Below are 57,671 nucleotides of genomic sequence, written 5' to 3'. Positions count from 1 at the left end.
AATAATTCCATAATAAAATATCTTCTAGATTTTTCAAGTTTAAATTTTTGAAAGCTAAAAGAACGAGATTTTATCATTTTTATAAATGTCCAATTTCTTTATCTTAATTATCATGCCGTAAAAGGTAAAAATTACCTTATCTCATTAACTTTTTCTTTTATCTCCTGAGCTAAAGCCTTGTCTCTTTTTCTCATTTCATTAAAATATTCATCTATATCTCCTTTAAATTGTATGTTTTCATTAAAAATTATGATTTCTAAGGCTTCTCTAACTTTATTTATAGCATAGTTTTTATCTTGATAATGTCCATAATCTATAAGATATCGAATCGTTAATGCAAATGCATAAACTATTTTACTTCTATCAAAATCCTTATGCGTATATGATGGGAGTTCTGATAATTCATCAGGTATATAGTACTCTCCCTTTTCAGCGGCATCATTCAATATTTTCTTTACAAATCCTATCAAACATTGCTTTCCCTGACATGTACCACATGTTTCACTCCCTAAGCAAATATTATCTATAGCCTTTTTTAACTGTTGGGTATGAATGTATAAAGTAGCAGCTGCTTCTTGTAAAGCTGTACTTTTACCATTTTGTTTTCTTTTTATAGCTGATATTAATAACAAATAAATTATAGAACCTAAAACAGCAAAAAAAACAATAACATTTATACTAGTAATATACTCTTCAGGTACTGTTTGAAATAGCTTTAATACACCAAAAAAAATAAAAACTGATGAAGACACTATCTTTAATGTGAATTCAGGTATTTTATCTCCTATTTTGCCTCCAACATAAATACCTAATCCACTGGTTGCAATCATCCCTAATATAGTTCCAAATAATATAAACAATGGGTAAGTAGCACCTGTAGCTAATGTCATAGCTGTAAGCTGAGTTTTGTCCCCAAGCTCTCCAATGAAAAATGCTAGTGCTACAGTCATTACTGGACCCAAAGACACTTTCCTATTAGTTTCTTTATCTTTATCTTTGTCTTCTTTTAATGTCCACAATCCAAACAATATAAACAAGCTACCTGCAACAATTTGAACTGTATTTAATGGTATAACATTAGACAAATATGTACCTAACACAATTGCTAATCCATGATTTAAAGCTACTCCAATCATAACACCAACTAAAACCTTCAAAGCCTTATACTGTGTAGCAAATGTCATAGCTATAATTTGTGTCTTATCACCCATTTCTGCAATAAAAATGAAAAAAAATGATTTTATAAGTTCTTTAAACATTTCATCACTCCTGTAATTTTTTTCATCACTATTTTTCATCGTTAAAAATTATTGAAATAATTTCATCAATTATTTGTTCTCTAGCTATTTTAGATAATAAGTCATTTTGTTTGATAAAGTCTGGTATTTTGTATAATGAATTTGTTTTAAATTTATTTTTATTATAATTTTTTAAGGCTAATTGACAAAAATCATCATATTTATATATTTTAAATCTTTCCAACTTACACTTACTTGCTATAACTTCGTACATCCTTATTACAATATCTTCATAATCACAAGTTTGATTAATTCCTAATAGGTCGATTGTTCTAGGAATGATAAACTCGAATAATGCCCTTCTATACGGTATTCCCTTAACTCCTAATACCTGACCTATTTTTATTATTTTTTCTTCTCCTAGTTTTAATAATTGATTTATAAAATATTCTTCATCTTGTTTAGGTTCTATATAGTATTTGCTTCCTTTCAAGCCTTTTAAAACTTTCATACCGTCAAAATACCCTAATTTAAGATTTTTCCTTGCATTTTCCATACTAAAATCAAGGGTTTTGCCTAAATCATCAGTAGGATCTATATATGTTATATCAAGTTTTTCTTCATGGATTTTCTTCCTTCTTCCTATACCATGAGTTCTTATGGCTATGATTCTCTTATAACCTTTAGAAGTTAGTAAATCTATAGGCAAATTATCATATAATCCTCCATCTATAAATATTTTTCCATCCATTTTTTCTCTCTTAAAAACTGGAAAATATGCACTTGCCATTAAATATTCAGGAAGTTTTCCGTATGGTATATCTTCGATAAACAATTGTAATGGTTTCATATCTGAAATGGACACAGTAACTATCCCAAAATCCACTCCTGATGTTCTTATTTTATCTTCATCTATTACATCATTAATCAGTTCTCTTAATGGTGTTATGTCAATTCCTCCATTACTTATCACTCTACTAACTCTCTTCATCAAATTTAATACATCTTCCCTAGCTAATTCAAAGTTTTTGAATTTTTCTATCTTTTTATCATCTACATTCATAACTCTAGAATAACTCATATTATACCATATGTCATATGCTTTATTATAATCTCCTTGAGCAAACATAGCACCATTTAAAGCTCCAACTGATGTACCTGTGATGCCATCTATTTTAATACCCATTTCTTTTATAGCTTTATAAGCACCAATGTGATATGCACCCTTTGCTCCTCCACCTTCTAATACTAACCCAATCATCTATTGTCCTCCTATATTATAACTAAAATAACTGAAGGCTAGTACTTTCAGTATTCTCAATAATATTTTTTTCAAAACAATTAATATATTTCTTTAAGATAAATTATATCATAAATAAGGGAATTGTATAATTGCCAAAAAGTATAAATTTGTCAGCTATATTTTCAACAATGGTTTTAGAACTTTTAGTTGAATTGACAAGGAAAACAAACTAAAAAGTCGTATAAAGATTTAAACTTGCAAAATTTCTTAAATTATTTTATTATGCAATTTTCTCAAATATATTTTCTAGTACTTTTTGCAGTACTTTTATTTATTTTTTCGTTATAATTATAAAAAGCAATAATATAAATAAGGCTTTTAACACAATTGATAATTTAAAGCAAAGGAGGGGAAATATGTCTTGTGACGAAGAATTAGTCAAATCAGTTTTATCTGGTAATGATGCCGCCTTTGAAATATTAGTTGACAAATATAAAGGATATATATTTGCAATAATACTAAATTTTATAAAAGACCGTAATGAAGTAGAAAATATTGCTCAAGAAGTTTTCATTCAGATCTACATTTCCCTTCCGAAATTTAAATTTGATAATTTCAAAGGATGGATTGGTAAAATTGCTGTAAGTAAATCTATTGACTGGAAAAGAAAGAAAGCTAGAAAATATAATGAACAGCCAATAGAAGATACAGGTAAAATAGAATACAATAATAGCTTTCAGCAATGTGAAACTCCAGAAGATGTGTTAATTAAAAAAGAAAACAGACAAAAAATATTTAATTTATGCCAAAGTATACCTAAAATATACAGCGATACTATTATAAAATTTTATTTTGAAGAAAAAACATATGAAGAAATTGCAAAGGAAGAAGGTACTACTGTAAAAACTATTGCCTCTCGTCTTTATCGTGGACGAAATATTTTAAAAAAGAAATGGAGGGAAGAAAATGAAACACTATGACCACTTAGAATGGTTGCTTTATAAAGAAAATTCTATTTCAGAAGAAAAGCATAAGGAAATGGAAGAGCATCTATATCACTGTGATAAATGTATGGACGTGTTTCTTTCCCTTATAGATAGCCAAGAAATAGACGAGGGGAAAATGATAGCTTCCCCTGATTTTACTTCTCGAGTGATGAATGAAATTAAGAAAAAGAAACAGTTCAAGAAAACAACTAAAAAATATAATAAATCATCATTGAATAATATATTTCTATATTATGTTGCAGCTGCATCAGTTGCTATCATTTTAACTTGCAGCGGATTTTATAAAGACATGATAGATATTATGACTAATATATCTGAAACAACTATTAATTATAACATGAACGAAAAAGGGAATATCATTTATCACCTATCGGAAAAAATAGTCGGAAAAACTTCAAGTTTTATAACTAATTTTGAAATGAATAATAAGGAGGAATCAAAATGAAAGAAAAAAGCAAATTCGTAATGTTTATACTGTCCTTTGTTCCCGGCCTTGCCCACTTGTATATAGGCTTGAAGGATAGAGCTATAATCTTTTTCTTAGCATTTTTAGGAGCCACTCTAGGGACAATTGGATTATCTTTTGCTTTTGGTGGAGACTTTATGGCTATATTAGTTTTTGCTTGGCCTCTGATATGGCTGGTAGCATTAATGGATGCATTTTCTGTAAGAAACTCATTAGAAACTTTCTCAAATGATAACTTAGAAAAAGATACAGTAATGAAAAATAAAACAAACAAAAAAACATTAGCTTTAGTTCTATCGATAGTACCTGGAGCAGGACATATGTATTTAGGTTATCAAAATAAAGGATTGACCATAATGAGTTTATTTTTCTTCATGATTTTCTTTATGGGCTGGTTAAACATTAGTTTATTTTTATTTGTTCTACCTGTAATATGGTTCTATAGTTTCTTTGATGCATTTCACCTAGCAGGTGATAAAAACAATAATGAAGAAAAATTCATTATCCCTTTATCATCACTAAAACCAGAATGGGTTGGATGGGGTCTGATTGTAATAGGTGCTTTAATTGTAATACAAAAAATAATATATCCTCTTATCCCTTGGAGAATACAAAGATATATCCAAACCTCAATTGTGGCTGCAATATTTATAGCTGGAGGAATCAAATTATTAAAGAAAAACAAAAATGTCGAAGAATTATCAGAAAAAATTGAGGAGGAAAATGAAACATGCAAAAAAGAAGAATAGGTACATTTTCAATGGCTATTGTTTTGATTGCCTTTGGCGTCGTTTTAATAATAGCTCAAATAAATCAAATATCTGCCATAAATATCTCAGTTAAATTTTGGCCAGTAGTATTGATTATGTTAGGTGGAGAAATACTTTGGTATAGTTATAGGCATAAAGGAGACATGATAATAAAATACGATATATTTAGTATGTTTATTATTGTATTGATAATTATTGTAAGTTTAGGAATCTATGGTTTATCTGAAATAGATGCAATAACTAAAATTAATACTATGATTTCATCACAAAATTATACATTTAAAATACCATATAAGGAAATTGATATCCCTGATAATATTGAAAAAATAGTAATAGATGCCCCTAACTACTGTGAATTAAATCTACAAACAGAAAATAACAATAAACTAATATCAACTGGAACAGTAAAAATTGAGGCAGATAGTAAGGAAAAAGCTCAAGAACTCATGAATAGAGAATATATCATTACACATAATTCTAGTAACACTTTATTTATTTCCATTGAGGGAAAAGTATTTGGTAATGATACTACCTATAGTATTAATCCTTATGAATTCACATTTGTAATACCAAAAAATAAAAAAGTAGAAATAAACAATGGTTCTAACTTAAACCTTAAATTAGATAAAATAGAAAATGATTGGATCATAGATGATGCTAGCAATGTCAACATAAGATTAGATAAAAATTCAAATGCCAACATAAATGCTCTTGTACATTCTAAATATGATTTAAATGGAAATGTTAAATGGAATATTACTGAAGATGTTAGGGAAGAGTCTGATTATACAAATATTAAAGGTGAAATAATAAGTGAAAATGGGCAACACACAATATATTTACTACACTGTAACCAAGTTACAGTAGATGAATTAAAATAGATTATAAACAAAGCGAAACAAGAGAAAATTTTCTTTGTTTCGCTTTATTTACATTAATTATAACCTTCTAGTTTCTTTCTTTAACCAATCTTTTTCATTTTCATCTAAATATGGTGATAGCTTATTGTAAACTTCTTCATGATAATCATTTAACCACTTTCTTTCACTATCATCTAAAATACTTACATCTACACCGTCTAAGTCTATTGGACAGTAAGATAACAAGTCAAACTTCATAAATTGTCCTGAATCTGTTTTGATATCTTTTACTACTACTACGTCATTTTCAAGCCTAATACCATGCTTACCTTCCTTATATACTCCTGGTTCTATTGTTACTACCATCCCCTCTTCTAGCTTTACATTATTTGGTACCGTACTAATTCTATGTGGTCCTTCGTGAACATTTAAGAAAAACCCTACACCATGACCAGTTCCACATTTATAGTCAAGACCTTCTTGCCATAGAGGGATTCTAGCAAGAACATCAAGATTAGAACCTGTTGCACCGTATAAAAATCTAGATTTTATTAAATTTATATGACCTTTTAAAGTTAATGTGAAGTCTTTTTTCTCTTCTTCCGTTATATCTCCTAATACTATTGTTCTAGTAATATCAGTAGTTCCATCTAAATATTGTCCACCAGAATCAACTAAAAGCATTCCTTCTTTTGATAATTCATAATCAGATTCTTCTGTTGCCTTATAATGCATCATAGGAGCATGATCTTTATAAGCACATATAGTATCAAAGCTAGGACCCATAAAGTTTTCTTGTTCTCTTCTAAATTCCTCTAACTTATCCGAAACAGAAATCTCCGTCAATTTTTCCTTACCAATATTTTTATCTAACCAATATAAGAATTTGACTAATGCCACTCCATCTTTTATATAAGCATTCTTTAGATTACTTATTTCTACTTCATTCTTTATTGCTTTAAGCTTAGTAGTAATATTTGTTCCTTCTACTATTTTGCAAGTTTTTGAAATCCCGTTATAAACCCATCTATTTGTTTTGCTTGGGTCAATAAATATCTTACTTCCTTCTTTTATATTTTCAACATAATTCCTGATTTCATTATATTCTTCAACAATTATACCATTTTCATTTAAAAATTTCTCTACTTCCTTTGTAACCTTTTCTTTGTTAATAAACAACCATGCATGATTATTAGAAATTAAAGCATATGAAGTAACTACTGGGTTGTTTGCTACATCATTCCCTCTTATATTATACAGCCATGCTATGTCATCAAGACTACCTAATATAAAATACTCTACTCCCAGTTTTTTCATTTCTTTTCTTACTTCTGCAAGCTTTTCTTTAGGCAATTTTCCTGCATATTTTACATCATGTATAAAAATTTTATCTTTAGGTAATTCTGGCCTATCTTTCCATATTTCTCCTATCAAGTCATAGTTTTCTATAAGTCTAATATTTTTATCTGCAAGCTTTTTATTAATTTTTTTTACGTCAGATTGAGGGAATATTTTTGCGTCATATCCTAGAGTAGCTCCATCATTTAGAGTATCCTTAAGCCACTCTAAATAAGTTGGTACTCCTTCCATTCCCATTTTAAATAAAGTAATCTCACTGCCTTTTAACTGTTTTTCTGCTTGTATAAAATACCTTCCATCAGTCCAAAGTCCTGCTTTATCTAATGTTACAACTACAGTACCAGCAGACCCAGTAAATCCTGAAATCCATGTCCTCGCCTTCCAATGCTCTCCAACATATTCACTTTGGTGAGGGTCATATGTAGGTATGATATAAGCATCAATTTTTCTTTCCCTCATAAGTTTCCTTAGGCTTGCAATTTTCTCATTAACATTCATTTTTTAGCCTCCTTGATAAACAATATTTTAATAATTTAACCATTATACCTTTAAAACCTAAACTCTTATATGTAAATATTTTTAAAATTTAATAACACGTTCTTTACAATCATATTATATAAAATATTTAGAATTAAATCTACATATATGAAAATATAATATTATTTTTTTACATTTACTTAAAACTTTTTTATAAAGGAAATTATCTAATTACTAAAAACATAAAATTTTGGCTTTGTAGTATAGGTAAACAATTTCAACACTTTAATTATTATACCTTGGAAAATCTACTTTCATCGCGACTTATTCAAGCACTACCCTAATATTTTACCCTAAATAGTGCTTGAATACCGGAGCAGGGAAAGTAGATTTTCCATAGACATATTTTAAGCTTAAATTTTGTTTACCTATAATCAGAAAATTTTCTTTTGAATTAAATATCTTTCCAATCGATATATTTATTTAACATATCAACAAGCTTAACAAGATACTTTTCTTCAATTTGAGTAAATCTATCTTTTTCAGGACTATCTAAATCTAGCACTCCATAAACCTTTTCATTCTTAATTATTGGAACAACTAACTCTGATTTTGATTGAGAATCACAGGCAATATGCCCTGGAAATAGGTTTACATCTGGTATTCTTTGGACCTTTTTTTCTTTAACTGCAGTTCCACATACTCCTTTACCTACTTGTATTCTATTACAAGCTGGAAGTCCTTGAAATGGACCTAATACCAATTCTCCATCTCTCATTATATAAAAACCAGCCCAATTTAGCCTGTCAACGCAAGCCATTATAATAGCAGATGCGTTAGAGAGATTTGCCAAAACGTCTTTTTCTGAACTAAGCTGTCCTTGTAATAATATGAGCATGTATTTGTATTTTTCTTCTGTAGTCATTTTTTCTAATGGTTCTAATTTAAACATATTCTATCCCCTTTCACACTATTGAAGAAATTGCATAATTACTACAAGGTCAAAATTAACTACATTGTCTTAATACTGCTTTGGAAACTTAAAGCAAAATAGATACATTGAATTTTATGTAAATGTAATATATAATATTTTAGTATCCTTTTAAATATAAACTTCCATCACTTTAGTATTTCTTGAAAAAATTGCAAAATTTTAACCTTAATATAATTATGCAATTTCTGCATTTCTTAAAATATTATTATAATACTTTTAATATTCTTTATAACATCGTAAATACCTTTTAAAAAAAATCATCATTTTGCATACATCATAAGGAGGAAACAATTTGGAAAATTATAAAAGCAATAGATTGGGCACAGAACCAATAGTTCCATTGATGTTAAAGCTAGGAATACCTTCAATATTATCAATGTTTATACAGGCTTTGTATAATGTCGTTGATAGTATTTTTGTATCATTTATAAACGAAGAAGCATTAGCAGGGCTTACCTTAGCTTTCCCTATTCAAATGATATTAATCGCTATAGCAGTAGGAACAGGAGTAGGAACTAGTTCTAAGATTTCTAGGCTATTAGGTCAAGGTGAAAAAGAAAAAGCGTCAAATGTTGCTGAACATGTCCTTATTTTTGCTGTAATATACGGAATAATCGGAGCAATAGTAGGAGGATTTTTCTCAAAAAACTTAATAATGATGTTCACAAATGACCCTGTATTAATAAATTATGGTTCTCGATATATACGAATAATACTCCTCGGTTCAACAGCTTTATTTATACCTATGATTTCAAACAATATATTAAGAGGAGAAGGGAATACCCTCATTCCTATGTTTACAATGCTAATTGGATCTATATTAAATATTTTACTAGACTATCTCTTGATATTTGGCAAAGGTTCCTTCCCAGAAATGGGTGTAGAAGGTGCAGCATTAGCTACTGTTATTTCGAGAATTATCAGTGGTACATTTATATTATTTATCTTACTTGCTGGAAAACATGATTTAAAATTAAATATGAAAAATTTTAAATTTGATTCATCGATAATCTATGGTATATATCAAGTAGGATTACCAGCCATAATAATGCAAGTTCTAGGTTCTTTTATGGTAGGAGGATTTAATAAAATTTTAGCTGATTATAGTTCAACTGCTATTGCAGCAATGGGTATATACTTTAGACTACAATCCTTTGTATTTATGCCTGTATTTGGTCTCAACCAAGGGTATATGCCAATAATGGGCTATAATTATGGTCATAAAAATCCTGATAGGATGAAAGAAACAATGAAAGTAGGATTTTTATTAGGCTTTACTTTTACTACAATAGGTTTTTTATTATTTCAATTCCTACCTGAAAATTTCATAAAACTATTTAATCCAAGTGATGAATTATTAGAAATAGGTACTAATGCACTAAAAATAATAAGCATATCTTTCCCTATAGTTGGTCCGGCTATAATAGGTTCAACAACATTTCAAGCTATTGGTAAAGGATTCCCAAGCCTTACTCTTTCTTTTTTAAGGCAAATGATAGTTCTATTACCAGCAGCATATATATTAGCTAAGCTTGGAGGCTTAGATTTAATATGGTATTCTTTCCCTATATCAGAGCTAATTTCAGGTATAGTGCTAGTATTTTGGCTCACAAAATCTATGAGGAAAGTATTTAATGAAATGGATAGCGCAAAAGAGTAGCTAGTCTTGACTAGCTACTCTTTTAACTTTACAAGCACATTAAAATCTAAATTATTGATTTCTATTTCATCTATCTTGTCAATACCTGAAACATGATTAAATATATACATAACTTTAACTTTTTCATTTTCATCTGTAAATGTCATATCTTTAAACGCTATGTTACCTTTTTCATCAATGGGCTTTTCATCTAAATCCTTATACTTATCATGTATCTTTTTACCATAATCTTCTAGTTCTTTGATATAAATAATATTTTCACCGTCTAATATTTTAAATGTATTATCGCTTGCATCATATATACCTTGAATAGAATTTTCAATTTGAGCCTTATTCAGTAATGCATTCATATCAATAAAATAATCATAGCCACTTATTTCTAAAGCTCTCCCATCTCTGTTTAAACTACTATAATAAAAATAGTCTTCCCTTACTGTACCTATATAATTAGTAAATGGAAATCCAAAAACTGATTCTATTTCTTTTAACTCAAAATCATCTGGAAGATATTTTACATCTTTCAAACTATGATTTGTATTAAAATACTGTAATATCATACTTATTTCAGTTTTATCCTTAGTAGATATGTCTGTTGGTGCTTTAATTATTTCTCCATTTTTTAACATATTATTTCTCGCCAATATATTTTCTAATCTATTGTTTTGACTAATTTTCGATATAGAATAACTACTTAAAGGACCAAAAACTGAGTTTAACACTACAATAGAAATAGATATTGGTATTATAATACTTTTATATTTCTTAGTAAAGGTAAAGTATAGCATGATAGCTAAAACCCATAATCCTAAAACAAGAACAAAATATCTGTTTTCAGTTATACCATAAGCCTTAATCCTAATACCCATAGAAACAAACATCATTATTACAATGGGAATAATCACCTTAGGAAACCAAAATGTAAAAGACTTAGCCAGTTTATTTTCATGAAGAACAGGAAATATAAGAAAAATAACACCGACAGAAATAACTGAATACCATAAAACTAAATGAGATACAAGCCCAACAGGCCAATTTGTTGTAACAATAATCTTAACAAAATATGCATATAGTATTGCAGTATAAACTATAATTAATGGAATTACTATATACAAAAGTAGTATTTTAAGGGCTTTAGGATAATCTGAATGTAAAAATTTATAGTTATTTTTGGGTATCTTTGCTAAAAATAATGATGGTGCAAAAATACCTGATACTACAAGAAACATATAAAAATATATTTCATCCTTAATATTAACCTCAAAAAGATTTTCTACTGAAAAAATTATTGCAGCTAGACCAAGATACAAAACTGCAGAATATATAACTGTTAAGAAAAAACTTGAAAACACTTTAATTATATAGTACTCATAATTTTCTTTATTACCAACCCATGGCAAATATAAAAATGCTAAATATAAAAATATACTTACTCCAATATAACGAGTAATACTTACCATACTAAAATCTTTTAGCATAAAAAAGTAATATAAAACTAATATACCTGATCCAATAGTATAAACTAATCCTTGAACTATTGTCTTAACATTTTTCTTTTCAAAAATAATCTTAATACATAATGATAAAGGAATTCCTAGTGCTAAAGTCATAGAAATTCTCTCTAGCATTTCAATAATACCTCTATATAGCCCTGTCCTCATCTCAGTTATAATTATAATCATTATCACTAATGTCGTTGAAACTGCAATGGTAATGGGAAATCTTCTAAGACTTTGATGTAAACTTTTTAAAGTACTCCTTACAATCCCTTTAAGTTTAATAATAACCCTCTCCTTTCTTAAATGAGGCAATTGTTTATCTCTTCCATACTATTCTTCCATCGAATATAGTCATAATTACTTGTGCGTCTTTTATTTCATCTGGTGGAATATTAAATATATCTCTGTCAATAACAACTACATCAGCTAAAAATCCTTCCTTTATTTCTCCCTTTATATTCTCTTCAAATGTCATAAAACTACCTTCTTTAGTAAACATTTTTACTGCATTTTCTACAGAAATTTTTTGGTCAGGCAAGAAGCCTTCTTCTGGCAAACCATCTAGCCCTTTCCTCGTAACACTACAATAAATATTAGGAAGAACATCACAAGATTCTACAGGGCAATCACTTCCTCCTGATACATGAACCCCCATATCCATAAGGGTTTTAAAATTATAGCTTGTTTTAGCTTTAGCTTTTCCTACTCTTTTTTCTACTATTTTATGGTCGTAATCAATAAATATGGGCTGAACATAAGCAGAAACATCAAGTTCTTTGTATTTTTTTAGTAGTTCACTATCTGTTATTTGGCAGTGAACTATACCATGTCTAAGTTTTTTTCTCCCCCATTTTTTATAAGCTTTTTCAATTGATTCAAAAACCATTTCCATAGAAGCGTCACCTATACAATGGGCAGCTATTTGCATATCATTTTTGTGTGCAGTATCTATTAGTAAATCTAGTTCTTCTTGGGTAAAATATGTTATCCCATAATTTCCTGGGCAATCCATGTATTCATCCTTCATATAAGCTGTTCTTGCCCCTAATGAACCATCAGTTAAAAGCTTCAAAGGACCTATTTTAAAATACTCACTACCCCAGCCCGTATTATATCCTCGTTTTATAAACTCTTCTAAGTAGTCTACATCGTGAATTAAACATTGTTCATTAACTCTTATATTAAGCTTACCTTCATCTTCTAATTCTTTAAATGCCTTAATTACTAAATCAGGATCACCTTGGGGAAGTGCTGAGAAATCATCAGTTCCTACTGAAGTAATTCCTACACTTAATGCATAGTCTGAAGCTTTGATGATCATATCTTTTATTTCTTTTAATGACGGATTGGAAATTTTTCTTGATATCAACTCCAATGCGTTCTCTCTTACTATACCTGTAGGCATACTATTTGAATCAATATCAATTTTTCCTCCTTCAACATAAGGAACATTATCATATATTCCTGCTTCTACTAGAGCTTTTGTATTTGCTACAGCTATATGTCCACATGCTCTTGTAAATAATATTGGATGATTAGTTGATATTTTATCTAAATCATGTCGTGTAGGCATATTTTTATTTGTAAAATAATCTTGATTCCATCCTCGTCCCAAAATCCAGGTTTCTGGTGTTAAATTTCTTTCTTTAAGATATTTTCTTCCTCTTTCTATCATTTCATCAATAGACTTAGTTCCGACAAGATCCACTTTTGTTAGTGTATACCCAAAGTTTAATAAATGCATATGGCTATCATTAAATCCAGGCAAGGCCAGTTTCCCTTTTAAATCTATAATTTCAGTATCTAAGGTCTTCATATTTAGTATTTCATTATCACTACCAACTGCTTTAATCTTATTATCAACTATTGATACTGCTGATACAATAGGTTTATTTGGGTTCATTGTTACTATTTTCCCATTATATAAAATAATATTCATTTATAATTCTCCTCTTTTTATTTTTAATATAAGAAAACTGCATAATAAAATATTTTTTAAACTTGCAAAATTTTGACCTTGCAGTAATTATGCAATTTCCTCATATAATTAATTTTTCTAAAGCTCTTAACTATTAGACTCTGATTTCCTTATATAAGTTCCCATAAAAATATTAGAATATAATTTTAAAAATCCCTACAATAAGCAAAATAGGAATAATTATTATTAATGGTATAGATAATGTTACAATGATAGGAATAAGCATAACAATAATTGCTATACCTAAAACACTAAATATTATTTTTAAAATTAACGAGCTTACCTTAAATGCTATTTTCAGTAAAATAAAAAATATAATGATTCCAAATATCAATTCCATATAATCACATCCTTTTTTAATTAATTGATGAATTTTCATAATCACTTAAAGTCAAAATTTTATAAGTATGATATAAGCAAGTTAGTAAAGAATTTTAACAATTATAATAAGATGTAAACAATGTTATAAGAGAAAAGCAGATGAATTTCATCTGCTAATAAAAAATTAATTTATGTCTCAAGTTAGAATAGACATAAAAAAACTTATTATAATAAATATTAAGAAACATCCAAACATTGTGTTGCTAGTAGTGCTTTCATCATGCTTAATTTTTTTTATTGTAGAAATAAGATTTATATAAAATAAAATAGCTGCAAATATCAAACCTAGAAATATATGGATTTGACTCATATATTTCCTCCTTATATAAAAAATTAGGTGTTTTTTAATATAGTATCTATTACATTAAATATTATACTAAAATATATAATATACAAAAATAGCAATAATTTACTATTTTTGTATAGTGTTTACACTGGTATAATATGGTTGAATAAATCATATCATACCAGAGGGAATTTGTAAATGAAAAGATTTTTTAAAAAGAGATACAAGAAATAGATACGACTTATTTTGGACTTTTTTCCTTAAAAATTCAACTAAAAGTCCAAAATACCGGAGTTAAAAAATTTATAACTTGCAAAATTTTGACCTTGTAGTAATTATGCAATTTCCTCTGATCCTAAACATGCCCTATAATCTTGACAAATCAATTGACTAGAACTAAAATGTATCATAAAAATAGAGTATTAAACAAATGAGAAATTTGCATAATAAAGTAATTTAAGAAATTTTGCAAGTTTCTCACTCACAAGCACAGAAAGAGGGGTTATATTGAAATCATTTAAAGATCTGGAAAAAACATTGAGTCAAATTGATGGTAAGGGATATAAAGCATATAAACAACTACAAGGTCAATACCAATTCAGCAATTTTACTTTATCTATTGACTATGTACAAGGGGACCCATTTGCTTCTCCTTCGAGAATTCGTGTAACAGTACCTGCTAACAAAGCAGGATTTCCTATTGAACTATACGATAAACCTTATAAGAAAAGAGCAGTAGTTGACTTTCTGAGTAGGACTGTAGAAAAGAATATATATCACCATTACAACCATGTAGGTGGGTCTGGAAAAAGCGGTCTTCTTACTATTGGACATTGTGGTCAAGAAATATTAGAAAGAAATTATATTCTTATAGATAATGAAAAAGTTGAAGCTAGGCTTGAGATAGGACTCCCTGCAGCTGGAAGAAAGATTCTTGGAAATAATGCTAAGAAGATTTTCTTTGAAGCTATTCCTACCATCGTAGAAAAGTCTATGTTTTATCAATCTATTTCAAAGGAAAATCTTAATAGACATGTATATTTAGCAGAAGACCAGCATTTTCTGCGTAATGAGTTATATAAAAGAAAGTTAGTAGCTTTTATTGCTAATGGAAGCATACTTCCCAGGGAAAATGGTATATCCCAAAAACCTTTAAACAAGGGAACAGTACCATTTCAAAGTCCAAAGGAATATGAAGTAGAAATAACACTTCCACATCACGGAGTTATAAAAGGCATGGGCATTCCTGAAGGAGTTACGTTAATAGTTGGAGGAGGTTTTCACGGTAAATCTACTTTGCTTCAAGCTTTAGAACTTGGAATTTATGACCACATACTAGGAGATGGAAGAGAGTATGTTGTTACTCGAGAGAATGCAGTAAAAATCAAAGCAGAAAATGGCAGAAATATAGAAAAAGTTAATATATCACCTTTTATCAATAACCTACCTATGGGGCAAGATACAGTTAGATTTTCTTCAAAAAACGCTAGTGGCAGTACTTCACAAGCTGCAAACATTATGGAAGCTTTAGAAGTAGGCACAGATTTATTACTAATAGATGAAGATACTAGTGCCACTAATTTTATGATTCGTGATAGTAGAATGCAACAACTTGTTCAAAAAGAAAAAGAACCTATTACTCCATTTATTGATAAAGTAAGAACTCTTTATGAAGAAAAAAAAGTTTCAACAATCCTAGTAATTGGAGGATCGGGTGATTATTTTGAAGTTGCAGATACTGTAATTATGATGGATGAATATGTTCCTAAAGATGTAACTAAAAGGGCTAAAGAAATAATAAAAGATACTCATTATCCTAGAAAAATCGAAAAAGTTTTCAATAGTAATCCAAATCCTCCTAGAATTTTATTGAGATCTACATTCTATGATAATAAAGGGAAAGTAAAAATAAAACCAAAAGGCATTAATCAAATTATATATAATAAAACCAGCATAGACCTTAAAGATGTAGAACAGTTAATTGACCCTAATCAAACTAATGCTATTTGCTTTATTCTCCAATACATAATGAATAAGGTAGCAAATGATAAAAGAACTTTAGTTGAGATAATTGATAAAGTATACGAAGATATAAATTCAAGGGGATTAGATGTAGTATCATATTACAAAGGTCATCCAGGCAATATGGCTCTTCCTAGAAAATATGAAATTGCAGCTACTTTAAACAGGTTTAGGAACTTAAAGATAAAATAAATAGCAATGAAGCTGATTTATCAAAGCATTATGATTAAAGCGTTAAATTATATTCTTTTTTAAAAAATAAATTTTGACAGGAGGTAAAAATTTGAAAGCAAGCCCATACCCTAGTATCGTTTCTCTAGTTCCTGCAATGACAGAAATAGTTTATTATTTAGGATTAGAAAAACAGCTTATAGGTGTTACAGAACACTGTAACTATCCTGAAGATGCAAAATATAAATATAAAATAGGAACTTTTGCTTATCCAGAATTACAAAAAATACTTCCAATTAATCCTGATATAGTTTTAGCTAATAAATCTCTACATAAAGAAATCATAAAAAAATTGAGAGAATATAATATAAAAGTTCTTGATTTTTCTTATTCTTCTTTAGATGATGTTTTTAATATGATAAATGAAATAGGGAAAATTTGTGGCGATGAAAATCGTACTGTATCTCTCGTAAATTCATTGAAAAATAGAGTAAACAATCTTAATAATAAAATAAAAAAACCTAGAGTACTTCGCTTAATGAGTACAAATCCTTACATTGTTCCAGGTACAAGTTCCTTTCAATATGATGCTTTAAAACTTGCTGGGGCTCAGTTAATGGATTTTAAAACTAATGATTCTTATGTAAAAATTTCCATGGAGCAAATTATAGAATTTGACCCAGAAGTAATATTATTCTGTGGAATAAAAGAAGGCCAGTACGCTAAACCTAAGTGCAAAGGATGTAGTGCTGAAAAACCTATTTGTCATAGAACAATTAATGATATCATCAATGATGAATGGAAAAATATAAAAGCAGTTAAAGAAGGAAGAGTTTATCCATTATCTTGTGATATTTTATGCAGACCAAGCCCTAGGTTAATAGATGGTATAGAAATACTTAATAATGAATACTTCTCAGGAATAATTCTGTCATAAAATTATTTTATTATGCAATTTCCTCGTGCATCAAAATAGCCCTAGAATTTAATAAGATAAATTCTAGGGCTATTCCTAATTTCCTACTGCTTCACATTTACGTTTTTTGTAGCAATAATATTTACTCCTGTATTAGCAATGTTTTCTACCACAATATCTCCTATCTTAATTGGTGCCTTAACCTTAACATCTTCTAAAGCAGTCATTATTTCAAATATCTTATCTTTTGGAATATCTTCTTCTGTTTTAACTGATACAGCATCTATTTCCCCACCTTCAACACATACAGTTGAAGTTACAATACGGGTTGGATTTGTACATTCTTTCTTACCGTATATTTCTCCTCTTTTACAAAGATTGCCTGTAACCTTGATATTATCTTTATTTTCAATTTCAACAGTTAATGCACAACCCATTGGACACCCTATACATATTAGTTCTCTTATCTCACTCATATTTACTCCCCCTATTATTCATTTTCAATCTTCACTACGATTTTTGAACATTTGGAGTGTTTATCTAATATTTCCTTTGTTAGTATTACAGTTTCCATCTCACCAGGAGTAAGTATTCTTTTCTTTTTATGAATTTCTCTTACATCATCAAAATATATAGAAATATAACTATTTTTATATACATCACTAACCCTAAATCTAAGTACGAGATTTTTGTCAACATTACTAGGCTCAATATATTTTGGAACAGTATATCGAACACCTTCCATAGCTTCAATCTCTATGATATTTTCTTTTTTAAAATCATAGCCTTGTATATATCTAACAGCATTTTCTGCTGCAGCGTAACTCTCAGTTGTAACATAATCAACAAGGTCATGAACGTGAAGAACATTTCCACATGCAAATATACCTTCTACATTAGTTTGGAAGCTTTCATTTACTATTGGCCCGCCTGTTATGTTAGACAACTTTACACTTGCCTTCCTTGAAAGTTCATTTTCTGGTACCAATCCTACAGAAAGAAGAAGTGTATCGCATTTTATAAATTCTTCAGTTCCTTTTATAGGTTTTCTATTTTCATCAACCTTAGCAATAGTTACTCCTTCAACTCTTTCTTTTCCCGTAATATTTACAACTGTATGCGAAAGCTTAAGAGGTATATTAAAATCATCTAAACATTGAACGATATTTCTCTTAAGTCCGCTAGAATAAGGCATTAATTCAACAACAGCTTTTACTTTTGCACCTTCTAATGTCATTCTTCTAGCCATAATAAGACCAATATCACCAGAACCTAATATGACAACCTCTTTACCAGGCATGTAACCATCTATGTTTACAAACTTCTGAGCAGCTCCAGCAGTATATATTCCAGCAGCTCTATCCCCAGGAATATTTATAGCACCTCTAGGTCTTTCTCTACACCCCATAGCGAGTATTATGGATTTTGCTTTCATTTCAATAATTCCATCCTCTGAATTTACAGCAGTTACCACTTTATCTTTATTCATATCTATAACCATAGTATTAAGTTTATATGGGATTTTCATATCTATAACCTTATCAATAAATCTTTGAGCATATTCTGGTCCAGTTAATTCTTCTTTAAATGTATGAAGCCCAAAACCATTGTGAATGCACTGATTTAATATTCCTCCTAAAACATTATCTCTTTCTAAAATTATCAAATTATCTATCCCTTTTTCCTTAGCTTTTATTGCTGCAGCTAACCCTGCAGGTCCTCCACCAATAATTATCAAATCGTAATTTTTCATATTATATCCTCCAATCAATTTACTTAACTTTTTTATTAGTTCCTACAAGGATTTGTGAATTCCCACCAGATTTAGTAACTTCAATTGGTGAAATATTAAGCTCTCTTGAAAGAATTTCAACTATCTTAGTCGAACAAAATCCTGACTGACATCTTCCCATACCGGCTCTAGTTCTCCTCTTAACACCATCTAAAGTTCTCGCCCCTAATGGTCTTTTTATAGAGTCAATAATTTCACCCTCAGTTACAGTTTCACACCTACAAATAACCCTTCCATATGCTGGATTTTTATCAATAAGTCTTTGTCTTTCCTCATTATCCATTTCTCTAAATTTAGGAATTCCTCTTCTAATTGGATTGAATTCTGTCTTTTCTATTAAATCTAATTTTCCCTTAACTATTTGAACTACCATTTCAGCTATAGCAGGTGCACTTGATAACCCAGGAGATTCTATTCCTGCAACATTAATAAAATTAGATACATCTTCAGCTTCACCGATCAAGAAATCATGCTCAGGCCTATGAGCTCTCAATCCTGCAAATGAGGTAATAACTTGTCTCATTGGAATATCTTCAATCGTCATCTTTGCTTTAGTAATAACCTCATTTAAACCTTCTTGAGTTGTTTTAACATCTTCCTTATCTTCAACATCGACTGCATTTGGACCAATTAGTAGATTACCGTCTACAGTCGGAGTTACTAATACACCTTTCCCCAATTTACTTGGAAGCTGGAATAATGTACTCTTGACCATATCTCCAGCGATTTTATCAAATAAACAATACTCACCTTTTCTTGGTATAATACGCATTTTATTTTCACTGACCATGTTATTTATTTCATCAGCATATACTCCTGCAGCATTTATGATCATCTTTGTTTTATACTCGCTTTTATTTGTTTTGATAATAAAATATCCTTCTTCTTTTACTATTTTAGTTACCTCATTGTCAAAGTAAAATTTAACTCCATTATCATATGCATTTTCTGCTAATGCAATTGTCATTTCATATGGACACACTATACCTCCTGTAGGAGCATAAAGTGCTGCTACTACTTTATCTGATATATTAGGTTCCATTTTAATTATTTCTTCTCTTTTTATTATTTTTAATCCAGGTACGTTGTTTTTTTCTCCCTTTTTTTTGAGCTCTTCAAGCTTACATATATCTTTTTCATTAAAGCATAAAACTAAGGATCCATTCCTTTTGAAAGGAAAATCTAATTCCTCCGATAATCTGTCAAACATCGCATTTCCCTTCGCATTTAATTTACCCATCAATGTTTTTGGGTCTGCATCATAGCCAGCGTGAATTATAGCGCTATTTGCCTTTGTAGTTCCTTCTGCAATATCACTATTTTTTTCTATAACACATATATCGAGCTTATATCTAGCAAGCTCTCTAGCTATGCTGCATCCAGCAACTCCTGCGCCTATAATTGTAATATCAAACATATTATACCTCCTTTAAAAATCAAAAAAAGCCATAATTATAGGGGTTTACCCTATGATTATGGCTCTCCTTCACTCAGCCTATTATTTAATTTATGTTTCTACTTCTTCACCTGTTATTGTAATTATATCACAAAACTGTTTTCTAATGAAGCTCTTTACTTAATCAATTTTAGGTTAAATCTCATATGTGCTACTTTATTAATTTTTCATTTATCTCTTTTAAAGAATCAAAAACATAATTAGCTTTTATTTCTGAATTATTGTAATCCTCAATACTTGTTTCTCCGGATAATACTAAAATAGAAGTAATTCCTGCATTTTCTCCAGTTTTTATATCTGTATATAGTCTATCCCCAACCATAGCAATATCTTCTTTATTATATTCATATTTTTCGCATAAAGATTCTATTATTGTTTTATTTGGCTTTCCTACTACATAAGGCCTTCTTTGTGTTGATGCATATATAAATTCAATCATAGCTCCAGCATCTGGCATAAATTTAGAATCTTCAAGAGGACAGTTAAAATCTGGATGTGTAGCAATATATTCAACCCCATCCCTTATAAAATCACAAGCAATCCATAGTTTTTCATAAGTTAATGTTGTATCAAAGCCGAGAACTACAAAATCAGGTTTTTCACTTCTATCTTTAATTAATTTAAAACCAGCATTAGTAAATTCTTCTTCAAGTAACTTAGTTCCAAGTAAAAATATTTTCGCACCAGGTTTCTTTTGCCTTAAAAATATGGTAGTTGCTTCACCAGATGTAAATACACGGTCTGGTTCAATTTCTAAACCCAATCTTTTAAGTTTCTCCACATATGCATATCTATTTTTAGATGAATTATTCGTCAAAAATAAATATTCCTTGTTTTGTTTCTCTAAAGTTTCAAGAAAATCAAGTGAACCATCTATTAGCTTGTCTCCTAAATAAAAAGTACCATCCATGTCCAACAAAAAACACTTTATATCCTTAATATCTTTCATAAAATCACCTTCTAGCTCCCTATACTATTTTTAATATTAAAACTTCATTTTTGTTTACAGTAACATTCCATACTAATTTCCCATTTTTATAACTTATTGAATATTCATCCCCATTTATTAAATCTATAGCCTTGCTGTATTTTTTATCAGTTTTTAGAGATATTCTAACATTTTTCTTTCCGTTAATAAAGAAATTAGGATGATCTTTAGTCACATAATTTGTTATAAATATATATCCTTTATCATTACTCTCTAAATAATGTCCGTCTATCTCTTTGTATTTTCTATTTGTATAATCCAAAGATAATTTAGGTTCTATACCTTTATTTACTAATATATCATCAATTATATCCCATAGTAAATAAGAATGATTATTTAAATAAGCCATATCTCCATGTGTTGCAAAGAATAGTCCAAATCCTTTACCGTATGGATTAAGTGTAACTGCTGGTAAATCATCATTAAATCTAGCTAATACTTTAATATCATCTGAATGTGTAGATATCACTTCCTTGTGCCAAAAACCAGAATAATTTTTATTATTAAATGTTACATTAGGATCAGTTTTTGCATAGGTATTCTCAACTTTTATTCCAAATACATCTGATAGATTAAAGCATGGAACTTGATGATTGTACCAACCATATTGCCCCAGCCTACCACATCTAGGAGTACCAATTAATATACCACCATTATATACATATTTTTCTAAGTTATTGCTTAACTCTTCATCTATAACTGCCATTAATGGCATATAGATAGCTTTATATTTATTTGCATAGCCATTTTGCAAATGCTCAGGAGTTATAAAATCAACTGCATAATTTTTCTCCCAGAATACCCTATATGCCCCTCTTAAAGCATCAAGAAGGTATTTTTCCTGCCCCATACCATTAAGAACTATAGCATTTTCTTTTGATATAAGTATTCCTATATCACCAATAGGATTCTTAGCTTCAAATATTTCTTTCCCATGTTTATTTAATATACAACCAATTTCCTCTGCTGCTTTTGTTCTCTCAGTTGGATTGCCATCTAAATCTACAATAGCTCCCCAATGGAGAGGTTGAAAATCCCATTCCCGCCATCCTTGATATAAGGTTAATTTAGCACCATGTGCAGCAGCTTCGAATACATTTCTTGCTAAATCAAATCCCTTAACATTTCTACTTGGTCCCATTATCCAACCATTAATTGGTCCGCTTTCAGTCTCAAGAAGCCAATAATCTTTTTTTAAAGGTTTTGATGTACTTCTTGCCATATCTAAAAACATAGAAGAAAACTCTGGCTTTGTTTCTAGCTTATCACCACTACCTGGATATAAATCATACCCTATATAATCAACAACCTTCGCCATTTCAAATTGATCAAGTGCGGTTAATACTCCTAATGGATCTTGTGATTTTATAAAAAAGATATTTGTAGATGTTGGATGAACAGGATCAAGATCCTTTATAATACCGTTCTGCCAGCTTACGAAATCTACGTAATTTTGCATAGAAAATAATCTCCAATCGAGCCATCTTGTAACACTAGACCAACTCGTCGGTTTAGCTTTAGGAGGTTCAATTTCTTCCCATGTTGTATGATATGTATTTGTAGCCCCCCATCTATATGCATAATTTAATTCATCAAGTGATTTATACTTTTCTTTTAACCAGTTCCTAAATTTTCGCTGGGTATACTCACAATAACAATAAATGTCTATATCTCCTTCTTTCAATGGCATAAAAGGAAATCCTATTTCATTGTGAATTTGATATGCATAGAGAGCTGGATGATCTTTATATCTATTAACCAAAGTAGTTATATATCTTTCACTTTCTTTTAAATATCCTTCATGGTCAATACATGCCCATGTATAAGATACATTGTTAGGATACTGTTCGCCATGATTATTCACTATATTAGAATCTGGATACATCTTATGAATCCAGTATGGAGGTGAAGCTGTTCCTGTTCCTAATAATATTTTAATTCCATATTTATCACATAAATCAAAAAATTCATCTAAAAATTTAAAATTAAACTTACCTTTTTCAGGCTCAATACGATCCCATGTGTTAAATAACTCTGCAGTTCTTATTAACTGTATCCCTGATTGCTTCATAAGTTTTAAATCTCTTTCCCAGTCATGTTTTTCGTGCATTAACGGGTAGTACCCTGCAGCATATATAAATCTATTTTGCATGTCTTTCCCTCCTACTAGCACTTAATTACTTTAATTTTTAACCATTTACATACTTCAGTTAATTCTTCTTCTATGTCTTGATATACTATAGCATAGTGGTGTTCTATTCCATTTTCCATTATAGTATCTATAACTTTTTTCGAAGGTATATCAAACATAATATCTGCTTGATTTGCAACTAAATCTCTATCTTCTTCAACACTCTTGCCTTTAGCCATAAATAGAACATATCCTTTTTCCTTTTCCGAAAGTTTAATCATCAACACTTTTCCTTGTTTCATTTTAAATTCAGTTGCAAAGCCTATTCCATTTTTAATAGTAGGATGCTCAATATATTTTACTTCACAGTTTTTTCTTGCAAGACAAATTGGTGCTGGACCACAATGCCATACTTTTGCTATTCCTTCTTTATTTACATTAACTAAATCAACAAAAAAACTAGGCTCATTAGTAATTAAGTACTGAATATACATTGTGGCTAATCCAGATATATCTCCTTCACACGAAGTCATAATTCCTTCATTATTTAATCTTGACACAACTCCACATACACTGCAATTGTATAAAGACTGAAATTCAGGCCAGCACTTAATAGCAAAGGCATTTATCCTATTTGCCTCCTTAAAATCTTTGATTGCAAGATAAATCCTAGCAGATTTTCTAAGCATCTCATCTGTAGTTTCAATAATGGCTTCATCTTTCATTTTAGCGACTTCTTCTTCTACCCTTTCATTGCTTATTTTCTCAGCATCTTTAAGGAGAGAGGCCAAAGAATAATATCTTATTTCAGGTCCTATCTCAAACTTAAAACGCAATTCATCTACATTTGACAAGTAAAACCCAGGAACTCTTCCTCCTATTATACAAAATCTACTTTGTTTAAGCTTTGTTTTTACTTCTATTGCTTTTATCACTCTATCAATTTTATCGTAAACCTCATCATCCTCTATATCTCCATACACATAACTATAATCTTTATGTGCTTTTTTCAGAAAACTTCCAAACATATTTAATCCGCACAATGAATTTAATGGTAATCCTCTATAACCCTCTATATATGGTTCTCTAAATCCCCATAAAAGCAATGGAGTTTCTTTAAATAAATCGATAACCTTTACCATTGCACTCCCATGTGAATAAGTACCACATTGAATTATTAATAAATCTACATTTTCTTTTTTTATCTCATCTAATGCATTTTTAATTTGGTCTTCTTCAATTAAAATATTCTCCTTATATACTATATCATGCTTTTTTTCTTTAAAATACTTTATTGATCTCTCTAAATACCCTTGTGCAATATCATATCTAAAATTAGGAAATCCAAATGACAATAAACCAATTTTCATAATTTACCTCCTCTCAACGGCTCATACACAGCTTAATTTTTTCCAACGATTTTTTAATCATTCTCTGTCTACCTGACTCCTGAGCATTCATCATATATATCTTTTTATTTTTTTCATACGCATCTACAAAACCTTTGACAAATTCGGAATCTATTTCGGTAAAAAAATTAATTTTTCTAATTCCTAGACTTATGGCCTTTTTTATATCTTTATCTGGTATCCCTGTGCCTCCATGTAATACAAGAGGAATTTTAGCTTGCTCTTTAATCTTTTTAAGTCTCTCAAAATCAAGTTTTGGCTCATATTTATAATGGCCATGAGCATTTCCAATTGATACTGCTAAACAGTCAACATCAGTGCTTTCAACGAAAAAAGAGGCAAGTTTAGGGTCAGTCATCAATCCTTTAATTGAATCAACTTCTACTCCTTCTGCTCCTGCAACCCTACCAAGTTCAGCCTCAACAGTAACATTTCTTTTTTTTGCATAAGCTACAACCTTTTTAGAATTCTCTACATTTTTATCTAAGGACACATTAGAACCGTCATACATTACAGATGTAAAACCTGCATCAATAGCCTCTATACAATCCTCTACCGTTTCTGCGTGGTCTAAGTGAATTGCTGTTTTAACATCGTATTTTTTACCTAATATCTTTATTATTTCTACTATTTCTGTATAAGAAATTTTTTGTACATTTAATTGTATTGGTGCAACCTGTAATATAACTGGATAATTTACTATTGATGCAGCTTCCATAACAGCGTTAATCGTTTCAACATTACTAACATTAATTGCAGCAATTCCTGATTCTTTTTTCTCTGCATTGTTAAGCAAAGTTTTCATGTCCAATAATTTCATTTACTCACCACCTTATATTTTAAAACCAGGAGCATCTGTTTCCTTTGCCCACATTTTTTTCATCTCATCATCTAATTTGCAAAAAGCAAGTGCTATGCCTCCCATTTCTTGAGTAGTAACAAAACTTCCAATTGCTGGTTTATACACCTTTATGCCTTTATTGCTAAGAATTTTTTCAACTTCATTATAAAAGATAAGCAGTTCCATATAAGTGGTCTGTCCACATCCGTTAACTAACACAGCAACTTCATCACCTTCTACATAAGGTTTATCATTTATTAGTTTTTCACACATAACTTCAGCAATCTCCTTAGCTGTAGAAATCTTCATCGTATGTGCTGATGCTTCTCCATGTACTCCCATACCTATCTCTATTTCATCTTCACTAATTTCAAACATTTTATATCCAGTAATAGGAGATGTTCCCGGTACAGTTGCCACTGTTAATGTCCTAGTATTATCTCTAACCTTTTCTGCCATTTTTACTACTTCTTCTAAGCTATGTCCTTCATCTGCATATGAGCCAACAATCTTATAGCTAAATAAAGTACCTGCTGTACCTCTTCTTTCCTTTTCTTTCCCTTTTGGTGCAGATGCTATGTCATCGTATAATATTACACCTTTGCAGTTTATATCGTCATCCTGTGCCATATCTATTGCCATTTTTGAATTGATCACATCACCTGCATGGTTAGAAATTAGCACACATACACCTTTACCAGTATCAGCTGCTTCTATAGCATCGTACAACGTATCTGGACCTGGTGCTGCAAATATTCCACCATATGCATTAGCAGTTAACATATTTTTACCAACAAAACCTATACATGCTGGCTCATGTCCAGAACCATTTCCAATAACTACGCCAACTTTTCCAGCTTCTAATTCTTTCCTTAAAACCACATTACTAGTAGGATGCTTTTTTATTTTATCTCCATAAGCTTTTACAAAACCTTCTACTGTATCATGAACAATATTATCACAATCATTAATAAATTTTTTAATTTTCATCTGCTTCACTCCTCTTATGACTTATATATTTATGCATCTCTTTAATTAAATAATAAAAAGATGTAGCACCTGCATCTTGATGGCCAATAGCTTTCTCTTGTAAATATTTTGAGCGACCCCTCTTAGCTATTAATGGAATAGTCGCTTGCACTCCTGAATAAGCAGCTTCTACTGCCTTTTTAACAGCCTCTTCTAAATTATCTCCTTCTTCTTTAGCTTTTAATAAAGCTTCTGCAGTAGGATGAATTGCATCTATCATGGTCTTATCTCCAACTTTAGCACCACCTAAATCACATATCTTATATTCAGCCTCGGCTATTCCTTTGCTTAATTCATTTACCCCAAAAGTTTCACTACCTTTACATGCCTTTGATAACTCTAAAAAAATCGAACCGAATAATGGTCCCATAGCTCCACCAAGTGTAGAAACTAAAGTCCTACCATATAGCTTAAAATAATCTCTACATGTTCCTTCTTCTACTGCAAGTATTTTTTCCTTTGCTGCCTTTGCACCTCTTGCCATAGTAATTCCATGATCCCCATCACCTATTACAGCATCATATTTTGATAATTCTTCTTTTTTTTCTATATACATATCAGCAATATTTATTAACATTTCTCTTACTTCCTTTGAAGTTAACATTATTTCCCTTCCTCCCTAAACAATTTTTTTATAAACTTAATACCTTCCCGAGCTGCAGTATTACCATCTTTCTCTATATTTCTCCATATATAAACGTCTTTGCCTACACCACATTCAGACATGACGAAATTTTCTAAAGTAATCCATCTATCATAGTTTATATCTTTAATTCCTCTTTTAACTTCATCCCAATTTATACTTCCGCTGCCTGGTACTCCTCTATTGTTCTCACAAAAATGAATGTGGTAAATATCTTCTCCACCTTCAACAATAGCATTGTACATATTTTTTTCCTCTATATTAGAATGGAATGTATCAAAATGAAGCTTAACATTTTTATTGTTTATTTGTTTAAGATATTCTTTGCCTTCTCTTACTGTATTAAGAAAATAAGATTCATACCGGTTTAATATTTCAATTGCAAGTACAACTCCTCTTTTCCCTGCATATTCTCCAATTAAACTTAATGCCTCTAAGCTCCTTTTAATATCGTCTTTTGCTTCACTTCTCATTTTAGCCTGACCCCAAGGAGCATAAAGTACACCGCCTAAACAGTCACTCTCCAATTCGTTGCAAATATCAATACATCTTTTTAAATGCTTTATCCCATTATCTCTTATTTGCTCCTCTGATGATGATATATCTCTTTGTGGATTCAACCCTGTACCACAAGTACATTCAAGACCATATTCATTTAATAATTTTTTTACCTTTATTAAGTCTATTTCATCAGGAGATATTAAAGGTAATTCTACTCCGTCATATCCATATTGTTTTACTACTGGTATATACTGCAATACATCTTCTGTCCATTCTCTTGTAAATGTTGATAAATGTATACCAAATTTCATGCTCAACCTCCCCGAAATTTACTAAAAATATGACACGCACAAAGTGCATGCCATATTTTTATATAATGAACTTAGAATAGCCTAGAGAAAAATGAACTAATTATTGCCCATAGTGAGAAATCATTACCACCAAATGCTTGGTTAAATCCAGCTACTGTATTAAATAATACTGGCATTGCTAAACTAACCAATAATACCATTACTACACCACTTATGGCACTGGCTAATATTGCTCCTCTTCGTCCACCGTAAGCATTAGCAAAAATTGCACTTGGAGCAACATCAAAGAAGCAAGCTACAGTAAGAGGAATTATTGCATATGCCATAGTTCCTGTTGAAGCCATTATTACTATAGTTAAAATACTTGTAATCATACTTGCTAAGAAACCAATTGTTAATGCATTTGGAGCATATGGAAATACCATTGGTACATCTAATGCTGGTACTGAATTAGGTATTAATTTATCAGATATACCCTTAAATGCTGGAACAATTTCACCAAGCATTAGACGAACACCTGCCAATAATACCGTAAGCCCTGCACCAAAAGTTAATCCTGCCATTAAACTGAAACTAAATAAGTCATATTGCATACCACCTATTGTTCCAATGCTTCCTATAGCAGCGCCAAAAGCAGCTACTCTGGCTTCAGTTCCGATAATTAAACCTACAATTATATAAGTTAAAAACAAAATTAAAGATGTAGCAATTGTAGTTTCTTTAAAAAAGTCTAAATATTCAGGAACTTTTAAATCTTCTGTCGATTTTTCTTTGTTTCCAAATAACTTACCTATACCTGCACCTATGAAACAAAATACAGCAGTAGTATGACCAATTGTAAATTGGTCAGTTCCAGTTACTTTCTTAACTAAAGGTCTCATCAAAGCTGGAACTACTATTATATACAATGATAAAAATAATGTTGCAAAAACAATTAGTCCTATTCCAGATAAGCCTGCTTCAACTCCTACAGCTACAAATATATATGACATCCAGAAAAAGATATGTCCAGTTAAGAAAATGTTCTTCATTGGTGATATTCTAGCAACAATTAAATTAATTATAAATGCTAATAAAATTACGATACCAATCTCACTACCATGGGTACCTATAAAGTTTACCCATGCATTTGGGTCAAACTGATTACCTTGAGGTAGATCATATAATGTCGAAAACGCACTAGCTAATGGAGAAATTGATGTACTGATAATATTAACTCCTTTAAAAAGTACTATAACTCCTATAATTGTCTTAAAGGTGCCTTTTAATACGTCACTAAAGCTTTTTTGTTGAATCAATAACCCCACTAAAGCTATTAATCCTAATAAAATTGGTGGCTGCTTGAAAATATTGTTAGTTAAGTAGTTAATAAACCCCATACAATTTATACCTCCTTTATAATTTTTTATAAGCATACTTAGGCCTGTTAAGCTCTAAGTTTTATTTATCATTAATACAGAGTGGAAAATATTTTATTTCCTAAAGTAATTCTTTAATTGCAGCAATACCTTTTTCTTCGATTTCATCTTTGTTCATAAAATTGTCTATTTTAACTAAAGGAACACTTACTTTATCAGCAAGTTGATTATAGAGTTCGTTAGAAGTGAAAATTATATCTGCTGGATATGATGCAGCGGATGTAATATCTGTATTTACAACTTCTGCATCAACATTATTCTTCTTTAAAATCTCATCAATATTCATTTTCAATATCAAGCTTGTTCCTACCCCAAAGCCACATACGGCTAATACCTTAATTTTTTTTCCCATTTTAATTCCTCCTTATTTATTTAAATAACTTACAGAATTTTTAACTTGTAGTAATTATATAATTTCTTTAATATCACATTTGTTTATCATCAATTATTTTTTCGTAAATTTCATCAACATCAGTAGCATTATTTAAGAATTTAATATTTTTCTCCACAGATAAAAATTTAGCCAAATCTTGAAGAGCTTTTAAATGCTCGCCCTTGTTATTTGCACCAAATGCAAAAACAATGCTAACTGGATCATTTTGTTTGCTACCAAATTCTACTGGATTTTTCAAAGTAATCATACTCATACATGTTTCTTTTACTGATTCATCTGGTCTAGCATGTGCAAATGCTATACTAGGCATAACTACTATATATGGTCCTAAATCCTTAACTGATTGAATCATATTATCGACATATGATTTTTCAACCTTCCCCTCATTAACTAAAATACTACCTGCTTTTTCAATTGCTTCTTCCCAATCACGAACTTTAACATTAAGCATAATTGATTCTTTTTTTAATATATCCTTTAACATAAGCATCTTCCTTTCCTTATCTTCATAGCTGTATTTATAAATAACTCTAAACTTATTTAGTTGCAATATTAATTGCTTTATTTTATAAATATCATCATTGCACATAAAAGGGCTAACTATTACCACATCAGTTTCATTTACATTCAAAGGAATTGTAGATATAACAAAATCTATTTCCGTCTTAAACTGCTGATAATCATATACAGAACAAGTTTCAATTAAATTTAAGTTAGGAATTTCTTTTTTTATTCTAGTAGATAAAATGCTTAAAAACGATATTCCTTCAGGACATATTAATAATGCTGTATATATTGATTGTTTTTCACTAATTCTTTCATAAGCAGCACGAACATGTAGTACAATATAAGCAATCTCATCATCACTGACATTTTCACCAAAAACGTCAGACATATCCTTTATTATTTCTTCTATAACCTGATATACAAAAGGATAATTGGTTTTAATTTCTCCTGTGTACATATTATTTATTTGCGAATTATTTTGAATTCTAGCTAAAGCACTTTTTAAGTGAAGTGCTAAACCATTGAACAATTGAGTGTCATCTTTAATATTAATGTTGATTTTCTTCTCAACATAAGATATAAATCTTTGCGTAATTTCAATAGTTTTTCTATCAACCACTTCATCTATCGACAATTCCCTAAGTTTATTTATAGTGTTAAATGATTTTGATTCAATTAAATATTTTGCTAGTTCATTAACTTCTCCAGCTTGTACATCAATATCATTATACTTAGATATTTTATAATACAAATCTCTTGCAATACTATATTCAATAGTTTCTTTTAATGAATTATTAGTCTTATCAATAACCTTACCTTTACTCACCCTATTAATCATTATTGACATATAAAAAATCACCTTAATAAAATCAACATCTGTGAGAAAATAATTGTATTTGTTTTGAATTTTTACTAGATCATCAGCTAATTTTTTCATAACATTAATTTGAATAAAATCACTATAATTAAATATTAAGTCATTTATATCTTCATAATTAATTTCTTGCCTTAATATTTTTAAAATATTTTCACTATCGAATACATCTAAAAAAATAAACAATTGCAACTTGCGAATTCTTTCTTCTGTTCCTTCAATGTAAAATCCACCTTTTGTGCTTTTAGACAATTGAAGCTTGTATTCATTTAAGTATTGCTTTGCACCTTTTATGGTCTTGATGATTGTATTTTTACTTAAAAACAGCTTATTGCTTAAGCTTTCTATAGTTAATGGTGTTTTACTATTTAGTAATTCTAAAACAACATATTTAATTCTCTCTTTATCAGAAAGTATCCTATTTTCTACTGATAAAAATTTCAGCTTTCCTAACAAAACATCTCGTTCGCAATAGCTCTTTAGTTTTATACCTTTTTTTGGAACTCTAATTAAGGTGGCTTCATTTTGAGTTAACCAGCTATCAATTAAATCTATATCATATCGAATAGTTCTAGTACTCACCTCATATTTAAAGGCCATTTGTTTAATACTAATTGGCTCAAATTCTTTTATAAGCCACTCAATAATATCAATTTGCCTTGAATTTAAACAAATCATCAATTGTCCTCCCGTATTATTAACTAAGTGGAGCGTTTTCCTATTTATAAAATAAAACCCTATAAATTAAAATCAAAAAATTTTTGATTATTTAATAAAACAAGTTTATTAAATGAGTAAAGCTCATAGTTAAGAAAGATTATTTCTTAATATAAGACTAACATTTTGCTTAACACAATGCCAGTTTAAATTATTTCACTTTACTTTGAAATAGTTTTACCTTGAAACAAAACTTGCTTCTTATCATAACTTTTGTGTAAAATTAAAAGGCGGGGAAAAATTCCCTGCCTTTTAATTAGTATAACCTATTATTTTTATTGTGTCTACTCATTTACATTTCATGATACTGTCAAGTAAAAGTTGGCAAAATTATTATTTTTAAATTTAATCATCCAATTTTGCTGTTTTAATTATGTTTTTATGCCCGATAGGGCAAGAGTATTCTATTTATACTTTCTACAATTTTAAAAATAAATTTACATATACTTTACAATGATTTCAAAATTGTTATTCTATAATACTAGACTTATGATTATAGAATAACAATAAGTCTGAGAGCCCTATTTTTAGGTCTAATTCTATTTATTCATCAGTATTAATGCTCTATTATGTTGTATTTTTTTAGGCTTATATTAGAGCATAGGTATCGTATGTTAGCTTATTCTTTTAAGTTATATAATATATTAGATATTAAAAACTTAGGTTCATTTGACTTGCACATTTGCAACCTAACATGTCCTTTATGGCTTTTCTTCCGTTAGTTACTGAACATTGACTAAATGGCATGCTTGCTCTTTTGTGTTTGTATATCTTGCTTTTCTTTGGCTTTTTATTTACTTCTGCTGCTGTTAATCCTACTTTTTCTATTATTTCTTCAAGCTTTTCTTCTTTTATTTCTTTGTTCAGTAGTGATTTTATTGTTGTTGCTAATTCTTTGCTTGCTTTTTCTGCTAGTATCTTGGCTAAGTTACTGGCTCCTTGTATTGACCAACTTGTTTTATTCCCTTTCATCCTTTGTGCTAATATATCACATATGCTATGTTCCATTGTTCCTAGATTTCTATATTTAATTCCTTCTGGTGGTTGCGGCATATTTATGTCTGGGCGAAGTTTGTAGAGCACTATCCCTTCTTTGTTGTTTACTAGGTAATTATATAGTGCCTGTAATTTCTTCATTTTCTTTTGATTATCATTGTTTTCTATCATTAGTTTTGTTATCATTTCTAATCCTTCTTCTATGTTACCATTGCTTAGTTTCTTTATTATTTCTTTTGCCTTTTTCTTATCTTCTATGTTCTTAAGTACTGCTTGATTTCTATGAAATGGATCTAATTGAAAGTGTGAATTGTCTTCTTTTATAACTTCTTTTATCCAGTTTGCTCCATCTCCATTTACTATTTTTGTTTCTATTTCGTCAGTATTATATTGTTTCGCTATTTTGGCTTGTCTTAGTTTTCTAAATTCTTTACTACTTCCAAAGCTTGCATATGCTTTTTTGTTCTTTAGTACATATCTATCTTTTTTCTCATGCTTCTTCTCCCAGCCTTCATAAAAAATTCCTAATTTTAGTTCTTTTTTCTCTTTTCCCTTAGTCTTTTTATCTTTACCTTGGATATTTATCCACACTCCATCCATTTCTTCAAACAATATTTTTGTTTCTTTTTTGCCTTGTAATTTTTCTTCGTTGTTTAATTTTATTTCGTGTTTTTCTTTTTGTTTTAGTTGTTCTCCTAAGTTTTGTATTATGTTCCAAGCTGCTGAATGACTTATACTTTGGTTTGTCATTTCTGTTATTTTATTTGCTGTTTTTCTATATGATTCATCTGTTGCTAGATCTACTATTTTTTCTACTAGATTTGTAGATATATGTCCTATGGTTTCCATTTTTAAGTATTCATCTAAAAGGCATTTGTAACCTCTTTTACCCTCTTGTGTAGTATATTGATATATTCTACGTTTATATTCAATTTCGCCCATTATTGTTTTTATGGTAGTTTTCTTTAATCCTTTATTTCTATATTCTTCTTTATCTCTTTCTTTCATTAATTTATTATCTAATTTTTCTAATAGCTCTACGAGCATTTCACATGCCTGTCGGCATACAAGCTTATATATAATTTTCTCTAAGTTCTTGAAATTAATTTCTTTTTCATCTAAACTTATATTATACATGTAATCATCCCTTTTATAGTTTTCTTATTAATTACTATTATATTGGATGATTCATATATGTTAAAGGTGCTTTCGGGCATCTTTTTCATTTTTGTTGTTTTTGCCTACTAAAATTATACTCTAAGTACTTCTCCTATTTAATATTGCATCCATCTATAACCCTCCTCAAGTAAAATCTTTAAAAAACAATGTACCTATTTCTACTTTATAATTCTCTAATTGCAATTTGAAAACAATAAAAGAAAAACATTCCTTGTCTTATGCAATTCCGTTAAGTGCTTTTCTCATTTCTATTTGTTTTCTAAATATTTGTCTAAATATTATATCCCTATATTTTTCTTTTATTCCTACAAATTGATATCTATAATGAATATTATTCATTATTTTTACATTACTTATTACTTCTCCGGTTAATGGCACTTCTGTTCCATCATCAAATTCTACAATTATACCATACTTTTTATCTTTCGTTATAGGATAATTATCTTCTAAACTAAATACAAGATCATTACCAGAAATTCTAGTAATTATAATATCAAAGCGTTTTCCAGTATTTATTTCAAATAACTGTCCACTTAAAGCCCACAATAATCCAAAAGCCTGTTTATTTTCTTTTGCATTTACATTAGATAAAATAATTTCACTGTTGTATATGTGTTTTATTCGTGTTGAATATTCAAATACGATATTCAATCTTTCTATAGCTAATGAAGCACCTACTATATCTTCCTTGTCGATACCTGTAGCTGTTTTTACCATATCAAATATCAAAGTATTATGTTCTCTTTTAACAAATCCGTCAACATAACGATATCCATCCTTCAATTGTATAGCTAATCTTCCAGGAATAATAGGTTCTTCTAATGAAGCACCAATATAATTTAATCTTTCCCGCAAAATTTCTATAGCTATATCAGCTATTACAGGGTCAAAATCTTTTCCTTTGCACTTTCTAAGCTCTCGAATTGCCTCACCTAAATCCTTTTTCTTTTTATAGCATCTATCAGAAATAATTGCATCTATTGAATCTGCTACTTTCAGTATTCTACCTTCAATACTTATTTTTTTGCCTTTTAATTTATTTGGATATCCCGTTCCATCCCATTTTTCATGATGCTCAAGTATACACCTAGAAATATGGCTATCTGAAAACTGTCCCATAATTTCGTTATAGTAATTATACCCTACTTCAGCATGCTTTTTTACTTCTTCGTATTCTTCTTCTGTCAATTTATCTTCTTTATTCAGAATATCATTATCTATAAATATTTTCCCTATATCATGCATTAGTGCTCCAATGTATATATTACGTTCTGTTAACTTAAATGAAAATTGAAAGTCTCGAACTCCTTTAGGTATAATAGCAATAGACACAAAAACACTACTCCAAAGGAGGTCGAGACCTATGACTATTATACCAAAAATTAAGTGTCCTAGATGTAATTCTTCAAAACTTTATAAATTTGGCAAAGATCCTTATGGTTATCAAAAGTATCAATGCCGTGATTGTAGACGTCAATTTTCTACAAAGCCTAAATCTAATACTACACGCAATACCAAACATCCAAGATGTCCCAAGTGTGGCAAAGCATCTTTTATTCATCATAATTATAAACACTATACAAACTATAGATGCTCAGATAAAAAGTGTTACCATTCTTTCTTTATCGCTAAACCAACTACTATCGATAATCCCTCATCGTCTAACCTTTCCGGTAAAACTGATTTTAAAAGAATGAGGTTTCCTATGTTTGTTATTATTACTGCTCTTAACCTTTATTTTTTAAATAATTCTTCAACAAGGAAGATATCGCAGTTTCTATATATCACTTATAATATTAAGGTTTCCCATGTATCCATTGCATCCTGGGTTAAAAAGTTTGCACCTTTGTTTGACAGTATATCTAGTAAGCTTTCTTCAACCATTGACTTATCTTCTTCTGATGAGTGGCATGCTGATGAAACTGTTGTTAAAATTAATGGTAAAAAACATTATCTCTGGTTTATCATTGATTCTGAAACTCGCTTTATTATAAATTTTCATCTATCTCCTTACAGAAATTCTAACCAGGCCTTCAGCCTTTTTAAAAAAGCAAAGAAATTTGGCATTCCTAATACTATCGTTACTGATAGATATAGTGCTTATAAGGTGCCTGCTAAATCTATCTTTGCCGGTGCCAACCATATAAGAGTTGAATCTTTTGATGATGATATATCAAACAATATAATTGAATCTTTTAATAAGGAATTTAAAGCCTGGTATAAACCAAAGCGAGGTTTTAACTGTTTCGAAAGCGCTAATAACTTAATTGCAAACTTTGTATTCTTCTTTAATTATATACGGCCTCATTCTTCTTTGAGTAACCTTACTCCTGCCCAGGTAGCAGGTGCCAAATATAGCGATAGAGATCGCAGTAATTGGTTATTATCTGCATAATATTTACTTGTTAAGGGTTCTCTCTGCTTTGCCTTATTTCTTGGTTTATTTGCTATGCAATTTTTATTTTTACAGCCCTTAACCATTCCATAGCTATTTAAAATAAAGCTGTCAAGGGCGAGCTTTGCTCGTTTATCTTGACCCTTGACAGCTTTATTGTAATAGCTAAAATTCATATAGGGCTGTAAGGTCAAGATCCATTAAGAATTTTTCTATAAAATCATGCTATTTTTTCATTTTAAGTTAACAGTTCCATATATTAAACACCTTTTTTTCAGGAAAGTTCATTTTTTTTGCAATCGAAATCGCCCACGTCGCAACATTATAATTATGTCTAATCATATATTCTGACTTATTTTTGAATATTTCATGAACAAAAGTAATTGTCTTATACAATACTTCATTGGAAAGTACTTTTTTTTCAATGTTAAAAAACTCTAATATGTATTTGTTCATAATTTCATTTAAATTTTTAATATTTAAAGTTATGACTTTTTCATTTAAACTACCTATATAAACAAATCCTATTAACTCTGTATCTTTAATCACAGGAATGTATATTTCAATTTTTACACCTTTTACTAAACTATTTTCTTGTTCTTCACTGATAATTGCTTTTCTTTCATTAAACATATTATTTATAATATAATTGCTGTAAACATCAATATACATGTTTTGAAAATCTAAATCTGATAATTTACTATCTTCATTAACTACGTGTAGTATCTTTTTTACCTTGCAACCTTTTATTGAAAATAATAAGCAGAAATCTGCATTAATATCACTTAAATATTCTTTTAATTCCGCTGCAAAATTATTATGTCTTGATTCAAATCGTATGGTATTAGCTTCTAAAAAGTTCATCATTACTTTCATCCCCTTTTAGCATTTTTAATAAAATAATTAATGCTGAAAAGTTAGGATAAACAATTAAAAAAACTTTCCTTGATTGCCGAATGGAAAGTTTTACCTAATTCTTCAGCAACCGGCTACCATAGTTTATCAACCTTAGGCCCTTGGCTTTGCGTCCCTATTTTTCAATAGGTTTGCCTTTTTTGAAAAGTATGTACTTAATTATAAATGGTAATTTAGACCTATATAGCAATAGGTCTAATTGACTATTTATATAGGTCTTTTATACTATTATATCATATTATATCGAATTTTGTAAATATTTTTGTTTTTTTCTTTTTTTACTGCATTTTTAATTAGCTAAAAAAGGGGAAGCTAATATCATGCTTTTCTTAAAACAATATTAATATACACCATTTTTATTAAAGAATTCCTTATATCTTTGGTCCGACTTTAATATATGATTCTCTATCCAATTTGCAATAAATACTACCATATCCATTCCCATTTTCTTTTGATTTTCATCTAATTCTTCTGATTTTATAGACATTATTTTGTTTACAAAACCCTTATGTTGTTTTTTATGTTGCTCTAAATCTTCATATCCATACTTTTTCATGAGCTTTTCTTCATAACCAAAATGATATATAGTATAATCTGCTAATTCTGATAGTATTTCCATCATTTCATCATATCTATCTATATCATCATCTAAGGTCGCTAATTCATATAGTCTAGAACCTATTTCAAATAATTTTTGATGCTGCTTGTCTATCTCTTTAATATTACAGCTATATTCATCTTTCCACTTAAACATTTTATTCCCCCCTTTTTCCCTTAATTCATTATTACTATTATACCCGTGCTGTTATCTATTTAACAGAATTTTTACCTGAATGCTAAAATTTACACATCCTAAATCTGCTTTTCAATATTGTATTTTCATTTTTAGTTGCTCAAATTTATCTTTCCTAGTTATTCCTGCTTCACATTTTTCAATTTTTAATTTATTGCCAGTATTAGACTTAAGAATTTGTTTGACTAGTCTAGTTGATGTATTTTTATTAATCCATAAATCTAGTTCGTCGTTGTTAATTATAAGTGGCATTCGATGATGAATTGCCTTTATATCTCCTTCAGCCTCAGTGGTTATAATAACAAATGACATTTGTTCTCTCTGGTTTGTATCATAAGATATCCTGTAAATACCTCCAAGTAATATTAAATCGTTATCGTAGAATCTTATCTTATATTTAGTCTTTTTTCTATTTCCTTCATCCTTCCACTCATAAAACAAATTAGCAGGAATTACACATCTTGAACCTAATATGGCATTTTTAAACATAGGTTTTTCTGTAATAGTTTCACTCCTTGCATTTATAACAACTTTTTTATTGTTACTGTTTGAAAATCCCCATTTTGCTAGAGTAATAGTTTTACTTTCTTCATCCAAAATAATAGGTGCTTTTTTACTTGGATAGAAATCGCCTACATTGTATTCTGTAACCTTGTTGTTTTTTATTTTATATTTTTTTATTATCTCACTTATTTCTCTATCGAGTAAAAACCTTCCACACATATATACACCTCCATTAATTTAAAAGATAGTATAAATAAATAAATGAATAATAATTATGTTCTTTATGCATATGTATACGTAGATGGAAATCTTGATACAGTTAATCCTAATAAGGTTATAATAAGAAACAGTATTTTTGTACGTGAAAACACATCCTAGCCTTAACTGTGCTCCTATTTATATATATTTTGCTTCCTCACAAATATATTGCCATCATTTTATCTACACACGATATTAACTGAAGAAATATTTCAATTCTGACCTCCTTTTAAGTTTATGTTGGATAAAAACTCTTTAACTCCATTACAAAACTCACTTGGATTATCCAAAAAAGGTGTATGTCCTGCATACTTGATTATGGTCATCTTCTTGTATGGTGCATTTAATGCATTATAATATTGACTATCATTCCCACCTTCTATACTCTTAAAAATAGAATTCCTAGGTAAAATTTTTTTAGAATCGATAATTTTATTTATTTGAACAACTCCATCTTTAGTTCCCCAAATAAATAAAACAGTAATATCAATTTTAGATAAATCATTGGTATCTTCACGATATGATGCATATAATATCAAAGCTTTTATATCTTCTTGATTATTATATGCGTAATCTGATGCCATAACACCTCCAAGAGAATGTCCACATATAGCCCATTTTTTATCTCGAGATAAGTGTTTTTAATTTCTTCAGCTTTATAATAATCAATAGATCAAAATAGAAAACCCACAATAAATATTCCTAAACTCCCTTACATTTCTCTATTGTATTTATTAGTATATGCAATCAACAATATTATGCGAAATGCATAGATTACTAACATTATTCCAATTAGGGTAAAGTCAACATTAGCTATAATCAGTCCAAATATCATAATAGGAAAAACTAAATTATAAATATCATAAACTTTGCTTTTTGCTTTGTTTTTTATTGTTATGTTCCTTTCGTCTTTAACTTCAATTACTTTTTTATCCATCAATTCAGGGTTTTTAGTGTAAATCCTAATTGAAACAAGTTGTGCACCTGCTGCTCCTATTAAACCTGCTCCCAATCCCATTAGTGCACCTTGCAAACTACTATTTTCTCTTTCTGAAAAATCTCCAAATACTCCAAAACCTATTAAAGCTCCTCCAACTAAAATTGATAATATAATTGAAATAATTTGAATCCTCTTTTTATTCACCATCAACACCCTCCTCATAAATAAAAATATTTTCAATTGTGGTTTTAAAGTAACGAGCAATTTTAAAAGCTAATATTATAGATGGATTATATCTCCCACTTTCCAATGAACTTATTGTCTGCCTAGAAACTTTAAGACCATTTGCTAATTGTTCTTGAGTAATCCCATGGGCCTTTCGTATTTCTTCTAACCTATTTTTCAATAATATATACCTCCTTTTAAGATGTAAAGTTTACTTTACATTAATATAATACCTCTGCGTTTCAAAAATGTCAAGTAAACTTTACATATGTAAAAATAATATCTGTTACACCCAAAATATATGTAAAATTATTCATGAACAATTAATATATTTGTTTTTTTCTTAACAAACATATTGACAATTTTATAACGGTGCTAGCCAAATATTTGTAATCCAAAGAAAATCAATACGTCAAGAATACGCACGTAACGAAAATGTTGCTGCAGTTCTTGATCCAAATGAAGTTGATGTAGTTGCTGAAATTAGAAAATTAACAAATGGTAATATGGCAGATGTTGCCTTTGAAACGACAGGATCTGAACAATGTTTTAAACTATTATTAGATTAAATCATAATAGTAAATATTATAAAATATAATCAATCCTTATATCATTCCATAAATCATTAATGTTTAAATCTTCCAACGTAGCGTTATTCAACAACTTTTCTACGGATGTAAAATGCTGTTTTGTCTTTGTTTCTTCGCAATATATGTACCAATTAGTATCATCACTTCTACTTACAAAATAATTCTTTCCATTATAGCTAAATTCTATTTCTCTTCCACTTTTTATTGCATTATAGAATTCATACTTAGTATCTTTTAAGAATAAACTACCAATCTCAATAATAAAATATGGTCTTTCCATTCCCGTATTAGCATAAGATTCATGTGCTATATTCCAATTTCTTAAAACTATATTTACATCATTAACTGTTAATTCTATCTTATCTATTGGAAGTACCCCTTTAACAGAATAATACACTAAATATTCCCTTCTGCCTATTTCATTATTAAACCCTAAATCCATTATTTCTAAGGGATAATAAATATTTATACCAAACTGTTGAAGAAACTTTACGATGTTAGGATAATAAGTAATAAAGTTTAATCTAAAATTTTCACACTGTTCGCAATGACACTGTTCATTATATTTGTCTCGATATTTTTTTGTGCTTTCAATGTCTACAATGATATCATAACCTTGAATCTTCATTATAACCACCTTACCAAATGCATTATTTTTCTGCTTAGTAAGTACTTAATTTAAAACTTTGTCTAAAACTTTTTTATAAAGTTCTCTTAAAGTAACATCTTTCAAATCCAATCCAAGCTCTTTGTTCTTATAATCTAACTTTCCAATATCCGGAAGACAATTTTCATTATCTATAACTTCATATTCATCAGTATAAGCTATTTCATTAGTGCTTTTTAAAATAATACGACTTTCTAGAATTCCCTCTATATCGCTTTCATCAATACTTAGACTGATTACTTTCTTTCCCATAGCAATATACCCCCCTTGATATACTTGATATATTTAATAATCCTGCTTGTTTGATAAATCGATCTGCCTTTTCATATTCTGGTTTAGTAAGCATACTTACTATAACATAAACAAATAGTGAAAGTGCAGCACCAATAACTACCTGCATAGCAGATTGTTCTTTCCAAAATTTTGGAAGCGTTATACCAAATTGATTTAACAAATTATAAATACAATAAGTAAATCCGACAATCATAGAAGCTGTAGCTCCATTGCTATTACCCCTACGCCATATAAAGCCAAGTACAAGAGGAACGAAAACTCCTGTAGTTATAATATCAGATGCTATCCAAGAAATCTCTAAAATAGAACGAATCCTCAAAGAAATAATCAAAGCAACTGCTGTAACTATAAGAGTTGAGATTCGAGAAAATTTGAGTTTCTTTGCCTCATCATTTTCCTTTGTATTTAAATCAATTGCAATAGTCATTGCACCAGTATTGATTAGGGAATCCATTGTAGACATAATTGCTGCAGAAATACCAACAAATACTATTGCTCCAAGAACTGGAGGCATATAGTCAGTAACAATAGCAATTACAACTCCACCTTCTGGTAATTTATCAAATAATACAATTCCTGCCATTCCAGTTAGTACTACAATTAAATACAAAGGTATGTATGCAAAAAAGCTCATAACTGTCATTTTTCTAGCATCTTTATCATTTCTAGTAGCAGAAATACGCTGCCATACATTGGCCTGTATCATCCACGAACAGCCAAATGTAATCACATACATCATATACTTCGAAGCCCCAGCAGTAAAGCTCATGAACTCACCTTTTTCTTTTAAAGTAGCTACAGAAGAAATGTTTTCTAAGCCTCCTGCGTTTATAATTGCAATGACAAATACTGCTGCAGCAGATATAACTAGTAATACAAATTGAATAATATCTGTAAAAACTACGCCACGAAAACCTCCAAACATAGAATATATCAATACGATTCCTGTACCTACTAAAACAGCAGCCTCATAATTCATGCCAAGGTATGTGCCAAAAAAATTACCGATTCCCACCATCTGAGAAGCGGCAGAAAAAGTCATAAAAACAAGTATCATAACAGACAATAATTTTGAAGTAAATAAATTATATCTTGCTTCCATCATCTTTCCCTGTGTAAGATATCCTACTTTTCTTATTGCCTTTGCTCCAAGTATCATCAAAAATGTTGAAAGAAGAACTGGAACTCCATAATACCAAAATGCACCTAACCCGTCATCATAGGCAAGATCAGCAGTAGAAATTGCTGAACCTGCACCCCACCATGATGCTATAAAAGTAATTGATAATGCCCAAAATGGCAAACTTCTACCAGCAAAAAAATAATCTTCCACAGTATTATTTTTCTTTTCTTTTGTTACCGCAATAAGTAAAACTGCAAAATATAGCAATAATCCAATTAAAGAAATAAATTTTAACATTAAGTACCTCCAGATGTTTGATATTTTTATTTAATATTACAACAATAAATTCTTTATGATTAGTACCTGATTACATATGTACCCGTTTAAGTGTATATATAAACTTCTATTTTATATTTTTCCAATATTAAAGTTCTTTTATGTTTTCTTGCTTTGTCTAATAATTTGAGTCATATTTTCTATGAGTTTATATGTTCAAAACAACTTGATTCTATCCCGAAACTTCTGAATCATATTTTCTTTTATAATAACTAATAAATTCATAAAAGTTTAAACTAAAATGCAATATAATGCAGTAAGTAATTGAACCTGTTTGAATAACTATAATACCAAAAAATATTCCCATTAATAAATAAAAAATGGTATTTGCAAAATCAAAATGAAGTACTGCAAAAAATATACTGGTTATTATTAATGTTAGAAATATGCTATACTTTTCATTCAAGGTACTAAAAAAATATCCTCTAATTAATATTTCCTCAGCAATTGGTGCTGTTATACAAACTTCCAAAAAAGCCGCAATAGGGTTAGAAAAAATTCCTTCCAGTGTTTGTGTTGAATCATCAACTTCATTTGAAAAGTGTCTATCTATTAGTATTTGAATTGTATTTTCGTATAAGAAATTAAAAGAAAACATAATTAATAAAGTTACAATTAATGTTTTAATATTTATTGTTTTAAAATAATCATAACTCACAGAATTTTTATAGTGTAAAAAAACTATAAATACTAGATAAAGAATACCTTGGACTATTCTTTTAATTATTATCAAGTTTTTTGATTTTACTTTAGAAGATAATTTACTAAACAATTCGCTAATCAAAGAATATACAATTATAAAAATAATAAATGATACTATAAAGTTTAAAATTGGATACTCAATTTTTTTAGTGACATATAATATATTATTTTGACTCATAGCCTCATTCCTTTCATAATGTTTTTACTCAGCAAGATATATCTTAGAGTATAATTTTAGTAGGCAAAAACAACAAAAATGAAAAAGATGCCCGAAAGCACCTTTAACATATATGAATCATCCAATATAATAGTAATTAATAAGAAAACTATAAAAGGGATGATTACATGTATAATATAAGTTTAGATGAAAAAGAAATTAATTTCAAGAACTTAGAGAAAATTATATATAAGCTTGTATGCCGACAGGCATGTGAAATGCTCGTAGAGCTATTAGAAAAATTAGATAATAAATTAATGAAAGAAAGAGATAAAGAAGAATATAGAAATAAAGGATTAAAGAAAACTACCATAAAAACAATAATGGGCGAAATTGAATATAAACGTAGAATATATCAATATACTACACAAGAGGGTAAAAGAGGTTACAAATGCCTTTTAGATGAATACTTAAAAATGGAAACCATAGGACATATATCTACAAATCTAGTAGAAAAAATAGTAGATCTAGCAACAGATGAATCATATAGAAAAACAGCAAATAAAATAACAGAAATGACAAACCAAAGTATAAGTCATTCAGCAGCTTGGAACATAATACAAAACTTAGGAGAACAACTAAAACAAAAAGAAAAACACGAAATAAAATTAAACAACGAAGAAAAATTACAAGGCAAAAAAGAAACAAAAATATTGTTTGAAGAAATGGATGGAGTGTGGATAAATATCCAAGGTAAAGATAAAAAGACTAAGGGAAAAGAGAAAAAAGAACTAAAATTAGGAATTTTTTATGAAGGCTGGGAGAAGAAGCATGAGAAAAAAGATAGATATGTACTAAAGAACAAAAAAGCATATGCAAGCTTTGGAAGTAGTAAAGAATTTAGAAAACTAAGACAAGCCAAAATAGCGAAACAATATAATACTGACGAAATAGAAACAAAAATAGTAAATGGAGATGGAGCAAACTGGATAAAAGAAGTTATAAAAGAAGACAATTCACACTTTCAATTAGATCCATTTCATAGAAATCAAGCAGTACTTAAGAACATAGAAGATAAGAAAAAGGCAAAAGAAATAATAAAGAAACTAAGCAATGGTAACATAGAAGAAGGATTAGAAATGATAACAAAACTAATGATAGAAAACAATGATAATCAAAAGAAAATGAAGAAATTACAGGCACTATATAATTACCTAGTAAACAACAAAGAAGGGATAGTGCTCTACAAACTTCGCCCAGACATAAATATGCCGCAACCACCAGAAGGAATTAAATATAGAAATCTAGGAACAATGGAACATAGCATATGTGATATATTAGCACAAAGGATGAAAGGGAATAAAACAAGTTGGTCAATACAAGGAGCCAGTAACTTAGCCAAGATACTAGCAGAAAAAGCAAGCAAAGAATTAGCAACAACAATAAAATCACTACTGAACAAAGAAATAAAAGAAGAAAAGCTTGAAGAAATAATAGAAAAAGTAGGATTAACAGCAGCAGAAGTAAATAAAAAGCCAAAGAAAAGCAAGATATACAAACACAAAAGAGCAAGCATGCCATTTAGTCAATGTTCAGTAACTAACGGAAGAAAAGCCATAAAGGACATGTTAGGTTGCAAATGTGCAAGTCAAATGAACCTAAGTTTTTAATATCTAATATATTATATAACTTAAAAGAATAAGCTAACATACGATACCTATGCTCTAATATAAGCCTAAAAAAATACAACATAATAGAGCATTAATACTGATGAATAAATAGAATTAGACCTAAAAATAGGGCTCTCAGACTTATTGTTATTCTATAATCATAAGTCTAGTATTATAGAATAACAATTTTGAAATCATTGTAAAGTATATGTAAATTTATTTTTAAAATTGTAGAAAGTATAAATAGAATACTCTTGCCCTATCGGGCATAAAAACATAATTAAAACAGCAAAATTGGATGATTAAATTTAAAAATAATAATTTTGCCAACTTTTACTTGACAGTATCAAGATATATTTTTTTCTTGACACTAATATAAATATATGCTAACATGAAGCTAGCTTCACGTGAAGTTTACTTCATGTTATAGAAAAGAGGGAATAGATGAAAACAAAAATTAAAGAATTACGAACAGCAGCAAAAATGACACAGCAACAATTAGCAGATTTAGTTCATGTTTCGTCACGGACTATTATTTCTATTGAAAAGGAAAAGTACAACCCTTCACTTATGCTTGCTTATCGAATAGCAGAAGTATTTGGAGTAACCGTTGAAGAATTATGTTGCTTAAAAGAAAATAAAGAATTGGAGGATAAAAAGTATGAAAATTTATAGCAAAAGAAATTTTATATCTGGTATATTACTTACATCATTAGGAATACTTCTACTAATTCTTAATATCATCATAGAATTTAGAGTAAAAAGTTGTATCATTTCTGCTTTATGTCTATATTTTGGAATTGGGTCAATTATCCGAAGTATGTCTCGTGAATTGACGAAGGAAGATATGCTTAATGAGCTTGACGAACGAAATCAATTAATTAACTTAAAATCTCGCAGCAAATCATTCGGGTTGACACAAACCATTAACTTTGTTCTCATGCTATTATTTTTCATTGCAGCAAAAGTAATAGACGATGAAATGCTTGTTTATGTAGGTGTTGGCCTTTCCTTTAGCTTTACAATTTCTATAATAGTAGAATTTTGTACAACAATTTACTACGAACATCAAAATTAAGTAAATGTACATATTAGTTAAATTAATCAAAAGCTAAAAATTATAATCACATTTATCATCAATATCTTTTGCTTTCATCTTGCTTAACTCTTCCTTTTGTCTTTTTTTGTATTTCTCTCTTCCCTCAATCCAACCTACTATAATAGATGAGTTAAGTACAAAAAAAAAGTGGGTTTTTAAGTTTGGAACAATAAGATTCAATTACCCATAAAACCAAAGTTATTATAATACTAATTATAACTGTTAACATAATCCCTATATCTCCTTTTCTTTTTTATATTTTTCAATAATAATTTTTGCAGTTTCCAAATCTATACGTGAGTCAACTGCTAATCCCTTAATAAAAGTACAAAATGGCTCCTCTTCCTTTTGATCCCAAAGTTCAATTTTTTGAATAAGTCTATCTAGTCGTAATCTTACAGTTGGATATGAAACATCATACAGTTTTGCAATTTCCTTCAAAGACCCTGATTTTAATATAAAATTTTTTATAAAGTTAACATCTTCTTGTTCTAAGGCTAATATCCACTGTGGAATTTTATCAATATCCAAATTTACACCTCCTTTTACATTGACTTTAATAATATTTATTGTATCATTAATATTATTAAAGTCAATAGTAAATATAACATAAACATATATTATAATTGCCGTACTGCCCTTTAATATACTTCACAATAATAAAAGGCCAAGATTTCTCTTGACCTTTATTACTAATCTAAATCTATAACCCAATCACCAAGTAATACAGTTGTAGGTGATGCAAAATATATTTTACCTGCATCTTCTTTGTCAATATATAATTCCATATTCCCTGTTTCTTCATTTGGTCTTAATCCATAGCCGTCTATACCCCTTACACTAAATGAATCAATTATCTCATCTTCTAATGAATTTAGTTTGAAACTAATTATAATTTGGTTTCCCTTAGCCTTAGCATTTATTACTTCTATACTAAACTGACCAAATGGTAATTCCTTATTAATACTTTGCACTTCACCATCTTTTAGTGATTGTATTTTTATCTTATCTGTTTTTACATCTGGATAACTTACTTTAACATATGGCAATATGAGTTTTAGCCCTTCTTGATTAGGTATGTTAAAGTAAAAATCAGACATTAATTTACCAAATGATGAAGGAATGTCTGGATATATCTTATTACCTTCTTTATCTAATATATACATACTTTTTTCAATATCAAATTCTTGACTTAACCATAGATTTTGTTCAAAAGGATAATCTTCAATTATTTTTTCTTTTGACTGATGTAATAAGCTTATCATCAATTTATCTTCTAAAGGCTTTTTAATAGCTACAATGCTAATTCCCTTATCAGAGGCATGATTACCTAATTGTAAGAAATCTTCTATTTCTTCAGTTTTCTCTAAAGTAAATGGAATCTCAATATCCCCTAATAATAGCGAATAGCTATCATACTCATCTTCCACTTCGAAGTAATAATCACCTTGCCAATAGTCTCCTCCACCTGCTCTGCTCCAACTTTTTGAAGATATAGTATTACCATCTTTATCCTTTAATAATACTTCAGTCTTATCTATCTCCTTAAAATTACTTTCAATTGAGATATTAAAATCTTTACCTAACTTTGACGCTGCAGTAATTACAGCATAAATATCATCTTTTTCATATCTTACCTTTTCTTTAAGAGCTAATACTTTTCCTTCTTCTGTATCTACCAAAACATTATATCCCGGAATATACTGCAGTGCTCTTTTAATTGCTGCTTCTACTTTATCAAAGCCCATAACCCCTATTGAACTTATTATAATAGTTAAGGAAGCAGCTATAGTTATAAAGGATTTCTTCATTTTTCTTCTCCTTAATTCGCTATTAGCTTTCTTAAAACCTAATTGTATTGCTTTATCTATGTCCTCTGGTACAGGAATATCATTTAACATATCTTTTAAATTATTATTCATATGGATCCCCCCTCAAGCTTTAATTTTTCCAAAGCTCTATAATACCTACTTTTAACCGTATTGGTAGACATTTTAAGTTTTTCAGATATCATTTCAAAGGTATATTCAAAATAGATTTTTAAGATTATAATATGTTTTTCATCTACTGCTAAACTCCTTAAGCTATCCATGAATAAAGTTAAATTTTCTTGGTCTTCTATTGTATTTTTATCTAAAAGTGTTACATCATCTATTAATATAGGTTTTTTCTTTTTTAAAAAATCCTTTGATTTATTTACTGTAATAGTTAGAACCCATGATTTAAACTTACTTTTATCTCTAATCGTGTTTTTTGAAATATAAGCTTGATAAGCTGTTTCTTGAACTATATCTAAGGCATCATCTTTATTATTTACGTAAGTATAAGCAATTCTATAGATATCAGCTTTATATCTATTAAATAATTCTTCAAATTCCTTTTTGTTCATTTTAATTTCAATCAACCCCCAATAGAAGCGCTTCTATGTATTACATACATAAGACGAATAAAAATCTTGTAAAAGTTTCATCAAAAATGAAAAAGGGATACAAAATCGAAAATAGTCTTGATTTCGCATCCCCTTTTTTAAAATTTAGACTTGTGCAGTAACTACTAGTGGAAAAGATTTTATAGGCTCATAAACATCCTTATTGAAATTACCATACATATGTATATTTTTATATCCTAATTTTTCTAATAAACCTACAAATTCCTTTGAAGTAATAGGATGAAGTAATACATGATTTTCTAGATTTAATCCATCTACCTTTAATACAGTTTTAAAATCTATTTTATGATCTTCAGGCAAATACTCATAGTATCGCTCAAAAATCAATCCTACTTCTTTATTTTCTATTGTTGGTAATGACTTAATATTCTTTTCAAGTATCCTATCATAGTTAACTATTTGAACTAGTAGATACCCACCTGGTTTAAGGCTGTTCTTGCATTTTTCTAAAAACCTTGAAATTTCTGCATTATCATTAAGATGAACCATTGAATTTCCAATACAAAATATTAGGTCAAATTTTTTATGCAATTTATCTATATCTAGCATATTTAAAACTCTTGTATCAATCTCCATATCTGCTTCCTTCAGTTGGCTAATCATAGATTTATCTAGGTCAATGGCTGTCACGTTATATCCTAAGTTCTTTAATTTTTTTGAATAGCCACCACTGCCACAGGCTACATCCAAAATATCCTTAGGTTTATCTCCTGCTAACTCTCTTATTAAGCTTAATTTAGCATTCGATACTGGAAATATATAATCGTAGTATTTTGATATTTCAGTATAAAATTTAGACATATTTTCTCCTTTCTTTTTAAATTAAAATGTATGTGGTTGACTAATCAGTCAACCACAAGAACCGTCCCCTTGGTTACCCTTGGTTACAAAGCTTCTAATTCATCAATTAACTTTAAATATTTCTCTTGTATATTTTTTTTGCTTGCTTCTTTCTCCACTATTTGGCATTTATCTTCTACTTCCTTAAGAGCCTCATTACTTAAATTTTTTTCCCCAAACTTATATATAGCGTTGTTTTCCTTATCTATATGTCTATACAATAGGTCAGTATACGCTATTGCATTGCCAATAACATCAACTCTAGAATCTAAATCTCCTTCTTTCACTTTTTCTAAAGCAGTTTCTAAATTGTTTATAAATAAACGTCCTAAATCATGCTCTGCAAGCATACCGTATATAGGACCATTTGCAACAGCTTTACCTAACTCATCTGACATTTTTTTAAATAATATATTCTCTTCTTTTTTATGGTGATGCTTATCCGCATAATTTCTTACAAAATCAATAACTTTTTGAAAGGCTTCAAAATTAACTTCTTCACCATTAACTATCCCTATACAAAGCTTTCGTATAACTTTAAGCATTCTTTTAATATTTTTATGTTCCTCAACCATTAAAGAAATAGCCTTCAACTTGTCACCTCCAACATTTTTACTTATTTAAATTATTCCCTTTAGAGTATCAAATAATCATTTTTGTTTCGAATTTTCTTAGTAAAATCCTATTGATTTTCTAATCTTTTAAACAAGATGTTGTTTTCAAGATGAATGTGTTTAAAAAGATCTGATTCTATAGATTGTATATTTTTATATGTTCTTTCAAAGGAACTACAGCCTGTTTCTGGAACTATATATCCCTTTGTTAATCTACGCATTTCTTTTAATATATCCCCTGCATTATCATGTTCACTTTCTATTTCAGCCATCACTTTTAATGCTTTTTCCAAAGTCTTTTTTGAAGGTTTCTTTTCATATTCTTTTATTAATGGAAATAATAACTCTTCTTCTTTAATAAGATGTTCTTCTATTTCAGTTTTTAAACTATTAAATAATTTATTTAATTTAGATAACAATTCTCCATTATCAATATAGTGAACCTTCAATATTTTATTTAATAGCTGTGCAGTAATAGGCATTTGTTCTCTCATAAAACTATGATGCTTATTGACTATATAATCCATAAGGTCTGTCATTGATTCAGATCGCCAGTCTACTTCCTTACTCAATGTGTTTTTAAACTCATCATAAGATTTATCAAGCTTATAAAAAATTTCTTCTTCACTAATACCCTGTTCCTTCAAAGCTTCTCCTAATTTTCTATCTCCACCACAACAAAAGTCAATTTCATAATCCATGAAAATCTCTGTAGCCTTTGGAAATATAGCTGCTATCTCTCCAATTTTTTGTTCTTTATTAAACATTCTAGTCATCATCATTTCCTCCTTGTTTATCTTTTATTTACATCATACAGAATAATTAAAATTTATAATGTGATGCAAATCAAACAAGAAGAAAAAATTAAAATCTTATCTTAGATTTTAATTTTCTAAATATAATTAATTAACCTATCTTCATCTATTATTATGATTTTTTTAATCCCCACTATTTCTATTATTCCCTCTTCCTCAAATTTTTTAAGCTTTCTGCTTATTGTTTCTCTAGCTACTCCAGTATAATTTGACATATCCTCTCTAGTTATCGGAAGCTTTATTTCAATTCCTTTTGAAGTTAGCTTTCCATAGTTTTCTTTAAGCTCTAAAAGTAGATTAGCTAATCTAGTCTCTACATCATTTGTAGCTAAGTTCTGAGCTAATGTTTCTAGCTTAGATAACCTTTCACCTACTACTTCTAGTATCTTCAAACCAATTTCAGGTCTTTCTAAAATTAGATTTCTCATTTTATCTTTAGTAAGAGTACAAAGCTTTGTTTTATCTATTGCCTTAGCATTAAAGCTATACTCTCCTTCTTTAAATAAATTAAGTTCTCCAAAAAAATCACCTTCAGATAATATATGAAGTATTTGTTCTTTTCCATCTTTAGTATATTTAAAAAGCTTTATCTTCCCTTCATTTACTAAATATAATGTATTTGCTTCAGTTCCCTCTAAAAATACCGTCTCTCCCTTATTAAATTCCCTATGTCCAGTCATCTTGATAATTTCGATTAATTCTTCTCTACTTAAATTAGCAAATATAGATACTTTACTTGCACAAAGCTCTGTTTTACATCTTTCACAGCAGTTTTTCATAATATTTAACTCTCCTCTAAACAAAATTTCTATATTCCAAATAAGTCTCTATTTTATTGTCTGTATTCCAATAGCATAATATGAATAATTTACGTCAAAATATATCATTTTATATAATATAAGTAAATATGTTCATTATAATTAATAATAAATAACTACATTTTAAAGGAGGAAAATTTTTATGAATAAGATTCTAAGTTTTAGCTTATTATTATTGTTGGTATTAACATTAGTTACCGGATGTACAAGTGAAGAACCGCCTTCAAATAACGAACCAACAGGTGAAGGGCAAGTAGACGCAGTAACAACAGCTTCAATAGTAAATAATGTTGATGATTTTGAAAAAGCCATTAGTAAAGATGGCACTTGGATCATATGTATACTAAATGATTTAACAACTGATGAAGAGTTAGTATTAGAGGGAGAATTTCACGACAAAGATGACCCTACTCGAGATTTATATCGTAAAATAGCTCTTTATGCTCAAGATGATGATCATAATATAACTGAAGAGTATACTTTAACAGCTCCTAAATTAACTATTAAAAGTCCTAATGCTAGAATTCAAAATGGTACCTTTGTTGGTGATATTTACGTTGAGGAAAACGGCTTCAATTTAAATGGTACTGATGTTCAAGGAAATGTATACTTTGCTAGTGAAGAATATAAGGATTCATTTACTATGGAAAATGCTACTGTATCTGGTGTTACTGAAGTAAAATAATATTATTTATAATACAAATAATAAATCCAGTAGAAGTTAAAATTCCCTAACTCTACTGGATTTACTATTTAAGGAGAAACTTATCCCGTGGTCAACAGTTACTATCACAAGAGTATCAATTATCTCATATTTATTACTTATAGATAAAATAACTATTTTCTTGCCTGTCCTCACAAAAGTAATATAACAATTACAATTTAGTATAAAATTTTTAGTCTAATAAAACTATATTTAGCCACAATAAATAAGATTTGAATCAGAAATTCTCTCATTTTGAGAACTTGAAATAAAGAAATATACTTCCCACAGAAATAGCAATCCATAATATTATTTTATAAATTAGTTGCATTTGAAAAAGATCTAATTTAAATAAAAGAAAGTATGGTAAAGCAACGAATAAAGCTAAAATAGTTAAAAATATATCCTTTTTTATTATAGAATATATTACAAGAAATATTATTAGTGCTATCCAAACATCCATAAAACCATCTCTCCCATTAAATTAGTTTATAAAAAAGTTAGTTCATAGATTTTAAATATTTATTTAATTTTATTCCCTATATTGAGAGTATCCGCGAATAAATCCTTTTGCAAATCTATAAATATCTGTAGCAAAAGAAACAGAGGTAATGTAAAAAAATCTATGCTTTTATTTTCATAAAGGCACAGGTTTTTTGCATCACTACTTACTAAATTCTTCAGTACCCCAACACGTTTTATATTCGTATTTATCAAACTTTGATAAATATCCTTCTATTGGTGTAATAAATAATACCTTTGCTTCATCAAAAATTTCTTTATATATGCTAGCAGTATCTATATCAAAACACATAAGCTTAGTTTTCAAAGAAAACTAAGCAAATATTACTAGCTGATTCTTGATATTGCTACAACCGTCTCTACATGCGGTGTATGCGGAAACATATCCATGCATTTTACCATTTCTACCTTATATCCCTTTTGGATAAATATAGGTAAATCTCTTGCTAATGATGTTGGTTTACATGATACATATATAAATTTTTCTGGTTTAAAATCTATAATTTTATTTATAGCTTTAGGGTGTATACCATCTCTAGGTGGGTCTAATATTATTAAGTCTGGTTTAGTTTTAATCTCATCTACTTTCTCAAGCACATCTCCTGCTATAAACTCGCAATTATCTAGTTTATTCATCTTTGCATTTTCACACGCTGCTTCCACTGCTTCCTCTACGATTTCTATACCTATTACCTTTTTTGCTATAGGTGCCATAATCTGAGCTATAGTTCCTGTTCCACAGTAAAGGTCAAAGATAACTTTGTCTTTTGTATCTCCTGCAAAATCTCTAACTATAGAATAAAGTTTTTCAGCTCCCAATGAATTAGTTTGAAAAAATGAAAAAGCCGATATATTAAATTTAAGTCCTAACAACTCTTCAGTAATAAAATCTCTACCATATAATATTTTAGTTTCGTCACTTTTCACAGCATCTGAAAGACTATCATTTATAGTGTGTAAAAAACCTACTATCTTTCCTTCTAAATCTATTCTTTTTACTATCTCAACTAACTCGGTTAAATCCATATCTATATATGATGTAGTTACAAGGTTTACTAAAAGCTCTCCTGTTTTCATAGCCTTTCTAATTACAAGATGTCTTAAATACCCTTCATGATTCTTTTTATTATAAAAAGGAGTGTGTTTTTCCTGAAAATATTCTAAAACATTTGTTAGTATCTTAGTAAAATCATCATCGACTATTTTACAATTATTTACTGTAATAACTGAATAGAACTTACCTTTTTTATGTAACCCTAAGGAAAGCTCTCCTCCTTTTTCTTCGTCACCAAAAGAAAACTCCATCTTATTTCTATACTGGTATTCTAAAGGACTTCTATCAATACCCAAAAATTGATATTTCTCAATTCCAGCACCATCTAACAACCTTTTTACTTGGTTTTCTTTTAATTTGAGCTGTTCATTATATGGTAAAGTTTGATAAGAACATCCACCACAATTTCCAAAATGAGGGCATAGCGCTTTTTGTTCAATAGGAGCTCTTTCCATTATTTCTAATATCTTGCCTTCAATTTTGCTCCTTCGCTTTTTAGTAATCTTAACCTTTACTTTTTGTCCTTTTATTGCTCCTTTTACTACAATTTTATTGTTATCAACGAATCCTATACCTTTATTAGGAAAAATCACATCCTGTACATCTATTTCAACGATATCATTTTTTTTTACCATCATCTTCCTCCCTCATCCTACTATAATTTTAGTCTGTTTTTATTATAAATCAGCAACAAAAAAAATAAAAGCAAACTATTTTGTTTGCCTAACATAATAAAAGTAAAATTATTTTAAATTCTTAATATCACTAATAAATTTAATGATTTCATTTTCATATTTATCCTCTCTAATATCCTTGCTATTTATACAAATACTTGCTATAGGTTCTTTCTCTATTAGCTCTTTCATATTAATCTCTGCTTTTTCATATCCTGAACCCATTTGAGTATAAACAAAAGCTACGTTCTTGAAATTGTCACCATATTTCTGCACATAAGTTCTTATTGCAGGAGTTATATTTGAAGCCCATACAGGAGTAGCAAGAATAACAGTATCATACTGAGAAAAATCTACTTTGCTTTCTACAATATCTGTTGTCTTCTTAAGTAGAGAATCCCTACCTGATTTTATATAGCCAATTATGCCTTTTCTATTTTTTTTATCAATAATTTGTTCTATATCACATTCAGCTAGTTCGGCTAACTTTTCAGCAACCTTTTTTGTATTCCCTGTCCTTGAATAATACGCAACTAATAAGTTCCCTTTACCCATTGATTATACCCTCCTATTATGCAAATCTGGTATCTTAGGTTTAATAACTCATTGTTTTGCTGATTGTAATTTTATTTCTCCTGCTTTCATTAAAGCTGTTTTGGCTAATACTGGTCCTACTAATTCATATATTACCGTTGAAGATAATATTATTGTTCTAATAGTTGACCCAAATTCAGGCATTACCGTTTGGGCAATCATAGATAAACCTATAGCAACTCCTGCTTGAGGTAATAAAGTAAAACCTAAATATTTTTGTACAGTTTTTGGTGCTTTCGTAATTCTAGCTCCAACCGAAGCCCCTAATGCTTTTCCTAAAGCTCTTATTACCATATAAGCAATACCCATCAATCCTGCATATTTAAGTATTTTTAAATCAAGCTCTATACCAGCTATAGTAAAAAATGCAATATATACCGGTGGGGTTAAATTATTTATAATATTTAAAACCTTTTTACTATTATATGATACATTAGAAATAGTAATACCTATCATCATACAAACTAAAAGTGTAGAAACGCCTAATAATTCAGCAATCCCTATTGCAACAAAAATAGTAGCTACAACTACACAAAGCATTTCGTCTTCTCCTTTAATTTTGGGGATAAAGCGACATAATAATAATCCTATACCAAATCCAACTATTAAAGCTAATATAATCTGCCAAATCGGTACTAATATAGCTTGTACAAAAGAAAACTTCCCGCCTGCTTCAACGAGAGATTTTGCTACAGTAAAAGCAACTCCAAATGCTATAATAGCAACTCCATCATCCATAGCTACAATAGGAAGTAATGTATCTACTACAGGCCCCTTAGCTTTATACTGTCTTATAACCATAATAGTAGCAGCTGGTGCTGTAGCTGCAGCAATTGCTCCTAAAACTATAGCAAAAGCAATAGGCTGTTTAAATATATATATCATAACAAGCGTTACTAAAGCTACTGGTGTTAAAGCTTCTAAACAAGTAATAACTGCCAATGATTTTCCCAATTTTTTTAGATGGCTAAAATTCATTTCACTGCCTATACTATAAGCAATAAATCCAAGTGCAGCTTCTGATATTACTGTCAATTGAGTACTTATTTCCTTAGGAACTAAATTTAGAATAGATGGTCCTATTAAAACTCCTGCCAAAAGATATCCAGTAACATCTGGAAGCTTTATTTTAGAAACTAATCTAGCCATTAATATTCCAGAAAAAATTATAATTGCTACATAATATAGTATATGCATTTATAATCCACCTCTTCAATTATTGTTATAATAATATAATAAAATAATTTCTACATAAAAATATTATAATTATTGTGTCTTTAATAATATGTGATTACTAAATAAAGTAAATATATTCAATTTTTGTATTAAAATTTAAACTAATACAATTCACTGCTATATTTGATTATATGCTTAATTTTATTATTTTGCAAATCAAAATTAAGTTTCGAT

The 57,671-nt window shown here is 29.1% G+C and carries 57 protein-coding genes, 1 pseudogene and 1 riboswitch; of the genes and pseudogenes, 13 read left to right on the top strand and 45 right to left on the bottom strand.

Annotated elements, in window-relative coordinates:
* Window positions 1-131 precede the first annotated feature (131 nt).
* A complete protein-coding gene (locus ACZ41D_RS02265) occupies window positions 132-1,298 on the bottom strand; it encodes a TMEM165/GDT1 family protein (RefSeq protein WP_464152301.1) in 1,167 nt (388 codons plus the stop codon).
* Window positions 1,288-2,499 carry a patatin-like phospholipase family protein gene (locus tag ACZ41D_RS02260; RefSeq protein WP_464152300.1) on the bottom strand — a complete coding sequence of 404 codons (1,212 nt, stop codon included), beginning with the start codon at window positions 2,497-2,499 and terminating at the stop codon, window positions 1,288-1,290. The genes ACZ41D_RS02265 and ACZ41D_RS02260 overlap by 11 nt, the downstream gene beginning before the upstream one ends.
* Window positions 2,500-2,897: 398 nt before the next feature.
* Here ACZ41D_RS02260 and ACZ41D_RS02255 point away from each other — a divergent pair, with 398 nt between their 5' ends.
* The 4 genes from ACZ41D_RS02255 to ACZ41D_RS02240 are packed head-to-tail and all read left to right on the top strand — an operon-like array spanning window position 2,898 to window position 5,605.
* Entirely contained in the window at window positions 2,898-3,461 is a 564-nt protein-coding gene (locus tag ACZ41D_RS02255) for an RNA polymerase sigma factor (RefSeq protein ID WP_464152298.1), read from the top strand.
* The gene (locus ACZ41D_RS02250) at window positions 3,448-3,933 is read left to right on the top strand and encodes a hypothetical protein (RefSeq protein ID WP_464152297.1); all 486 of its coding nucleotides are present in this window, start codon (window positions 3,448-3,450) and stop codon (window positions 3,931-3,933) included. Before ACZ41D_RS02255 ends, ACZ41D_RS02250 begins: the two co-directional genes overlap by 14 nt.
* Window positions 3,930-4,703, top strand: coding sequence for a hypothetical protein (locus tag ACZ41D_RS02245; RefSeq protein ID WP_464152296.1), 774 nt, complete (start codon window positions 3,930-3,932; stop codon window positions 4,701-4,703). Before ACZ41D_RS02250 ends, ACZ41D_RS02245 begins: the two co-directional genes overlap by 4 nt.
* Window positions 4,685-5,605 (top strand): hypothetical protein, encoded by a 921-nt coding sequence (locus ACZ41D_RS02240; protein ID WP_464152295.1) that lies wholly within the window; start codon window positions 4,685-4,687, stop codon window positions 5,603-5,605. Before ACZ41D_RS02245 ends, ACZ41D_RS02240 begins: the two co-directional genes overlap by 19 nt.
* Window positions 5,606-5,662: 57 nt before the next feature.
* Here the strand turns inward: ACZ41D_RS02240 and ACZ41D_RS02235 are convergent, their stop codons facing one another.
* Window positions 5,663-7,441 (bottom strand): aminopeptidase P family protein, encoded by a 1,779-nt coding sequence (locus ACZ41D_RS02235; protein WP_464152294.1) that lies wholly within the window; start codon window positions 7,439-7,441, stop codon window positions 5,663-5,665.
* Window positions 7,442-7,874: 433 nt separating this feature from the next.
* Entirely contained in the window at window positions 7,875-8,372 is a 498-nt protein-coding gene (locus ACZ41D_RS02230; RefSeq protein ID WP_464152293.1) for a GAF domain-containing protein, read from the bottom strand.
* A 334-nt stretch (window positions 8,373-8,706) separates the two neighbouring features.
* Here ACZ41D_RS02230 and ACZ41D_RS02225 point away from each other — a divergent pair, with 334 nt between their 5' ends.
* Entirely contained in the window at window positions 8,707-10,074 is a 1,368-nt protein-coding gene (locus tag ACZ41D_RS02225) for an MATE family efflux transporter (protein ID WP_464152292.1), read from the top strand.
* Between the two features lie 14 nt (window positions 10,075-10,088).
* On the opposite strand, the gene ACZ41D_RS02220 is transcribed toward ACZ41D_RS02225, so the two are convergent.
* The 4 genes from ACZ41D_RS02220 to ACZ41D_RS02205 all read right to left on the bottom strand — a co-directional run bounded on the left by ACZ41D_RS02220 (window position 10,089) and on the right by ACZ41D_RS02205 (window position 14,239).
* The gene (locus tag ACZ41D_RS02220; protein ID WP_464152291.1) at window positions 10,089-11,882 is read right to left on the bottom strand and encodes a DUF4153 domain-containing protein; all 1,794 of its coding nucleotides are present in this window, start codon (window positions 11,880-11,882) and stop codon (window positions 10,089-10,091) included.
* A gap of 4 nt (window positions 11,883-11,886) precedes the next feature.
* Entirely contained in the window at window positions 11,887-13,509 is a 1,623-nt protein-coding gene (locus ACZ41D_RS02215; RefSeq protein WP_464152290.1) for an amidohydrolase, read from the bottom strand.
* Between the two features lie 172 nt (window positions 13,510-13,681).
* Window positions 13,682-13,888, bottom strand: coding sequence for a hypothetical protein (locus ACZ41D_RS02210; protein WP_464152289.1), 207 nt, complete (start codon window positions 13,886-13,888; stop codon window positions 13,682-13,684).
* A gap of 177 nt (window positions 13,889-14,065) precedes the next feature.
* On the bottom strand, window positions 14,066-14,239 hold the full coding sequence (locus ACZ41D_RS02205; protein ID WP_464152287.1) for a hypothetical protein: 174 nt from the start codon (window positions 14,237-14,239) through the stop codon (window positions 14,066-14,068).
* 483 nt (window positions 14,240-14,722) lie between these two features.
* Between ACZ41D_RS02205 and ACZ41D_RS02200 the strand changes: the two genes are divergently transcribed.
* Both ACZ41D_RS02200 and ACZ41D_RS02195 read left to right on the top strand, forming a co-directional pair.
* Complete coding sequence (locus tag ACZ41D_RS02200; protein ID WP_464152286.1) at window positions 14,723-16,429, top strand: ABC-ATPase domain-containing protein; 1,707 nt, start codon at window positions 14,723-14,725, stop codon at window positions 16,427-16,429.
* A gap of 91 nt (window positions 16,430-16,520) precedes the next feature.
* Entirely contained in the window at window positions 16,521-17,345 is an 825-nt protein-coding gene (locus ACZ41D_RS02195) for an ABC transporter substrate-binding protein (protein ID WP_464152285.1), read from the top strand.
* Window positions 17,346-17,428: 83 nt separating this feature from the next.
* Here the strand turns inward: ACZ41D_RS02195 and ACZ41D_RS02190 are convergent, their stop codons facing one another.
* From ACZ41D_RS02190 to ACZ41D_RS02120, 15 genes are all read right to left on the bottom strand, one after another.
* Window positions 17,429-17,800: a DUF1667 domain-containing protein gene (locus tag ACZ41D_RS02190; protein ID WP_464152284.1), complete on the bottom strand. Its 372-nt coding sequence runs from the start codon at window positions 17,798-17,800 to the stop codon at window positions 17,429-17,431.
* A 14-nt stretch (window positions 17,801-17,814) separates the two neighbouring features.
* Window positions 17,815-19,077, bottom strand: a complete 1,263-nt coding sequence (locus tag ACZ41D_RS02185) for an NAD(P)/FAD-dependent oxidoreductase (protein ID WP_464152283.1) — start codon at window positions 19,075-19,077, stop codon at window positions 17,815-17,817.
* A 19-nt stretch (window positions 19,078-19,096) separates the two neighbouring features.
* Window positions 19,097-20,533, bottom strand: coding sequence for an FAD-dependent oxidoreductase (locus ACZ41D_RS02180; RefSeq protein WP_464152282.1), 1,437 nt, complete (start codon window positions 20,531-20,533; stop codon window positions 19,097-19,099).
* A 190-nt stretch (window positions 20,534-20,723) separates the two neighbouring features.
* The gene (locus ACZ41D_RS02175) at window positions 20,724-21,521 is read right to left on the bottom strand and encodes an HAD-IIA family hydrolase (protein ID WP_464152281.1); all 798 of its coding nucleotides are present in this window, start codon (window positions 21,519-21,521) and stop codon (window positions 20,724-20,726) included.
* Window positions 21,522-21,540: 19 nt separating this feature from the next.
* Entirely contained in the window at window positions 21,541-23,712 is a 2,172-nt protein-coding gene (locus tag ACZ41D_RS02170; RefSeq protein ID WP_464152280.1) for a beta-galactosidase, read from the bottom strand.
* A 14-nt stretch (window positions 23,713-23,726) separates the two neighbouring features.
* Entirely contained in the window at window positions 23,727-25,061 is a 1,335-nt protein-coding gene (locus tag ACZ41D_RS02165; RefSeq protein ID WP_464152279.1) for an L-fucose/L-arabinose isomerase family protein, read from the bottom strand.
* A 13-nt stretch (window positions 25,062-25,074) separates the two neighbouring features.
* Window positions 25,075-25,920: a class II fructose-bisphosphate aldolase gene (locus ACZ41D_RS02160; RefSeq protein ID WP_464152278.1), complete on the bottom strand. Its 846-nt coding sequence runs from the start codon at window positions 25,918-25,920 to the stop codon at window positions 25,075-25,077.
* A 12-nt stretch (window positions 25,921-25,932) separates the two neighbouring features.
* Window positions 25,933-26,931, bottom strand: a complete 999-nt coding sequence (locus ACZ41D_RS02155) for a dihydroxyacetone kinase subunit DhaK (RefSeq protein ID WP_464152277.1) — start codon at window positions 26,929-26,931, stop codon at window positions 25,933-25,935.
* The gene (gene dhaL / locus ACZ41D_RS02150; protein WP_464152276.1) at window positions 26,921-27,574 is read right to left on the bottom strand and encodes a dihydroxyacetone kinase subunit DhaL; all 654 of its coding nucleotides are present in this window, start codon (window positions 27,572-27,574) and stop codon (window positions 26,921-26,923) included. Before dhaL ends, ACZ41D_RS02155 begins: the two co-directional genes overlap by 11 nt.
* Window positions 27,574-28,425 carry a sugar phosphate isomerase/epimerase family protein gene (locus ACZ41D_RS02145; protein WP_464152275.1) on the bottom strand — a complete coding sequence of 284 codons (852 nt, stop codon included), beginning with the start codon at window positions 28,423-28,425 and terminating at the stop codon, window positions 27,574-27,576. Before ACZ41D_RS02145 ends, dhaL begins: the two co-directional genes overlap by 1 nt.
* Before the next feature lie 71 nt (window positions 28,426-28,496).
* A complete protein-coding gene (locus ACZ41D_RS02140) occupies window positions 28,497-29,804 on the bottom strand; it encodes a PTS ascorbate transporter subunit IIC (protein WP_464152274.1) in 1,308 nt (435 codons plus the stop codon).
* A gap of 100 nt (window positions 29,805-29,904) precedes the next feature.
* Entirely contained in the window at window positions 29,905-30,195 is a 291-nt protein-coding gene (locus ACZ41D_RS02135) for a PTS sugar transporter subunit IIB (protein ID WP_464152273.1), read from the bottom strand.
* Between the two features lie 73 nt (window positions 30,196-30,268).
* Complete coding sequence (locus tag ACZ41D_RS02130) at window positions 30,269-32,296, bottom strand: BglG family transcription antiterminator (protein WP_464152272.1); 2,028 nt, start codon at window positions 32,294-32,296, stop codon at window positions 30,269-30,271.
* Between the two features lie 690 nt (window positions 32,297-32,986).
* Window positions 32,987-34,468: an ISLre2 family transposase gene (locus ACZ41D_RS02125; RefSeq protein ID WP_464150702.1), complete on the bottom strand. Its 1,482-nt coding sequence runs from the start codon at window positions 34,466-34,468 to the stop codon at window positions 32,987-32,989.
* Between the two features lie 258 nt (window positions 34,469-34,726).
* Complete coding sequence (locus tag ACZ41D_RS02120) at window positions 34,727-35,842, bottom strand: HD domain-containing phosphohydrolase (protein ID WP_464152271.1); 1,116 nt, start codon at window positions 35,840-35,842, stop codon at window positions 34,727-34,729.
* A 31-nt stretch (window positions 35,843-35,873) separates the two neighbouring features.
* On the opposite strand from ACZ41D_RS02120, the gene ACZ41D_RS02115 reads away from it, so the two are divergent.
* Window positions 35,874-36,905 (top strand): IS6 family transposase, encoded by a 1,032-nt coding sequence (locus tag ACZ41D_RS02115; protein WP_464150957.1) that lies wholly within the window; start codon window positions 35,874-35,876, stop codon window positions 36,903-36,905.
* 243 nt (window positions 36,906-37,148) lie between these two features.
* Here ACZ41D_RS02115 and ACZ41D_RS02110 read toward each other — a convergent pair whose 3' ends face one another.
* The 6 genes and pseudogenes from ACZ41D_RS02110 to ACZ41D_RS02085 all read right to left on the bottom strand — a co-directional run bounded on the left by ACZ41D_RS02110 (window position 37,149) and on the right by ACZ41D_RS02085 (window position 40,721).
* Window positions 37,149-37,772 (bottom strand): HD-GYP domain-containing protein, encoded by a 624-nt coding sequence (locus tag ACZ41D_RS02110; protein ID WP_464152270.1) that lies wholly within the window; start codon window positions 37,770-37,772, stop codon window positions 37,149-37,151.
* A 110-nt stretch (window positions 37,773-37,882) separates the two neighbouring features.
* Window positions 37,883-37,966, bottom strand: a riboswitch (cyclic di-GMP riboswitch).
* Between the two features lie 194 nt (window positions 37,967-38,160).
* Window positions 38,161-38,574, bottom strand: a complete 414-nt coding sequence (locus ACZ41D_RS02105) for a bacteriohemerythrin (protein ID WP_464152269.1) — start codon at window positions 38,572-38,574, stop codon at window positions 38,161-38,163.
* A gap of 111 nt (window positions 38,575-38,685) precedes the next feature.
* On the bottom strand, window positions 38,686-39,336 hold the full coding sequence (locus ACZ41D_RS02100; RefSeq protein ID WP_464152268.1) for an SOS response-associated peptidase: 651 nt from the start codon (window positions 39,334-39,336) through the stop codon (window positions 38,686-38,688).
* A 251-nt stretch (window positions 39,337-39,587) separates the two neighbouring features.
* A pseudogene (locus ACZ41D_RS02095) lies at window positions 39,588-39,989 on the bottom strand (alpha/beta hydrolase); the annotation flags it as partial.
* A 98-nt stretch (window positions 39,990-40,087) separates the two neighbouring features.
* Complete coding sequence (locus ACZ41D_RS02090; protein ID WP_464152267.1) at window positions 40,088-40,522, bottom strand: hypothetical protein; 435 nt, start codon at window positions 40,520-40,522, stop codon at window positions 40,088-40,090.
* The gene (locus tag ACZ41D_RS02085) at window positions 40,512-40,721 is read right to left on the bottom strand and encodes a helix-turn-helix transcriptional regulator (protein WP_464152266.1); all 210 of its coding nucleotides are present in this window, start codon (window positions 40,719-40,721) and stop codon (window positions 40,512-40,514) included. The genes ACZ41D_RS02090 and ACZ41D_RS02085 overlap by 11 nt, the downstream gene beginning before the upstream one ends.
* A gap of 202 nt (window positions 40,722-40,923) precedes the next feature.
* Between ACZ41D_RS02085 and ACZ41D_RS02080 the strand changes: the two genes are divergently transcribed.
* Window positions 40,924-41,109 (top strand): zinc-binding dehydrogenase, encoded by a 186-nt coding sequence (locus ACZ41D_RS02080; protein ID WP_464153104.1) that lies wholly within the window; start codon window positions 40,924-40,926, stop codon window positions 41,107-41,109.
* Between the two features lie 16 nt (window positions 41,110-41,125).
* On the opposite strand, the gene ACZ41D_RS02075 is transcribed toward ACZ41D_RS02080, so the two are convergent.
* The 4 genes from ACZ41D_RS02075 to ACZ41D_RS02060 all read right to left on the bottom strand — a co-directional run bounded on the left by ACZ41D_RS02075 (window position 41,126) and on the right by ACZ41D_RS02060 (window position 44,430).
* Window positions 41,126-41,758 carry a hypothetical protein gene (locus ACZ41D_RS02075; protein WP_464152265.1) on the bottom strand — a complete coding sequence of 211 codons (633 nt, stop codon included), beginning with the start codon at window positions 41,756-41,758 and terminating at the stop codon, window positions 41,126-41,128.
* A gap of 45 nt (window positions 41,759-41,803) precedes the next feature.
* Window positions 41,804-42,049, bottom strand: coding sequence for a hypothetical protein (locus tag ACZ41D_RS02070; RefSeq protein WP_464152264.1), 246 nt, complete (start codon window positions 42,047-42,049; stop codon window positions 41,804-41,806).
* The gene (locus ACZ41D_RS02065) at window positions 42,018-43,511 is read right to left on the bottom strand and encodes a sodium:solute symporter family protein (protein WP_464152263.1); all 1,494 of its coding nucleotides are present in this window, start codon (window positions 43,509-43,511) and stop codon (window positions 42,018-42,020) included. Before ACZ41D_RS02065 ends, ACZ41D_RS02070 begins: the two co-directional genes overlap by 32 nt.
* 211 nt (window positions 43,512-43,722) lie before the next feature.
* The gene (locus ACZ41D_RS02060) at window positions 43,723-44,430 is read right to left on the bottom strand and encodes a lysostaphin resistance A-like protein (protein ID WP_464152262.1); all 708 of its coding nucleotides are present in this window, start codon (window positions 44,428-44,430) and stop codon (window positions 43,723-43,725) included.
* Window positions 44,431-44,597: 167 nt separating this feature from the next.
* Between ACZ41D_RS02060 and ACZ41D_RS02055 the strand changes: the two genes are divergently transcribed.
* From ACZ41D_RS02055 to ACZ41D_RS02045, 3 genes are all read left to right on the top strand, one after another.
* Complete coding sequence (locus ACZ41D_RS02055; protein ID WP_464150702.1) at window positions 44,598-46,079, top strand: ISLre2 family transposase; 1,482 nt, start codon at window positions 44,598-44,600, stop codon at window positions 46,077-46,079.
* 444 nt (window positions 46,080-46,523) lie between these two features.
* Entirely contained in the window at window positions 46,524-46,754 is a 231-nt protein-coding gene (locus tag ACZ41D_RS02050; RefSeq protein WP_464152261.1) for a helix-turn-helix transcriptional regulator, read from the top strand.
* A complete protein-coding gene (locus ACZ41D_RS02045) occupies window positions 46,741-47,157 on the top strand; it encodes a hypothetical protein (RefSeq protein WP_464152260.1) in 417 nt (138 codons plus the stop codon). The genes ACZ41D_RS02050 and ACZ41D_RS02045 overlap by 14 nt, the downstream gene beginning before the upstream one ends.
* A gap of 33 nt (window positions 47,158-47,190) precedes the next feature.
* Here ACZ41D_RS02045 and ACZ41D_RS02040 read toward each other — a convergent pair whose 3' ends face one another.
* The 8 genes from ACZ41D_RS02040 to ACZ41D_RS02005 form a co-directional block, all read right to left on the bottom strand.
* Window positions 47,191-47,358: a hypothetical protein gene (locus ACZ41D_RS02040; RefSeq protein ID WP_464152259.1), complete on the bottom strand. Its 168-nt coding sequence runs from the start codon at window positions 47,356-47,358 to the stop codon at window positions 47,191-47,193.
* A 54-nt stretch (window positions 47,359-47,412) separates the two neighbouring features.
* The gene (locus ACZ41D_RS02035) at window positions 47,413-47,709 is read right to left on the bottom strand and encodes a DUF2089 family protein (RefSeq protein ID WP_464152258.1); all 297 of its coding nucleotides are present in this window, start codon (window positions 47,707-47,709) and stop codon (window positions 47,413-47,415) included.
* A gap of 161 nt (window positions 47,710-47,870) precedes the next feature.
* Window positions 47,871-49,100, bottom strand: a complete 1,230-nt coding sequence (locus ACZ41D_RS02030; protein WP_464152257.1) for a hypothetical protein — start codon at window positions 49,098-49,100, stop codon at window positions 47,871-47,873.
* On the bottom strand, window positions 49,097-49,567 hold the full coding sequence (locus ACZ41D_RS02025; RefSeq protein WP_464152256.1) for an RNA polymerase sigma factor: 471 nt from the start codon (window positions 49,565-49,567) through the stop codon (window positions 49,097-49,099). Before ACZ41D_RS02025 ends, ACZ41D_RS02030 begins: the two co-directional genes overlap by 4 nt.
* A 144-nt stretch (window positions 49,568-49,711) precedes the next feature.
* Window positions 49,712-50,428, bottom strand: a complete 717-nt coding sequence (locus tag ACZ41D_RS02020) for a class I SAM-dependent methyltransferase (RefSeq protein ID WP_464152255.1) — start codon at window positions 50,426-50,428, stop codon at window positions 49,712-49,714.
* An 83-nt stretch (window positions 50,429-50,511) separates the two neighbouring features.
* Entirely contained in the window at window positions 50,512-51,060 is a 549-nt protein-coding gene (locus ACZ41D_RS02015; protein ID WP_464152254.1) for a hemerythrin domain-containing protein, read from the bottom strand.
* Window positions 51,061-51,149: 89 nt separating this feature from the next.
* Entirely contained in the window at window positions 51,150-51,857 is a 708-nt protein-coding gene (gene ric, locus ACZ41D_RS02010; protein ID WP_464152253.1) for an iron-sulfur cluster repair di-iron protein, read from the bottom strand.
* Window positions 51,858-51,973: 116 nt separating this feature from the next.
* On the bottom strand, window positions 51,974-52,675 hold the full coding sequence (locus ACZ41D_RS02005) for a Crp/Fnr family transcriptional regulator (RefSeq protein ID WP_464152252.1): 702 nt from the start codon (window positions 52,673-52,675) through the stop codon (window positions 51,974-51,976).
* Window positions 52,676-52,856: 181 nt separating this feature from the next.
* Between ACZ41D_RS02005 and ACZ41D_RS02000 the strand changes: the two genes are divergently transcribed.
* Window positions 52,857-53,399: a hypothetical protein gene (locus ACZ41D_RS02000; RefSeq protein WP_464152251.1), complete on the top strand. Its 543-nt coding sequence runs from the start codon at window positions 52,857-52,859 to the stop codon at window positions 53,397-53,399.
* Window positions 53,400-54,081: 682 nt separating this feature from the next.
* Here the strand turns inward: ACZ41D_RS02000 and ACZ41D_RS01995 are convergent.
* From ACZ41D_RS01995 to ACZ41D_RS01980, 4 genes are all read right to left on the bottom strand, one after another.
* Window positions 54,082-54,246 carry a hypothetical protein gene (locus ACZ41D_RS01995; protein ID WP_464152250.1) on the bottom strand — a complete coding sequence of 55 codons (165 nt, stop codon included), beginning with the start codon at window positions 54,244-54,246 and terminating at the stop codon, window positions 54,082-54,084.
* Between the two features lie 20 nt (window positions 54,247-54,266).
* Window positions 54,267-55,628: a 23S rRNA (uracil(1939)-C(5))-methyltransferase RlmD gene (gene rlmD, locus ACZ41D_RS01990; RefSeq protein WP_464152249.1), complete on the bottom strand. Its 1,362-nt coding sequence runs from the start codon at window positions 55,626-55,628 to the stop codon at window positions 54,267-54,269.
* A 108-nt stretch (window positions 55,629-55,736) separates the two neighbouring features.
* Window positions 55,737-56,222: a flavodoxin family protein gene (locus tag ACZ41D_RS01985; RefSeq protein WP_464152248.1), complete on the bottom strand. Its 486-nt coding sequence runs from the start codon at window positions 56,220-56,222 to the stop codon at window positions 55,737-55,739.
* A 48-nt stretch (window positions 56,223-56,270) separates the two neighbouring features.
* Window positions 56,271-57,458 (bottom strand): cation:proton antiporter, encoded by a 1,188-nt coding sequence (locus ACZ41D_RS01980; RefSeq protein ID WP_464152247.1) that lies wholly within the window; start codon window positions 57,456-57,458, stop codon window positions 56,271-56,273.
* Between the last annotated feature and the right edge of the window lie 213 nt (window positions 57,459-57,671).

The sequence above is a fragment of the Brassicibacter thermophilus genome (assembly GCF_055378355.1).
The sequence above is the reverse complement of the archived record's forward strand: the minus strand, read 5'-3'. Positions and strand labels throughout refer to the sequence as shown.

What these genes read in the sequence shown, in the direction of transcription:
- ACZ41D_RS02260 (WP_464152300.1), bottom strand. Translation starts at nt 2,499, where the DNA reads ATGATTGGGTTAGTATTAGAAGGTGGAGGAGCAAAGGGTGCATATCAC.
- ACZ41D_RS02100 (WP_464152268.1), bottom strand. Translation starts at nt 39,336, where the DNA reads ATGTGTGGAAGGTTTTTACTCGATAGAGAAATAAGTGAGATAATAAAA.
- ACZ41D_RS02055 (WP_464150702.1), top strand. Translation starts at nt 44,598, where the DNA reads ATGTATAATATAAGTTTAGATGAAAAAGAAATTAATTTCAAGAACTTA.
- ACZ41D_RS02180 (WP_464152282.1), bottom strand. Translation starts at nt 20,533, where the DNA reads ATGTTTGATATTACAATTATAGGCGCAGGAGTTGCTGGATGCAGCATA.
- ACZ41D_RS02115 (WP_464150957.1), top strand. Translation starts at nt 35,874, where the DNA reads ATGACTATTATACCAAAAATTAAGTGTCCTAGATGTAATTCTTCAAAA.
- ACZ41D_RS02125 (WP_464150702.1), bottom strand. Translation starts at nt 34,468, where the DNA reads ATGTATAATATAAGTTTAGATGAAAAAGAAATTAATTTCAAGAACTTA.
- ACZ41D_RS02065 (WP_464152263.1), bottom strand. Translation starts at nt 43,511, where the DNA reads ATGTTAAAATTTATTTCTTTAATTGGATTATTGCTATATTTTGCAGTT.
- ACZ41D_RS02165 (WP_464152279.1), bottom strand. Translation starts at nt 25,061, where the DNA reads ATGAAAATTGGTTTATTGTCATTTGGATTTCCTAATTTTAGATATGAT.
- ACZ41D_RS02160 (WP_464152278.1), bottom strand. Translation starts at nt 25,920, where the DNA reads ATGAAATTATTGGACATGAAAACTTTGCTTAACAATGCAGAGAAAAAA.
- ACZ41D_RS02145 (WP_464152275.1), bottom strand. Translation starts at nt 28,425, where the DNA reads ATGAAATTTGGTATACATTTATCAACATTTACAAGAGAATGGACAGAA.
- ACZ41D_RS02070 (WP_464152264.1), bottom strand. Translation starts at nt 42,049, where the DNA reads ATGGGAAAGAAAGTAATCAGTCTAAGTATTGATGAAAGCGATATAGAG.
- ACZ41D_RS02190 (WP_464152284.1), bottom strand. Translation starts at nt 17,800, where the DNA reads ATGAGTGAGATAAGAGAACTAATATGTATAGGGTGTCCAATGGGTTGT.
- ACZ41D_RS02245 (WP_464152296.1), top strand. Translation starts at nt 3,930, where the DNA reads ATGAAAGAAAAAAGCAAATTCGTAATGTTTATACTGTCCTTTGTTCCC.
- ACZ41D_RS02140 (WP_464152274.1), bottom strand. Translation starts at nt 29,804, where the DNA reads ATGGGGTTTATTAACTACTTAACTAACAATATTTTCAAGCAGCCACCA.
- ACZ41D_RS02030 (WP_464152257.1), bottom strand. Translation starts at nt 49,100, where the DNA reads ATGAATAATAATTTAAAAGATATGTTAAATGATATTCCTGTACCAGAG.
- ACZ41D_RS02005 (WP_464152252.1), bottom strand. Translation starts at nt 52,675, where the DNA reads ATGAAAAACTGCTGTGAAAGATGTAAAACAGAGCTTTGTGCAAGTAAA.
- ACZ41D_RS02215 (WP_464152290.1), bottom strand. Translation starts at nt 13,509, where the DNA reads ATGAATATTATTTTATATAATGGGAAAATAGTAACAATGAACCCAAAT.
- ACZ41D_RS02110 (WP_464152270.1), bottom strand. Translation starts at nt 37,772, where the DNA reads ATGATGAACTTTTTAGAAGCTAATACCATACGATTTGAATCAAGACAT.
- ACZ41D_RS02090 (WP_464152267.1), bottom strand. Translation starts at nt 40,522, where the DNA reads ATGGTGAATAAAAAGAGGATTCAAATTATTTCAATTATATTATCAATT.
- ACZ41D_RS02075 (WP_464152265.1), bottom strand. Translation starts at nt 41,758, where the DNA reads ATGAAGATTCAAGGTTATGATATCATTGTAGACATTGAAAGCACAAAA.
- ACZ41D_RS02205 (WP_464152287.1), bottom strand. Translation starts at nt 14,239, where the DNA reads ATGAGTCAAATCCATATATTTCTAGGTTTGATATTTGCAGCTATTTTA.
- ACZ41D_RS02250 (WP_464152297.1), top strand. Translation starts at nt 3,448, where the DNA reads ATGAAACACTATGACCACTTAGAATGGTTGCTTTATAAAGAAAATTCT.
- ACZ41D_RS01985 (WP_464152248.1), bottom strand. Translation starts at nt 56,222, where the DNA reads ATGGGTAAAGGGAACTTATTAGTTGCGTATTATTCAAGGACAGGGAAT.
- ACZ41D_RS02175 (WP_464152281.1), bottom strand. Translation starts at nt 21,521, where the DNA reads ATGAAAGATATTAAGGATATAAAGTGTTTTTTGTTGGACATGGATGGT.
- ACZ41D_RS02130 (WP_464152272.1), bottom strand. Translation starts at nt 32,296, where the DNA reads ATGATTTGTTTAAATTCAAGGCAAATTGATATTATTGAGTGGCTTATA.
- ACZ41D_RS02050 (WP_464152261.1), top strand. Translation starts at nt 46,524, where the DNA reads ATGAAAACAAAAATTAAAGAATTACGAACAGCAGCAAAAATGACACAG.
- ACZ41D_RS02060 (WP_464152262.1), bottom strand. Translation starts at nt 44,430, where the DNA reads ATGAGTCAAAATAATATATTATATGTCACTAAAAAAATTGAGTATCCA.
- ACZ41D_RS02170 (WP_464152280.1), bottom strand. Translation starts at nt 23,712, where the DNA reads ATGCAAAATAGATTTATATATGCTGCAGGGTACTACCCGTTAATGCAC.
- ACZ41D_RS02210 (WP_464152289.1), bottom strand. Translation starts at nt 13,888, where the DNA reads ATGGAATTGATATTTGGAATCATTATATTTTTTATTTTACTGAAAATA.
- ACZ41D_RS02240 (WP_464152295.1), top strand. Translation starts at nt 4,685, where the DNA reads ATGCAAAAAAGAAGAATAGGTACATTTTCAATGGCTATTGTTTTGATT.
- dhaL (WP_464152276.1), bottom strand. Translation starts at nt 27,574, where the DNA reads ATGTTAACTTCAAAGGAAGTAAGAGAAATGTTAATAAATATTGCTGAT.
- ACZ41D_RS02135 (WP_464152273.1), bottom strand. Translation starts at nt 30,195, where the DNA reads ATGGGAAAAAAAATTAAGGTATTAGCCGTATGTGGCTTTGGGGTAGGA.
- ACZ41D_RS01980 (WP_464152247.1), bottom strand. Translation starts at nt 57,458, where the DNA reads ATGCATATACTATATTATGTAGCAATTATAATTTTTTCTGGAATATTA.
- ACZ41D_RS02045 (WP_464152260.1), top strand. Translation starts at nt 46,741, where the DNA reads ATGAAAATTTATAGCAAAAGAAATTTTATATCTGGTATATTACTTACA.
- ACZ41D_RS02155 (WP_464152277.1), bottom strand. Translation starts at nt 26,931, where the DNA reads ATGAAAATTAAAAAATTTATTAATGATTGTGATAATATTGTTCATGAT.
- ACZ41D_RS02105 (WP_464152269.1), bottom strand. Translation starts at nt 38,574, where the DNA reads ATGTTTAAGTGGAAAGATGAATATAGCTGTAATATTAAAGAGATAGAC.
- ACZ41D_RS02185 (WP_464152283.1), bottom strand. Translation starts at nt 19,077, where the DNA reads ATGAAAAATTACGATTTGATAATTATTGGTGGAGGACCTGCAGGGTTA.
- ACZ41D_RS02020 (WP_464152255.1), bottom strand. Translation starts at nt 50,428, where the DNA reads ATGTCTAAATTTTATACTGAAATATCAAAATACTACGATTATATATTT.
- ACZ41D_RS02025 (WP_464152256.1), bottom strand. Translation starts at nt 49,567, where the DNA reads ATGAACAAAAAGGAATTTGAAGAATTATTTAATAGATATAAAGCTGAT.
- rlmD (WP_464152249.1), bottom strand. Translation starts at nt 55,628, where the DNA reads ATGGTAAAAAAAAATGATATCGTTGAAATAGATGTACAGGATGTGATT.
- ACZ41D_RS02265 (WP_464152301.1), bottom strand. Translation starts at nt 1,298, where the DNA reads ATGAAAAATAGTGATGAAAAAAATTACAGGAGTGATGAAATGTTTAAA.
- ric (WP_464152253.1), bottom strand. Translation starts at nt 51,857, where the DNA reads ATGACTAGAATGTTTAATAAAGAACAAAAAATTGGAGAGATAGCAGCT.
- ACZ41D_RS02235 (WP_464152294.1), bottom strand. Translation starts at nt 7,441, where the DNA reads ATGAATGTTAATGAGAAAATTGCAAGCCTAAGGAAACTTATGAGGGAA.
- ACZ41D_RS02230 (WP_464152293.1), bottom strand. Translation starts at nt 8,372, where the DNA reads ATGTTTAAATTAGAACCATTAGAAAAAATGACTACAGAAGAAAAATAC.
- ACZ41D_RS02255 (WP_464152298.1), top strand. Translation starts at nt 2,898, where the DNA reads ATGTCTTGTGACGAAGAATTAGTCAAATCAGTTTTATCTGGTAATGAT.
- ACZ41D_RS02000 (WP_464152251.1), top strand. Translation starts at nt 52,857, where the DNA reads ATGAATAAGATTCTAAGTTTTAGCTTATTATTATTGTTGGTATTAACA.